The organism is Ruegeria sp. AN11 (assembly GCF_056536005.1).
Map to the genome: position 1 here is coordinate 3,377,117 of NZ_JBQFJD010000001.1, position 54,815 is coordinate 3,431,931.

General features: G+C 58.9%; 62 protein-coding genes (1 of these 62 cut by a window edge). 29 read left to right on the forward strand and 33 right to left on the reverse strand.

The window, feature by feature from the left end; translation table 11 throughout:
* Positions 1-47: 47 nt before the first annotated feature.
* The 6 genes from ACR3EQ_RS16775 to ACR3EQ_RS16800 form a co-directional block, all read right to left on the reverse strand.
* Positions 48-881 carry an EAL domain-containing protein gene (locus tag ACR3EQ_RS16775; protein ID WP_170614381.1) on the reverse strand — a complete coding sequence of 278 codons (834 nt, stop codon included), beginning with the start codon at positions 879-881 and terminating at the stop codon, positions 48-50.
* Between the two features lie 114 nt (positions 882-995).
* The gene (locus ACR3EQ_RS16780; protein ID WP_170614382.1) at positions 996-1,184 is read right to left on the reverse strand and encodes a hypothetical protein; all 189 of its coding nucleotides are present in this window, start codon (positions 1,182-1,184) and stop codon (positions 996-998) included.
* A 92-nt stretch (positions 1,185-1,276) separates the two neighbouring features.
* Positions 1,277-2,248: a sterol desaturase family protein gene (locus tag ACR3EQ_RS16785; RefSeq protein WP_170614383.1), complete on the reverse strand. Its 972-nt coding sequence runs from the start codon at positions 2,246-2,248 to the stop codon at positions 1,277-1,279.
* Positions 2,245-2,631, reverse strand: coding sequence for a hypothetical protein (locus ACR3EQ_RS16790; RefSeq protein WP_170614384.1), 387 nt, complete (start codon positions 2,629-2,631; stop codon positions 2,245-2,247). Before ACR3EQ_RS16790 ends, ACR3EQ_RS16785 begins: the two co-directional genes overlap by 4 nt.
* Positions 2,632-2,690: 59 nt before the next feature.
* Positions 2,691-3,020: a hypothetical protein gene (locus tag ACR3EQ_RS16795; protein WP_170614385.1), complete on the reverse strand. Its 330-nt coding sequence runs from the start codon at positions 3,018-3,020 to the stop codon at positions 2,691-2,693.
* A gap of 115 nt (positions 3,021-3,135) precedes the next feature.
* Positions 3,136-3,708 (reverse strand): TlpA disulfide reductase family protein, encoded by a 573-nt coding sequence (locus tag ACR3EQ_RS16800; RefSeq protein WP_480491289.1) that lies wholly within the window; start codon positions 3,706-3,708, stop codon positions 3,136-3,138.
* 21 nt (positions 3,709-3,729) lie between these two features.
* Between ACR3EQ_RS16800 and argH the strand changes: the two genes are divergently transcribed.
* From argH to ACR3EQ_RS16825, 5 genes are read left to right on the forward strand one after another with little or no spacing between them, the layout of a single operon-like run.
* Complete coding sequence (gene argH / locus ACR3EQ_RS16805) at positions 3,730-5,118, forward strand: argininosuccinate lyase (RefSeq protein ID WP_480491291.1); 1,389 nt, start codon at positions 3,730-3,732, stop codon at positions 5,116-5,118.
* Positions 5,115-5,300 carry an argininosuccinate lyase gene (locus tag ACR3EQ_RS16810; protein ID WP_321249300.1) on the forward strand — a complete coding sequence of 62 codons (186 nt, stop codon included), beginning with the start codon at positions 5,115-5,117 and terminating at the stop codon, positions 5,298-5,300. Before argH ends, ACR3EQ_RS16810 begins: the two co-directional genes overlap by 4 nt.
* A gap of 30 nt (positions 5,301-5,330) precedes the next feature.
* Positions 5,331-5,480: a hypothetical protein gene (locus ACR3EQ_RS16815; protein ID WP_170614389.1), complete on the forward strand. Its 150-nt coding sequence runs from the start codon at positions 5,331-5,333 to the stop codon at positions 5,478-5,480.
* Between the two features lie 55 nt (positions 5,481-5,535).
* Positions 5,536-6,801 carry a diaminopimelate decarboxylase gene (gene lysA / locus ACR3EQ_RS16820; RefSeq protein WP_480491293.1) on the forward strand — a complete coding sequence of 422 codons (1,266 nt, stop codon included), beginning with the start codon at positions 5,536-5,538 and terminating at the stop codon, positions 6,799-6,801.
* Between the two features lie 36 nt (positions 6,802-6,837).
* Positions 6,838-9,384 carry a TIGR02302 family protein gene (locus tag ACR3EQ_RS16825; protein ID WP_480491295.1) on the forward strand — a complete coding sequence of 849 codons (2,547 nt, stop codon included), beginning with the start codon at positions 6,838-6,840 and terminating at the stop codon, positions 9,382-9,384.
* A gap of 18 nt (positions 9,385-9,402) precedes the next feature.
* Here ACR3EQ_RS16825 and ACR3EQ_RS16830 read toward each other — a convergent pair whose 3' ends face one another.
* A complete protein-coding gene (locus ACR3EQ_RS16830) occupies positions 9,403-10,116 on the reverse strand; it encodes a zinc-ribbon domain-containing protein (RefSeq protein WP_170614391.1) in 714 nt (237 codons plus the stop codon).
* Between the two features lie 188 nt (positions 10,117-10,304).
* On the opposite strand from ACR3EQ_RS16830, the gene ACR3EQ_RS16835 reads away from it, so the two are divergent.
* The 4 genes from ACR3EQ_RS16835 to ACR3EQ_RS16850 are packed head-to-tail and all read left to right on the forward strand — an operon-like array spanning position 10,305 to position 13,210.
* Positions 10,305-10,982: an ATP-binding cassette domain-containing protein gene (locus ACR3EQ_RS16835; protein ID WP_170614460.1), complete on the forward strand. Its 678-nt coding sequence runs from the start codon at positions 10,305-10,307 to the stop codon at positions 10,980-10,982.
* Positions 10,979-11,878: an FtsX-like permease family protein gene (locus ACR3EQ_RS16840; protein ID WP_170614392.1), complete on the forward strand. Its 900-nt coding sequence runs from the start codon at positions 10,979-10,981 to the stop codon at positions 11,876-11,878. The genes ACR3EQ_RS16835 and ACR3EQ_RS16840 overlap by 4 nt, the downstream gene beginning before the upstream one ends.
* Positions 11,878-12,618 carry a lysophospholipid acyltransferase family protein gene (locus tag ACR3EQ_RS16845; protein WP_170614393.1) on the forward strand — a complete coding sequence of 247 codons (741 nt, stop codon included), beginning with the start codon at positions 11,878-11,880 and terminating at the stop codon, positions 12,616-12,618. Before ACR3EQ_RS16840 ends, ACR3EQ_RS16845 begins: the two co-directional genes overlap by 1 nt.
* Entirely contained in the window at positions 12,605-13,210 is a 606-nt protein-coding gene (locus tag ACR3EQ_RS16850) for a pyridoxamine 5'-phosphate oxidase family protein (protein WP_170619259.1), read from the forward strand. Before ACR3EQ_RS16845 ends, ACR3EQ_RS16850 begins: the two co-directional genes overlap by 14 nt.
* 147 nt (positions 13,211-13,357) lie before the next feature.
* On the opposite strand, the gene lpdA is transcribed toward ACR3EQ_RS16850, so the two are convergent.
* The 10 genes from lpdA to mdh form a co-directional block, all read right to left on the reverse strand.
* The gene (lpdA, locus tag ACR3EQ_RS16855; RefSeq protein WP_480491298.1) at positions 13,358-14,746 is read right to left on the reverse strand and encodes a dihydrolipoyl dehydrogenase; all 1,389 of its coding nucleotides are present in this window, start codon (positions 14,744-14,746) and stop codon (positions 13,358-13,360) included.
* A 74-nt stretch (positions 14,747-14,820) separates the two neighbouring features.
* Complete coding sequence (locus ACR3EQ_RS16860) at positions 14,821-15,090, reverse strand: hypothetical protein (protein WP_170614396.1); 270 nt, start codon at positions 15,088-15,090, stop codon at positions 14,821-14,823.
* Positions 15,091-15,092: 2 nt separating this feature from the next.
* A complete protein-coding gene (odhB, locus tag ACR3EQ_RS16865; RefSeq protein WP_480491300.1) occupies positions 15,093-16,610 on the reverse strand; it encodes a 2-oxoglutarate dehydrogenase complex dihydrolipoyllysine-residue succinyltransferase in 1,518 nt (505 codons plus the stop codon).
* 3 nt (positions 16,611-16,613) lie between these two features.
* The gene (locus tag ACR3EQ_RS16870) at positions 16,614-19,571 is read right to left on the reverse strand and encodes a 2-oxoglutarate dehydrogenase E1 component (RefSeq protein WP_170614398.1); all 2,958 of its coding nucleotides are present in this window, start codon (positions 19,569-19,571) and stop codon (positions 16,614-16,616) included.
* Positions 19,568-20,107 (reverse strand): DUF805 domain-containing protein, encoded by a 540-nt coding sequence (locus ACR3EQ_RS16875; RefSeq protein WP_170614399.1) that lies wholly within the window; start codon positions 20,105-20,107, stop codon positions 19,568-19,570. Before ACR3EQ_RS16875 ends, ACR3EQ_RS16870 begins: the two co-directional genes overlap by 4 nt.
* A 206-nt stretch (positions 20,108-20,313) precedes the next feature.
* The gene (gene sucD / locus ACR3EQ_RS16880) at positions 20,314-21,195 is read right to left on the reverse strand and encodes a succinate--CoA ligase subunit alpha (protein WP_058278790.1); all 882 of its coding nucleotides are present in this window, start codon (positions 21,193-21,195) and stop codon (positions 20,314-20,316) included.
* A 19-nt stretch (positions 21,196-21,214) separates the two neighbouring features.
* Positions 21,215-21,736 (reverse strand): hypothetical protein, encoded by a 522-nt coding sequence (locus ACR3EQ_RS16885; protein WP_170614400.1) that lies wholly within the window; start codon positions 21,734-21,736, stop codon positions 21,215-21,217.
* 19 nt (positions 21,737-21,755) lie between these two features.
* Entirely contained in the window at positions 21,756-22,424 is a 669-nt protein-coding gene (locus ACR3EQ_RS16890) for a class I SAM-dependent methyltransferase (protein ID WP_170614401.1), read from the reverse strand.
* A 45-nt stretch (positions 22,425-22,469) separates the two neighbouring features.
* Positions 22,470-23,663, reverse strand: coding sequence for an ADP-forming succinate--CoA ligase subunit beta (gene sucC / locus ACR3EQ_RS16895; RefSeq protein ID WP_170614402.1), 1,194 nt, complete (start codon positions 23,661-23,663; stop codon positions 22,470-22,472).
* A gap of 330 nt (positions 23,664-23,993) precedes the next feature.
* Positions 23,994-24,956 carry a malate dehydrogenase gene (mdh, locus tag ACR3EQ_RS16900; protein ID WP_170614403.1) on the reverse strand — a complete coding sequence of 321 codons (963 nt, stop codon included), beginning with the start codon at positions 24,954-24,956 and terminating at the stop codon, positions 23,994-23,996.
* 161 nt (positions 24,957-25,117) lie between these two features.
* Between mdh and ACR3EQ_RS16905 the strand changes: the two genes are divergently transcribed.
* Complete coding sequence (locus ACR3EQ_RS16905) at positions 25,118-25,873, forward strand: sulfite exporter TauE/SafE family protein (protein WP_480491302.1); 756 nt, start codon at positions 25,118-25,120, stop codon at positions 25,871-25,873.
* A gap of 4 nt (positions 25,874-25,877) precedes the next feature.
* Here the strand turns inward: ACR3EQ_RS16905 and ACR3EQ_RS16910 are convergent, their stop codons facing one another.
* A complete protein-coding gene (locus ACR3EQ_RS16910; protein ID WP_480491304.1) occupies positions 25,878-26,192 on the reverse strand; it encodes a hypothetical protein in 315 nt (104 codons plus the stop codon).
* 167 nt (positions 26,193-26,359) lie between these two features.
* Here ACR3EQ_RS16910 and ACR3EQ_RS16915 point away from each other — a divergent pair, with 167 nt between their 5' ends.
* The 8 genes from ACR3EQ_RS16915 to sdhA all read left to right on the forward strand — a co-directional run bounded on the left by ACR3EQ_RS16915 (position 26,360) and on the right by sdhA (position 32,551).
* On the forward strand, positions 26,360-27,217 hold the full coding sequence (locus ACR3EQ_RS16915; RefSeq protein ID WP_170614406.1) for an HpcH/HpaI aldolase/citrate lyase family protein: 858 nt from the start codon (positions 26,360-26,362) through the stop codon (positions 27,215-27,217).
* 6 nt (positions 27,218-27,223) lie between these two features.
* Entirely contained in the window at positions 27,224-27,778 is a 555-nt protein-coding gene (locus ACR3EQ_RS16920; RefSeq protein WP_480491306.1) for an NnrU family protein, read from the forward strand.
* Between the two features lie 12 nt (positions 27,779-27,790).
* Positions 27,791-27,997, forward strand: coding sequence for a DUF1737 domain-containing protein (locus tag ACR3EQ_RS16925; RefSeq protein WP_170614408.1), 207 nt, complete (start codon positions 27,791-27,793; stop codon positions 27,995-27,997).
* Positions 27,997-29,025 (forward strand): MaoC family dehydratase, encoded by a 1,029-nt coding sequence (locus ACR3EQ_RS16930; protein ID WP_170614409.1) that lies wholly within the window; start codon positions 27,997-27,999, stop codon positions 29,023-29,025. The genes ACR3EQ_RS16925 and ACR3EQ_RS16930 overlap by 1 nt, the downstream gene beginning before the upstream one ends.
* Before the next feature lie 52 nt (positions 29,026-29,077).
* On the forward strand, positions 29,078-29,749 hold the full coding sequence (locus ACR3EQ_RS16935; protein ID WP_170614410.1) for a DUF1194 domain-containing protein: 672 nt from the start codon (positions 29,078-29,080) through the stop codon (positions 29,747-29,749).
* A 205-nt stretch (positions 29,750-29,954) separates the two neighbouring features.
* Positions 29,955-30,341 (forward strand): succinate dehydrogenase, cytochrome b556 subunit, encoded by a 387-nt coding sequence (gene sdhC / locus ACR3EQ_RS16940; RefSeq protein WP_170614411.1) that lies wholly within the window; start codon positions 29,955-29,957, stop codon positions 30,339-30,341.
* 13 nt (positions 30,342-30,354) lie between these two features.
* The gene (sdhD, locus tag ACR3EQ_RS16945) at positions 30,355-30,726 is read left to right on the forward strand and encodes a succinate dehydrogenase, hydrophobic membrane anchor protein (protein WP_170614412.1); all 372 of its coding nucleotides are present in this window, start codon (positions 30,355-30,357) and stop codon (positions 30,724-30,726) included.
* A 19-nt stretch (positions 30,727-30,745) separates the two neighbouring features.
* Positions 30,746-32,551, forward strand: coding sequence for a succinate dehydrogenase flavoprotein subunit (gene sdhA / locus ACR3EQ_RS16950; RefSeq protein WP_480491309.1), 1,806 nt, complete (start codon positions 30,746-30,748; stop codon positions 32,549-32,551).
* A gap of 74 nt (positions 32,552-32,625) precedes the next feature.
* Here the strand turns inward: sdhA and ACR3EQ_RS16955 are convergent, their stop codons facing one another.
* Complete coding sequence (locus ACR3EQ_RS16955; protein ID WP_170614414.1) at positions 32,626-33,495, reverse strand: FkbM family methyltransferase; 870 nt, start codon at positions 33,493-33,495, stop codon at positions 32,626-32,628.
* Entirely contained in the window at positions 33,479-34,147 is a 669-nt protein-coding gene (locus ACR3EQ_RS16960) for a glycosyltransferase (RefSeq protein WP_480491310.1), read from the reverse strand. Before ACR3EQ_RS16960 ends, ACR3EQ_RS16955 begins: the two co-directional genes overlap by 17 nt.
* Positions 34,148-34,246: 99 nt before the next feature.
* On the opposite strand from ACR3EQ_RS16960, the gene ACR3EQ_RS16965 reads away from it, so the two are divergent.
* From ACR3EQ_RS16965 to ACR3EQ_RS16980, 4 genes are all read left to right on the forward strand, one after another.
* Positions 34,247-34,699 carry a hypothetical protein gene (locus ACR3EQ_RS16965; RefSeq protein WP_480491312.1) on the forward strand — a complete coding sequence of 151 codons (453 nt, stop codon included), beginning with the start codon at positions 34,247-34,249 and terminating at the stop codon, positions 34,697-34,699.
* A 17-nt stretch (positions 34,700-34,716) separates the two neighbouring features.
* Complete coding sequence (locus ACR3EQ_RS16970; protein ID WP_170614417.1) at positions 34,717-35,496, forward strand: succinate dehydrogenase iron-sulfur subunit; 780 nt, start codon at positions 34,717-34,719, stop codon at positions 35,494-35,496.
* A gap of 136 nt (positions 35,497-35,632) precedes the next feature.
* On the forward strand, positions 35,633-35,779 hold the full coding sequence (locus ACR3EQ_RS16975; RefSeq protein ID WP_170614418.1) for a hypothetical protein: 147 nt from the start codon (positions 35,633-35,635) through the stop codon (positions 35,777-35,779).
* A gap of 318 nt (positions 35,780-36,097) precedes the next feature.
* On the forward strand, positions 36,098-36,943 hold the full coding sequence (locus ACR3EQ_RS16980; RefSeq protein ID WP_170614419.1) for a DUF1989 domain-containing protein: 846 nt from the start codon (positions 36,098-36,100) through the stop codon (positions 36,941-36,943).
* 43 nt (positions 36,944-36,986) lie between these two features.
* Here ACR3EQ_RS16980 and deoD read toward each other — a convergent pair whose 3' ends face one another.
* The 3 genes from deoD to ACR3EQ_RS16995 all read right to left on the reverse strand — a co-directional run bounded on the left by deoD (position 36,987) and on the right by ACR3EQ_RS16995 (position 40,124).
* Entirely contained in the window at positions 36,987-37,700 is a 714-nt protein-coding gene (deoD, locus tag ACR3EQ_RS16985; RefSeq protein WP_170614420.1) for a purine-nucleoside phosphorylase, read from the reverse strand.
* 16 nt (positions 37,701-37,716) lie between these two features.
* Complete coding sequence (locus ACR3EQ_RS16990; protein WP_170614421.1) at positions 37,717-38,034, reverse strand: H-NS histone family protein; 318 nt, start codon at positions 38,032-38,034, stop codon at positions 37,717-37,719.
* 122 nt (positions 38,035-38,156) lie between these two features.
* Entirely contained in the window at positions 38,157-40,124 is a 1,968-nt protein-coding gene (locus tag ACR3EQ_RS16995) for a methylmalonyl-CoA mutase family protein (protein ID WP_480440911.1), read from the reverse strand.
* Positions 40,125-40,267: 143 nt separating this feature from the next.
* Between ACR3EQ_RS16995 and ACR3EQ_RS17000 the strand changes: the two genes are divergently transcribed.
* The 4 genes from ACR3EQ_RS17000 (at position 40,268) to ACR3EQ_RS17015 (ending at position 44,135) form a co-directional block, all read left to right on the forward strand.
* Entirely contained in the window at positions 40,268-41,656 is a 1,389-nt protein-coding gene (locus ACR3EQ_RS17000; protein ID WP_480491315.1) for a 1-acyl-sn-glycerol-3-phosphate acyltransferase, read from the forward strand.
* Between the two features lie 113 nt (positions 41,657-41,769).
* Positions 41,770-43,056, forward strand: coding sequence for a crotonyl-CoA carboxylase/reductase (gene ccrA / locus ACR3EQ_RS17005; RefSeq protein ID WP_170614424.1), 1,287 nt, complete (start codon positions 41,770-41,772; stop codon positions 43,054-43,056).
* 202 nt (positions 43,057-43,258) lie between these two features.
* Positions 43,259-43,477 (forward strand): hypothetical protein, encoded by a 219-nt coding sequence (locus ACR3EQ_RS17010; protein WP_170614121.1) that lies wholly within the window; start codon positions 43,259-43,261, stop codon positions 43,475-43,477.
* Entirely contained in the window at positions 43,416-44,135 is a 720-nt protein-coding gene (locus tag ACR3EQ_RS17015; RefSeq protein ID WP_170614425.1) for a LuxR family transcriptional regulator, read from the forward strand. The genes ACR3EQ_RS17010 and ACR3EQ_RS17015 overlap by 62 nt, the downstream gene beginning before the upstream one ends.
* Before the next feature lie 48 nt (positions 44,136-44,183).
* Here the strand turns inward: ACR3EQ_RS17015 and ACR3EQ_RS17020 are convergent, their stop codons facing one another.
* The 3 genes from ACR3EQ_RS17020 to ACR3EQ_RS17030 form a co-directional block, all read right to left on the reverse strand.
* Positions 44,184-44,603, reverse strand: a complete 420-nt coding sequence (locus ACR3EQ_RS17020) for an excalibur calcium-binding domain-containing protein (protein ID WP_170614426.1) — start codon at positions 44,601-44,603, stop codon at positions 44,184-44,186.
* A gap of 72 nt (positions 44,604-44,675) precedes the next feature.
* A complete protein-coding gene (locus tag ACR3EQ_RS17025) occupies positions 44,676-45,083 on the reverse strand; it encodes a universal stress protein (protein ID WP_170614427.1) in 408 nt (135 codons plus the stop codon).
* Between the two features lie 70 nt (positions 45,084-45,153).
* Positions 45,154-45,474: an antibiotic biosynthesis monooxygenase family protein gene (locus tag ACR3EQ_RS17030; protein WP_170614428.1), complete on the reverse strand. Its 321-nt coding sequence runs from the start codon at positions 45,472-45,474 to the stop codon at positions 45,154-45,156.
* Positions 45,475-45,615: 141 nt separating this feature from the next.
* Between ACR3EQ_RS17030 and ACR3EQ_RS17035 the strand changes: the two genes are divergently transcribed.
* Positions 45,616-46,278, forward strand: a complete 663-nt coding sequence (locus tag ACR3EQ_RS17035; protein WP_170614429.1) for a hypothetical protein — start codon at positions 45,616-45,618, stop codon at positions 46,276-46,278.
* On the opposite strand, the gene ACR3EQ_RS17040 is transcribed toward ACR3EQ_RS17035, so the two are convergent.
* From ACR3EQ_RS17040 to ACR3EQ_RS17050, 3 genes are all read right to left on the reverse strand, one after another.
* A complete protein-coding gene (locus ACR3EQ_RS17040; protein ID WP_480491318.1) occupies positions 46,168-48,609 on the reverse strand; it encodes a glycosyl hydrolase family 28-related protein in 2,442 nt (813 codons plus the stop codon). The genes ACR3EQ_RS17035 and ACR3EQ_RS17040 overlap by 111 nt on opposite strands.
* A gap of 137 nt (positions 48,610-48,746) precedes the next feature.
* A complete protein-coding gene (locus tag ACR3EQ_RS17045) occupies positions 48,747-49,148 on the reverse strand; it encodes a DUF4864 domain-containing protein (RefSeq protein WP_170614431.1) in 402 nt (133 codons plus the stop codon).
* 48 nt (positions 49,149-49,196) lie between these two features.
* Positions 49,197-50,771, reverse strand: coding sequence for a lysine--tRNA ligase (locus tag ACR3EQ_RS17050; RefSeq protein ID WP_170614432.1), 1,575 nt, complete (start codon positions 50,769-50,771; stop codon positions 49,197-49,199).
* A gap of 239 nt (positions 50,772-51,010) precedes the next feature.
* Between ACR3EQ_RS17050 and ACR3EQ_RS17055 the strand changes: the two genes are divergently transcribed.
* On the forward strand, positions 51,011-51,418 hold the full coding sequence (locus tag ACR3EQ_RS17055; RefSeq protein WP_170614433.1) for a hypothetical protein: 408 nt from the start codon (positions 51,011-51,013) through the stop codon (positions 51,416-51,418).
* Positions 51,419-51,428: 10 nt separating this feature from the next.
* Here the strand turns inward: ACR3EQ_RS17055 and hemF are convergent, their stop codons facing one another.
* From hemF to clpS, 4 genes are read right to left on the reverse strand one after another with little or no spacing between them, the layout of a single operon-like run.
* Positions 51,429-52,313 carry an oxygen-dependent coproporphyrinogen oxidase gene (gene hemF / locus ACR3EQ_RS17060; RefSeq protein ID WP_480491321.1) on the reverse strand — a complete coding sequence of 295 codons (885 nt, stop codon included), beginning with the start codon at positions 52,311-52,313 and terminating at the stop codon, positions 51,429-51,431.
* A gap of 5 nt (positions 52,314-52,318) precedes the next feature.
* Positions 52,319-53,119, reverse strand: coding sequence for an SDR family NAD(P)-dependent oxidoreductase (locus ACR3EQ_RS17065; RefSeq protein ID WP_480491322.1), 801 nt, complete (start codon positions 53,117-53,119; stop codon positions 52,319-52,321).
* Between the two features lie 37 nt (positions 53,120-53,156).
* A complete protein-coding gene (locus ACR3EQ_RS17070; RefSeq protein ID WP_480491323.1) occupies positions 53,157-54,122 on the reverse strand; it encodes a class I SAM-dependent methyltransferase in 966 nt (321 codons plus the stop codon).
* Positions 54,123-54,175: 53 nt separating this feature from the next.
* Complete coding sequence (clpS, locus tag ACR3EQ_RS17075) at positions 54,176-54,517, reverse strand: ATP-dependent Clp protease adapter ClpS (RefSeq protein ID WP_170614437.1); 342 nt, start codon at positions 54,515-54,517, stop codon at positions 54,176-54,178.
* Between the two features lie 91 nt (positions 54,518-54,608).
* On the opposite strand from clpS, the gene ACR3EQ_RS17080 reads away from it, so the two are divergent.
* Positions 54,609-54,815 carry the start of an HAD family hydrolase gene (locus tag ACR3EQ_RS17080; RefSeq protein ID WP_170614438.1) on the forward strand. It continues 495 nt past the right edge of the window, so the window shows 207 of its 702 coding nt (coding positions 1-207); it begins with the start codon at positions 54,609-54,611; its stop codon lies off the right edge, out of view.

Genomic DNA, 54,815 nt, shown 5'->3' on the forward strand with positions numbered 1-54,815 from the left:
TTGTCTCAGGGCGGCAGGTCGTAGGCTGAAATGTGTTGCGGCAGGTGTTAAGTCCCTGTCTCCTGTGTCTTTTCCGCTTTCCACGGCGGTTTGACCGAAGGCGCGCCGAACAGAAAGCCCTGCAGGCAATCGACACCGCTGGCCACCAGAAACTCGGCATCCTGCTTGGTTTCAACCGATTCGGCGGTCACGAGGATTTCGAATTCGCGGGCAACCGCGATCAGGGCTCTGACCAGCGCCTGATTGTCGGGGTTCGTGCTGACACCACGCACGAATTGTCCGTCGATCTTTGCCGCGTCGAACAGAAACTCGCGAAAGTGGCGAAAGCTGAAGTTGCTGGCGCCAAAATCGTCCAGCGCAAAGGCGATGCCGCGGGCCTGCAGACGATCCATGAAATCGACCACCAGTTCCGGTACCTGCATCGCCGAACTTTCCGAGATTTCAAGGATCAGCCGCTCACCCAGAGCGGGGTCATTTTTCATGAACCGCTCAAGAATACGCGACCAGCGGGTGTAACCGATCGAGCGGGCCGACATGTTGATCGACAGTCGGATCCCCGGATTGCGCGTCAGGGTGCGCAAACCCATTTCAAGCGCGACACAGTCCAGCTCGCGCCCGATTGGCGTGTTTTCAACCTCGGGCATGAACTCGCGCGCTGGAATGACCCGCCCGGTTTCGTCCAGCACCCGGATAAACCCTTCGTAGAACGCCACGCCGTGGGGGGCATTGGCCTGCATGACCGGCTGAAAGGCCAGCTTGCATTGCTTGTGTTTCACCGCCTCCGTCGCCATTTGCACCGTCGACAAATCGCGCGAAGCCACCGCCGCGTTCAGCGGATTGTCCGCGCCTTCCGGCAGATCAGCCAGTTTCCTGTCCCGCATGGGCGCACCCGGTCCTTGCGTAAAATTGATAGGGGTCTGATGCCCATATCAGAGCAAAGAAGTGAATCTGACGTTAATCGAGACAGAAGCGTAAAAGCTGCTATGTGCCGGGGATCACTTGGCCGATCGGCTGGTCTGACGCAATGTGGTTGCTGCGCCGATCAGGGCCCCAAGAAGGCCCAGCGTCATCATTGCAAAGCCCAAACCTAGGAATACCGAAGGTCCTCCGCCAATGGCTGTCAGCATGGCAAGGACAAGGCCGGTCAGGCCAAAAACAGTATAAAGGGTCGTTGTACGAGACATAAAGGCCTCCGGGCACGCTAAATCAAAACATCGTTCTAATATGAAGCCGGGGCCAATAATATCAAGTATTCAGCGTAAGATAGTCGTTGCGCTCAGGAATGTTCCGCCTGTTTTGCGGGCAAAAATTCCTCGAGATGTTCAAATCCGGGCGTTCCGCGATCTTCGGGATGTCGGGCCAGATGGCTGGCCTTGATCTGCTCAGAATTCTTCCGGCTTCCGTCATGGCTGTAGCCCGGCGGCGCAAAGCAATAGGCCAGGCGCTGCCGCCATGTCAGCTCGGGCTGCGTCGCGTCGCGCCAGATGCCGACCCATTCGTGAAAGGCCACGCGCAGCGGGTTGAACGTGCCGATATTATGCACCAGCCCATAGTCGACACGGTCATCATCCTGTTCCGGTACAAAAGTACCGAACATCTTGTCCCAGATGATGAACACACCAGCATAGTTGCAATCCAGGTAACGCGCATTGCGGCCATGATGCGCGCGGTGATGGCTAGGGGTGTTCATCACCGCCTCGAACCAACGCGGCATTTTGCCGATGGCTTCTGTGTGAATCCAGAACTGATAGATCAGGTTCAGCCCGCCGACGAACAGCACCATCGCGGGATGGAACCCCAGCAGGATCAGCGGCGCGCGCACCACCATCATGAAGGTGAACGTATAGGTCCACGTCTGCCGTAGCGCCGTGGTCAGGTTGTAATGCTGCGAACTGTGATGGTTCACATGGCTGGCCCAGACCCAGCGGATGCGATGGCCAAACCGGTGCACCCAGTAATAGCGCAGGTCATCCAGCACGAAGCAAAGAAAAATCACCGGGATCGAAGTGCCCAGGTCCAGCGGCGTAATCCGCCACAACCACATGAAAAACGCGTATGCGATGAAGCCCAGCAGAAAGCCCGAGGCGATGTTGCCCGCACCCATGATCAGCGAGGTTACGGCGTCGCGCGTCTCATACCGTCCGCCGCGGCCCTTGATGGCAATCCACAGAAACTCGGCCAGAATGGCGGCGATGAAAAACGGGACGGCCCATTGCACGGCGTCGGGAAAGCTCACTTGGTCGGTCATGAAGGGTCCATCATCAGACGCCAGTGCTGGCGTTCGCTGTCATCAAGGCTGAGGATTACGCGTGGGGTGCTGAAATCATGAAACTGAACCTCGATGCCTTTGGGATGGTCCATCCAGTCGAAATCAAGCAAATGCCGCGCCACGGTATCCGCACCGAACGACCACAAAAGCCCCTTGCCAGCGTCCGTGCGGATCAGCGCCGCATGGCCGTCATGGGCAATCATGACATCAATGATGTAGTCCTCCGGGGCATGTCGCAGCCATTCCGACCGCGCCGTGTCCGGTGTCAGAAGGCGCAAACGGGACTTGCCCGTCGCATGCAGCAACAGGGTAATTCCGGCGATACCGCCGACCACCAGAACCAGCAGGATTTCAAGCGGCATTCCGTCCTCCCGCCGACAAGTTGCAAGGCGGATAACCGACTGTCAAAGGTGGCGTCGCGTCAGCCTTTTTCCAGACTTTCCAGGATTTCATGCTGCACCACGCGCCGGACGAACGGGACCAGACCTTCGGGACCAGACGTGCGGTCTTTCAGGTGAATGCAGATATCCGGACGGCGGGAGGCGATTATGCCCACCATTTCGCCCCGTACCTTGTCATCCAGCCCCGCGCCCATGATGGCGCATGCGATCCGGGGTTCGGCGTCCAGTTGCCGCCGCACCTCATCAGGGTCATGTGCACCCAGCCATTGAATCGGCAGGTGATCCAGTTGCTGCGCGACATCTCCGATCACATTCGGCAAGCGTCCAATCAGCAAAACCACAGGTCTCATCGTCACCTCCATTCCCAAAACGCAAACTGCCCCGCCCAACAGGAGGGGCGGGGACAGTATATCACGAGATTGAAATGGACGGGCCTACATTACCGGATTGTACCGATAGTCTTTTTCAGCTTTCGCCCTCTGTGCCGACCAGCGCCGCGATGATCGCCTTGGCGCTGTCCGAATTCCATTCCGCATCCCCTATCAGGCGCGCGATTTCCTGTCCCTCGGGGTTCAGGATGACGGTGATCGGCAGGGCGATGACGCCGAATTCACGCGCGGCGGCCTGGCTGGGGTCCTGATGGCGCGGAAGGTTGACGATTCCGTTCTCGTCGAAGAACTTCTTGATCCCGGCATGGGTGTTTCGACCGGTGGCCAGGGTGAGAACCTGAAATTTGTCGCCGCCGAATTCTTCCTGCAATTCTGCAATCTGGGGCATTTCCTTGCGACAGGGCGCGCACCACGTGGCCCAGAAATTCACCAGCACATATTTGCCGGCGTAATCTTCAAGTGTGCCGACCCCGCCGTCGTCTTCCAACTGGAACTCGATGGTCTTTGCCGGTTTGGGTTCCTTATGCAGGATCAGCCGCTTCAGGCTGCCGTCCCGCAGCGGCGCCAGAGTTTCGGCATCACTGGCCAAAGCCGCATTTGCACCCAGCGCAAGGGCCATATAAAGGGGGATCAGACGTAACAGGCGCATATCAACTCCGGGTTTTCCAACATGACCGATCAATCCTCGAACCAGATGTGGGGCGGCCGCTTTGCCGCCGGTCCAGACGCGATCATGGAGGCAATCAACGCCTCGATCGGGTTCGATCAGCGGATGGCAGCCCAGGACATCGCAGGCTCGCGCGCCCATGCCGCCATGCTGGCTGCCACGGGCGTTATAACTGATAGTGACGCGCAGGCCATTCGGGAAGGGCTGCTCACCGTTTTGTCAGAAATCCAGAACGGAGAATTTCAGTTCTCGACCGCGCTGGAAGACATCCACATGAATGTCGAAGCGCGCCTGAAGGAAGTGATCGGAGAGCCCGCAGGCCGTTTGCACACGGGCCGCAGCCGTAACGATCAGGTGGCAACCGATTTCAAACTCTGGGTCCGCGATCAGCTGGACGCGGCGGAAACCGGGTTGCTGGCCCTGATCCGCGCGCTTTTGGCGCAGGCCGAGGCCGGGGCGGACTGGGTCATGCCCGGATTTACCCATCTGCAAACCGCGCAACCAGTGACGTGGGGTCACCACATGATGGCCTATGTCGAGATGTTTGGCCGTGATCTGTCCCGCGTGCGCGACGCCCGCGCCCGGATGAACGAATCGCCGCTGGGTGCCGCCGCGCTTGCAGGCACTTCTTTCCCGATCGACCGGCACATGACGGCCGAGGCGCTCGGCTTTGACCGCCCCGCCGCGAACTCGCTGGATGCGGTCAGCGACCGCGACTTCGCGCTCGAGTTCCTTTCGACCGCCTCGATCTGTGCCGTGCATCTGTCGCGCTTCGCCGAGGAACTGGTGATCTGGTCCTCGGCCCAGTTCCGGTTTGTGACGCTGTCCGACCGGTTCTCGACCGGATCGTCGATCATGCCGCAAAAGAAGAACCCGGATGCGGCGGAACTGATCCGCGCCAAGGTGGGGCGCATCTATGGCGCCAATACCGCGCTGATGATGGTGATGAAGGGCCTGCCGCTGGCCTATTCCAAGGACATGCAGGAAGACAAGGAACAGGTCTTTGACGCCGCCGACAACTGGATGCTGGCGCTGGCGGCGATGGAAGGCATGGTCAAGGACATGACCGCCAACCGAGACAGCCTTGCCTCCGCCGCCGGTTCCGGTTTTTCGACCGCCACCGACCTGGCTGACTGGCTGGTGCGCGTTCTGGGCCTGCCGTTCCGCGACGCCCACCACGTCACCGGCGCGCTGGTGGCCATGGCCGAAGCCAAGGCCTGCGACCTGCCCGATCTGACCCTTGAGGATATGCAATCGGTTCATGCCGATATCACGAATGATGTCTATTCTGTCCTAACCGTCGAAAACTCGGTAAACTCACGTCAGTCCTACGGAGGCACGGCACCGGATCAGGTCCGCGCCCAGGCTGAGCGATGGAAGGGACTGCTGTGAAACAAGTCATGCGCATCTTCATGCTGATCGCGGTCGGAGTTGCTCTGGCCGGGTGCGGCGCGGACGGCGAGCCGACCACCCCAACCATGAGCGCCAGTGTCGGCGTCGGATCAAATGGCGTTCACGTCGGCGCAGGCGTCGGATTCTGGCGCGGACCCGTCGGTGTGTTCTTTGGTGTCTGACCGGCCGAACGAAAGAACGAAAAACTCTTGATGAAAACCTTTCTTCTGATCCTTTCGCTGGCCGCGCTTGCCGCTTGCGACCCAAACTACAAACCGCGCTCTGAACCGGCGGCGGAACCCAGAGGTTCGGGCATTTCCATCTCGGGGTATGGCCGCGTGGGAATTTCGACGACAAAATAAGGGTTCCGCCGGAATCATTTGCTCCGAATGCCCTTTTTGGTCTAAGCGCGCAGTCATGGATCACTTTCTCTACCGCGACGGCGCGCTCTACGCCGAGGATGTCCCGATTTCCGAGATTGCAGCCGCGGTCGGAACGCCGTTCTACGTCTATTCCACCGCGACATTGCTGCGGCACTTTCAGTTGTTCGATGACGCGCTTGAGGGCACCGATCACCTTGTCTGCTACGCGATGAAGGCGGCCAGCAATCAGGCGATTCTGAAAACGCTGGCGCAAGCCGGTGCGGGAATGGACGTGGTCTCGGGCGGGGAATACATGCGCGCCAAGGCAGCCGGTGTGCCGGGCGACAGGATCGTGTTTTCGGGCGTTGGCAAGACGGCGGATGAAATTCGCACCGCACTGACCGGTGGCATCCGCCAGTTCAACGTGGAATCCGAGCCCGAGATGGAGGTGATCAATGCCGTCGCGCAGGAGCTGGGCGTTGTGGCGCCGATCACAGTGCGGGTGAACCCCGACGTCGACGCCAAAACCCACGCCAAGATCGCGACCGGCAAGTCCGAGAACAAGTTCGGCATCCCGATTGCGCGCGCTTCCGAAGTCTACGCCCATGCTGCCAGTCTACCCGGGCTGGAGGTGATCGGCATCGACGTTCATATCGGCTCGCAACTGACCGAGCTTGAGCCGTTCGAGCTGGCATATACCAAGGTGGCGGAGCTGACAGAAAAGCTGCGGTCTGAAGGGCACGATATTCGTCGCCTCGATCTGGGCGGTGGCCTCGGCATTCCGTACACCCGCTCGAATGACGCACCACCACTGCCAGTGGAATACGGTGCACTGATCAAGAAAACGCTGGGCCATCTGGGTTGCGAGATCGAGATCGAGCCGGGCCGATTGATTGCCGGAAATGCCGGGCTGATGGTCAGCAAGGTGATCTATGTGAAATCCGGCGAGGGTCGCGATTTCCTGATCCTTGACGGCGCCATGAACGACCTGATTCGCCCCGCAATGTACGAGGCGTATCATGACATTGTCGTCGTTCATGAACCCGCGCCGGGGGTCGAACAGCAACCCTATGACATCGTGGGCCCGGTCTGCGAAACCGGTGATACCTTTGCCAAGCAGCGCGATATGCCGCCGCTGCACGCCGGTGATCTGGTCGCGTTCCGCAGCGCCGGGGCCTATGGTGCGGTGATGGCCAGCGAATACAATACCCGTCCCCTGATCCCCGAGGTTCTGGTGCATGGGGATCAATTTGCGGTTATTCGTGAACGCCCAAGCTTTGACGAAATCATAAACCGCGATACCATACCCCCATGGCTCTGACGCGATGATCGCACGGGCCTGATCAGGAGGCCCGCCTTGAGCGACAGATCAAACCTGCCTATTCCCCGGCTGTCCCTGTGGCTGACGCACGCAGGGATGCTGGCCGAGCGGGTTTTGCGCGCGTTTTGGCCGTTTTTTTCGATTTTGATGGCCATTTTGGCCGCTCTGATGTTGGGTCTGCAGGATCTTGTCAGTGTCGAATTTGTCTGGGCGGCGGGCAGTGTCGCGCTGATCGGACTGCTTTCTGCGCTCATGTTCGGGGTCAGGCGATTCCATCTGCCGACACGCGCCGAGGCGTTGGTGAGGCTGGATGAAACACTGCCGGGACGCCCGATCCAGGCCTTGGTGGACGATCAGGCCATCGGCTCCATGGACGCGGCCTCGGTCGCCCTGTGGCAGGCACACCAGAAACGCATGGCACAAAAGGTGGCGCAGGCCGAACCCGTAAAGCCTGACCTTAGGCTGGCAGACCGCGACCCCTTTGCCCTGCGCTATGCAGCGCTTCTGGCGCTGGTGATCGCAACCCTGTTCGGGTCGTTCTGGCGTATCGGATCCGTGGCCGAGATGACGCCGGGTACTGCGACAGCGGGGCAGGGGCCAAGCTGGGAAGGCTGGATCGAACCGCCCAGATACACCGGTCTGCCGACGCTCTATCTGGCCGATCAGCCGGGCCCCGATCTGACGCTTCCACAGGGCAGCCGCATCACGTTGCGCTTTTACGGAGAAGTCGGGTCACACAGCCTGACCGAGACCACGTCTCTTTTGGGGGCCGAGGCCGAGACCAATCCCGAACAGGATTTCGTGGCCGAACATTCAGGGCAATTGAAGATCGAAGGCCCCGCAGGGCGCGAATGGGCGCTGAACCTGCTTGCCGACGCGGCGCCGCAGATTGCGGTGACCGATGTGGCCGAAGCCGAGGCGGGTGGTCAGATGAAACTGCCCTTTGCGGCAAGCGATGATTATGGCGTGGTCTCGGGCACCGCATTGATCGAACTTGATCTGGCCTCGGTTGATCGCCGCTTTGGCCTGACTGCAGACCCTGAACCGCGCGAAGCCGTGACCGTTGAACTGCCCATGCCGATCACCGGCGACCGGGCCGATTTCACGGAAGACCTGATCGAGGATTTCTCGGAACATCCCTGGGCACACCTGCCGGTCACGATAACCCTGATGGCACGGGATGCCGCCGATCAGGAAACCTGGTCCGATCCCTATCAGACGGCCCTTCCTGCGCGCCGTTTCTTCGACCCGCTGGCTGCCGCGGTGATTGAACAACGGCGTGACCTGTTGTGGGCCCGTTCCAATGCGCCGCGCATTGCGCAAGTTCTGCGCGCCGTGTCCCACCGCCCCGAGGATTTGTTTCGGTCCGACACCGCCTATCTGAGGCTTCGGGTCGTGCTGCGCCGGTTGGAGACGTTCACCGATTATGGCCTGAAGCCGGATCAGCAAGCCGAAATAGCCCAGGCCCTGTGGGATCTGGCCGTGCTGATCGAAGATGGCACTCTGGCCGATGCGCTGGAACGCATGCGCCGCGCGCAGGAGCGCCTGACGGAGGCGATGAAGAATGGTGCCAGTGACGAGGAAATCGCCGAGCTGATGCAGGAGTTGCGCGAAGCCACGCAGGATTACATGCGACAGCTTCAGCGGCTGGCACAAGAAAACGGTGAAGGCGGCGAGAACCAGACAGGCCCAAATGGCGAGTCTCTGCAGATGACCCAGGACGATCTGCAGCGGATGATGGACCGCATTCAGGAACTGATGGAACAGGGCCGCATGGCCGAGGCGCAACAGGCGCTGGAAGAGTTCCAGCAGATGATGGAAAACATGCGCGTGACCCAAGGTCAGGGGCAGGGCGGACAGTCCGAGGGTCAACAGGCCATGGAAGGGCTTGCGGAAACCCTGCGCGAACAGCAGGGCCTCAGCGATCAGGCGTTCCGGGATTTGCAGGAACAGTTCAACCCCGGTGCGCAGGCCGGCGAAAGCCGCGGCAACGAAGGCCGTTCCGGTGGCCTGGGCCGGGGCCAGAGCCATGAAGGCCAGGGCGGTCAGGGTGACGGCTCGGACGATCAGGCCGGCGGCGGACAACAGGGCCAGGGATCGCTTGCAGACCGCCAGCAGGCCCTGCGCGAGGAACTCAGACGTCAGGAACAGGGCCTGCCGGGTGCCGGAACCGCCGAAGGTGAAGCGGCGCGCGAGGCGCTGGGCCGCGCCGGTCGCGCCATGGACGAAGCGGAAGACGCCCTGCGCGGCGACGATCTGGCCGAAGCCATTGACCGACAGTCCGAAGCGATGGAGGCCCTGCGCGAGGGCATGCGCTCGCTGGGCGAGGCGCTGGCGCAGAACCAACAGAACCAACCGGGACAGGGCTCGCAGGAAGGCGACATGGAGGCCAACAACCGCGATCCACTGGGCCGCAGCCCGGGTGCTGCCGGGTCGATCTCGACCGACGACAACCTTTTGCAGGGGGAAGACGTCTATCGCCGCGCGCGTGAACTGCTGGACGAAATCCGCCGCCGCACCGGTGAATCCGATCGGCCCAAGATCGAGCTGGAATACCTCAAACGCTTGCTGGAACGTTTCTGACGCTTGGTTTTGCGCGGTTCAGTTCTGAACCGCCCCGGATTGCGCTTGAAGCCAGACGCGCGCCTGATCCACCAGCGAGACATAGGGTTTCAGAACAGGGTCGGCCTGCGGAACAGCTTCACTGATCTGCTGCGCGTTGCCGTAGATCAGAAACAGAAGAACACCGATGATCAGGATCAGTGAGAATCCCCGCAGAAAGCCGCCCGATTTGCGCTGCGCGGGCTGATCGTCGGTATCGGACGCGTTCACTTCATCGCTGCGCAGGCTGGAATTGATCGCCTCGACATCCGGCAAAGCGTCTTTCTGCCCCGCATCTGCGGCGGTTTCCACGGGAACGGATTGCGTCGCAGGCGCCGGTTTGGCGACCGGTTCCAGCGCAAGATCAGGCTGGCTTTCAAGGCCGCCCCCTTCCTTGGCCCGCAATTCCGCCTCGCGGGCTGCCTCCTCCTTCAGGATGCTGGCGACAGAGGGGTCGACACCGCTTTTGGCTTCAGCAGGCTGCGCCTCTGCGGGCTCGTTCATGTCGTCCGCTGGCGGCGATGCGGGCTCGGGCGCCTCATCGGTTGCAGCATCCGGTGCTGCCGGTTCGGGCGCAGAGACTGCTTCAGCCGGGTTCTTCGCCTGAAACCACGTCTCTTCACAATTGGAACACTGAACGTCGCGGCCTTCTTCCGGAATAACCTCATCCGGAACTTCATACTGGGCACTGCAATTGGGACACGTAAGACGCATGCTGCCTCCTGGCCGATTGATCGGCCTGATAGTAGTTTTTTAAGGAACCATATTCCGTTAAGACCCAACAGCAAAGGGCGATTTCGGTTTCACGGGTCAAGTGTCACCAAATCGACCCGGTGCAGGCATTGAAACCGCAACCGCGCTCGGGCAAGAAGAGCGGCAGAAAAAACCTGGGGGCGCACCTTGTGATCGAGCTGGAGAATGTCAGCTACACCTATGGCGACGGCGAACTGCTGAGCGACGTGTCGATCCAGCTGCCGCCGGGGTCCTTCCACTTTCTGACCGGTCCTTCGGGTGCGGGCAAGACCACGTTCCTCAAACTGTGCTACGGCGCTCTGTTGCCGACATCCGGTCGTCTCAGCGCGTTTAACAGCGATATTGCCCGGCTGGACCGCGACCAGATGGCCCTGTTGCGTCGCCGGATCGGCGTGGTCCATCAGGATTGCCAGTTTCTCGACCACATGACACTGGCGGAAAACGTGGCTCTGCCGCTGATGGTTTCGGGGCGGGCCGAAACGGCCGAACAGGACAACCTGACAGAACTGCTGAGCTGGGTCGGGCTTGGATCAAGGCTCGAGGCGCATCCGCCGGAACTGTCGGGCGGCGAACGCCAGCGCGCCGCGCTGGCCCGCGCGGTGATCCTGTCGCCGGATGTGGTGCTGGCGGATGAACCCACCGGCAATGTGGACTGGGAAATGTCGCAGCGCCTGCTGCGCCTGCTGGTCGAACTGAACCGGATGGGCAAAACGGTGCTGATCGCGACCCATGACCTCAGCCTGATCCGCGCCGCCAAAAGCCAGGTACAGGCGCGTGTTCTGCGGATCTCGCAGCGCAAGCTGCAGCTCGCGGGGGCCGATCTATGAGCAATGGCACCATCCGCAACCTGCTGTCGCGCGACAAACGCGCCGACCGGGTGGTTCCGCCCACAGGGTATACCGCGCATCTGACCCTGTTCGTCTCGGGCGCGATGGGATTTCTGGCGGTATTTGCGCTGGCCCTGTCGCTGGCTTCGGGCCGCGTGGCGGATCGCTGGGCGTCGGAACTGGCCGGTGCCGCCACCTTGCGCATCAACGCCCCTGCCGGACAGCTTGCGGCCCAGACCGAAGCCGCCCTGACCGTCCTTGGCCAGACCCCTGGAGTCGCCTCGGCCCGCGCCTTGACGGATCAGGAACAGGCCGCTCTGCTATCGCCATGGTTCGGACCCGATCTGCCACTGGACACTCTGCCCGTGCCGCAACTGATCGAGATTATCGAAGGCGAACCGGGGCTGGATGCCGCCGGGCTGCGCCTTCGCCTGAGCGCCGAGGTGCCTGGCGCGGTTCTGGATGACCACACACGCTGGCGCGAACCGCTGGTTGACGCGGCCATGTCGGTGCGGCGACTGGGCTGGATTTCCATTCTGCTGATCGGCGGTGCAACCGCCGCAATGATCACGCTGGCTGCCAACGCCTCGCTGGCCGCCAACGCCCGGATCATCGAGGTCCTACGCCAGGTCGGAGCCCGCGACCGTTTCATCGCCGGAGCCTTCGTGCGCCGCTTTACCTATCGGGCGCTTCTGGGGGCCGGGATCGGAACCCTGTTTGGAATGATCGGCGTGTCACTGCTGCCCGATACCTCGGATGCGGGCGGGTTTCTGACCGGGCTCGGCTTTCAGGGGGCAGGATGGTTGCTGCCGGCCGTCATCCCGCTTCTAGGTGCTACGGTTGCGTTCTTCGCGACCTGGAGCGCCGCCCGCAGAAAACTAAAGGAGCTTTCCTGATGCGAACAGGTTTTCAATGGATTCGCTCTTTGATCTTCATGATCACAATCTATGCCTGGATGTTGATCCTTGGCATTGTCTTCGCGCCCTATGCCCTGTTCACCAAACGCGGCGCATTGCAGGCCTGCAAGACCTACGCCCGCAGCACGATCTGGCTGGCCCGCTGGATGGTCGGCATCCGCTGCGAGGTGCGCGGATCACCCCCCCATGACGAAGTCGTCATCGGCGCCAAGCACCAGTCCTTCCTCGACATCATCATGATCTTCAGCGCCATCCCCCACGGCAAGTTCATCATGAAACGAGAGCTTCTGTGGACCCCGATCATCGGCATGTATGCCCGCCGCTTGGGGTGTATTCCGGTCAACCGCGGCAAAAGGGGCGCGGCCGTGGCGAAGATGGTCAAGGATGTCGCAAAGGAATTCACCGAACCTGGTCAACTGGTGATCTACCCGCAAGGCACCCGAGTCGCGCCGGGCGTTCAGAAACCATACAAGGTTGGAACCGCGGTGCTTTATGAAGGTCTCGGGTTTCCATGTGTTCCGGTGGCCACCAATGCGGGCGTTTTCTGGCCCCGCTCCGGGATCATGCGCAAGCCCGGCCTTGCAATTGTCGATTTCCTGGATCCGATCGAACCGGGTGTGGCCCGGGACGAATTTCTGGACCGGCTGGAACAGGAGATCGAGACGCGGTCGAACAGTCTGATGCGGGAAGTGGGGTTTGATCCGGATGGAGTTCATTGACGACATAACCGCGCTTGAGGCGCTTTATGGCAAACCCGGCGCGCCGTCCTTGCGCAAGGTGGTGCGCCATCTGACACCGCTTTACCGAAAATGGATCATGGCTTCACGCCTTTGTATTCTCAGCACGGTGGGCCCCGAAGGTGTCGATGGCAGCCCGCGTGGCGATGATGGCCCCGTGGTGCTGGAGCTTGACGCCAAAACTCTGGCGCTTCCGGATTGGCGTGGAAACAACAGGCTGGATTCCTTGCGCAATATCGTCCGCGACCCGTGCGTTTCTCTCATGTTTATCGTGCCGGGGTCGAACAACGTCGTTCGGCTGAACGGAACCGGGCGCCTGACCGCAGATATCGGAATGCGTGACAGGTTCGAGAAACACGGGAAGACCCCGGCAACCGTCATTGTCATCGAAATAGACGAAATCTACACCCAATGCGCCCGTGCCCTGATGCGGGCCGGAACTTGGACAGGCAGGGACCAGAGCACCGATCTGCCAACGATCGGCGAAATGCTGGCCGAAGCGTCAGGTGGCGAGGAAGGCGGCGCGGACTACGATCGTGAATGGGTCGCCCGCGCGGCAAAAACCATGTGGTAACGGGGGCTCTGCCCCCGCCGCGCGTGCCGCGCGACTCCCCCGGGATACTTTCGGCCAGATGAAGAGCGGATCCGAACTTCATCTGGCTCCAAATATCCCGGAGCGCGAGGCAGAGCCTCGCATACCTTGGTTCAGTCTGGTGGTTCCCTACGAGTGTATCGGACCGTCGCCACAGGCCAGTGCTGCTTCGCGCACTGCTTCGGAATAGGTGGGGTGGGCATGGCAGGTCAGGGCCAGATCTTCGGCCGACGCACCAAACTCCATCGCCACGCAGACCTCGTGGATCAGATCGCCGGCAGCCGGGCCGATGATATGCGCGCCCAGAATTCGGTCCGTGTCCTTGTCGGCGAGGATTTTGACAAATCCATCGGCGGCAAAATTCGCCTTGGCGCGGCCATTTCCCATGAACATGAATTTGCCGACTTTGTAGGCGCGGCCCTGTTCCTTGAGGGTCGCTTCGGTCTCGCCCACATTGGCCACCTCGGGCCAGGTGTAGATCACGCCGGGAATGACACCATAGTTGACGTGCCCATGCTTGCCTGCAACCTGCTCGGCGGCGGCCATGCCTTCGTCTTCGGCCTTGTGCGCCAGCATCGGGCCTTCGGTCACGTCACCGATGGAATAGATCCCCGGCACATTGGTCTGCCAGTCGGCCCCAACCTTGATCTGGCCGCGTGGCGTCATCTCAACACCGAGAGCGTCCAGTCCCAGTCCGTCCGAGTACGGCTTGCGCCCGGTGGCGACCAGCACGGTATCGGCTTCGATCACGTGTTCGCTGTCGTCCTTGAGCAGCTTGTAGGTCACCTTGGCTTTGGTCTTGGTGGCTTCGGTCTTCTGGACTGCCGCCCCCATGACGAATTTCAGGCCCTGTTTCTTGAGGATGCGCTGGAAGGTCTTCTGCATCTCGGGGTCCATGCCCGGCGTGATTTCCTTGAGGAATTCGATCACCGTCACCTCGGCCCCCAGGCGGCTGTAGACCGAGCCCAGTTCCAGCCCGATCACGCCGGCGCCGATGACAACCATCTTCTTCGGAATCTTGCCCAGCGACAGCGCCCCTGTCGATGTCACGACCACCTTTTCATCGACCTCGACACCCGGCAGAGCAGACGGTTCGGAGCCGGAGGCGATGATGATGTTCTTGGCCTCATGCACCTCGTCGCCCACCTTGACTTGACCGGCAGCGGGGATCGAACCCCATCCCTTCAACCAGTCGATCTTGTTCTTCTTGAACAGGAACTCGATGCCCTTGGTGTTGCCCTCGATCACCTCGTCCTTGTAGGCCTGCATCTGTTTCCAGTCGACAGAGGGGCTTTTGCCCTTCAGGCCCATCTTGGCAAAGTTATGCTCGGCCTCATGCAGCTGATGGCTGGCATGCAGCAGCGCCTTCGACGGAATGCAGCCCACATTCAGGCAGGTACCGCCCAGCGTATCGCGGCCTTCGACCACGGCGGTTTTCAGCCCCAGCTGGGAGCAACGGATGGCGCAGACATAGCCGCCGGGTCCGGCGCCGATAACGATGACATCATAATTTGCCATAATATTCTCCTAAATCGACCGGATCACCCGGTGGCCGCACGACCCGGCATCTGCGGGTCGGGGCATGTTCGTCCTTAGACGGGTTCCAACAGCTTGATCGTGATATGGGCAATGCCGCCGCGCTCGTGATGCATGGCCAGCTCCTCGGATCCGAAAAAATCCCTCGCCTTGTTCAGGTCCACCACCTCGAACATAGCAATTGCGTGATCCTTCTGATCGGGATCGCGCCAGACATGCAGGTCGCGGATGCCCGCGGCCTTGCGCATTGGCTGATCCTCGCGGAACACTTTCAGCCAGGCATCGAAATCGGCCACGTCGGCCTGCCAGAGTACATGTGTCGCCATGATTACAGATCCATCAGGAGGCGGCGCGGATCTTCCAGCGCCTCTTTTACACGTACAAGGAAGGTCACGGCGCCTTTGCCGTCAACGATCCGGTGATCGTAGGACAGCGCCAGATACATCATCGGGCGGATCTTGATCTCACCATTGATGACCATCGGACGATCCTGGATCTTGTGCATGCCCAGAATACCCGATTGCGGGGGGTTCAGGATCGGCGACGACATCAGAGAGCCGTAGACACCACCGTTCGAGATGGTGAAGGTGCCGCCCTGCATTTCGGCCATCGACAGCTTACCGTCACGGGCGCGCTTGCCTTTTTCGGCGATGGCTTTTTCGATTGCTGCAAAGGACATGCTGTCAGCATCACGGATGACCGGAACAACCAGACCTTGAGGCGTGCCGGCGGCAACCCCCATGTGCACGAAGTTCTTGTAGACGATATCGGTGCCGTCGATCTCGGCGTTGACTTCCGGAACTTCTTTCAGCGCGTGGCAGCAGGCCTTGGTGAAGAAGGACATGAAGCCAAGCCGCACACCGTGCTTCTTCTCGAACTGCTCCTTGTACTGGTTGCGCAGGGCCATCACCTCGGTCATGTCCACCTCGTTATAGGTGGTCAGGATCGCTGCGGTGTTCTGTGCATCCTTCAGGCGCTTGGCGATGGTCTGGCGCAGACGGGTCATGCGCACGCGCTCCTCGCGGGCCTCGTCCTCGGCGGCAACCGGTGCGCGCTGGGCCTGGGCAGCGGGGGCGGGCACAGCCGCCGCAGGCGCTGGGGCTGTAGCCGCTGCAACAGCTTTTGCCACGTCTCCCTTCATTATGCGGCCATCGCGGCCCGTGCCCGTGACCTGATCGGAGGACAGACCGGCCTCGGCCATCGCCTTTTCGGCGGACGGCGCGTTTGCAACGTCCTTGCCAGCGCTGGCCGCCGCCGGAGCAGCCGCAGCGGCAGCAACAGCCGGTGCGGGCGCCGCGCCAGCGGCCGCGCCCGAGATCACCGCCAGTTTCGCGGTTGCATCCACGGTTGACCCTTCGGGTGCCACGATTTCGGCCAGAACGCCGGCTGCCGGGGCCGGGACCTCGACTGACACCTTGTCGGTCTCCAACTCACACAGCATCTCGTCCTGGGCCACGGTGTCACCAACCTGCTTGAACCAGGTGGATACGGTTGCTTCGGTAACGGACTCGCCCAAAGTCGGGACCATCACGTCGACGCTGCCTCCGGATGCTGCCGGTGCTGCCGCCGGAGCCGGGGCGGCCGCAGCAGGCGCAGGGGCGGCGCCTTCACCGGCGGTAATGGTGGCCAGCAGGGCGTTCACGCCAACCGTTTCACCCTCTGCCGCTACAATCTCGCCCATCACGCCTGCGGCGGGCGAGGGTACTTCAACTGTCACCTTGTCGGTTTCCAGTTCACACAGCATCTCGTCCACTGCCACGGCGTCGCCGGGTTTCTTGAACCATGTTGCGACCGTGGCTTCTGTGACGGATTCGCCAAGCGTGGGAACACGAACTTCAATCGTCATCGCTTACTTTCCTTCAATGCTCAGCGCTTCGTTCACGAGCGCCTCTTGTTGGGCTTTGTGTTGGCTGGCCAGACCCGTCGCGGGCGAGGCCGAGGTTGCGCGACCGGCATAGACTGGGCGAGTATGTTTTGCGCCGATACGGGTCAGCACCCATTCGATATTGGGTTCGATAAAGGACCAAGCGCCCTGGTTTTTGGGTTCTTCTTGACACCAGACCATTTCGGCACCCTTGAAGCGCTCAAGCTCGTTGATCAGCGAATGCGCCGGGAACGGGTAATACTGCTCGATCCGCATCAGATAGACGTCATCAATGCCGCGTGCGTCGCGTTCCTCCAGCAGGTCGAAATAGACCTTGCCGGAACACATGACGACGCGTTTGATCTTGTCGTCCGCAACCAGCTTGGTGTCCGAATTACCTTTCTGCGCGTCGTCCCACAGCACCCGGTGGAAGCTTGAGCCGGTGGTGAAATCCTCGGCCGTGCTGACCGCCAGCTTGTGGCGCAGCAACGATTTGGGCGTCACCAGGATCAGCGGCTTGCGGAAGGTGCGGTGCAGCTGACGGCGCAGGATGTGGAAGTAGTTCGCAGGCGTCGTACAGTTCGCCACGATCCAGTTGTCCTGACCGCACATCTGCAAGAACCGCTCCAGACGGGCCGAGCTGTGTTCAGGTCCTTGACCTTCGAACCCATGCGGCAGCAGAGTGACCAGACCGGACATCCGCAGCCATTTGCTTTCGCCCGAGCTGATGAACTGGTCGAACATGATCTGCGCACCGTTGGCAAAGTCACCAAACTGCGCCTCCCAAAGAACCAGTGCGTTGGGTTCGGCCAGCGAATAACCGTATTCGAAACCCAGAACCGCATATTCGGACAGCATCGAGTCAATCACGTCATATTGCGACTGGCCCGCGCGAATATGGTTCAGCGGGTAATAACGCTCTTCGGTTTCCTGGTGGACGAAACCCGAGTGGCGCTGGCTGAACGTGCCGCGCGTCGCGTCCTGACCTGCCAGTCGCACCGGGTAGCCCTCGGTCAGCAACGACCCGAAGGCCAGCGCCTCGCCCGTGGCCCAGTCGAACCCTTGACCCGACTCGAACATCTGTTTCTTGTGATCCAGCAGACGACCCACGGTCTTGTGCAGGGCAAAGCCCTCGGGTGCACGGGTCAGCGCACCTCCGATTTCGCTCAGCGTTTCGGGTGTGATGGCCGTCTCGCCGCGCATGTATTCTTCTTTGTTCTTGTCCAGATGAGACCAGCGCCCGTCCAGCCAGTCGGCCTTGTTGGGTTTATAGTCCTTTCCGGCCTCGAACTCATTGTTCAGATGCGCCTGGAAGGCCGCCTTCATGTCCTCGATCTCGCCCTCGGGGATCAGGCCGTCCTTGACCAGCCGCTCGGTATAAAGCGACAGCGTGGTCTTATGCGTCTTGATCTTCTTGTACATAATCGGGTTGGTGAACATGGGCTCGTCGCCCTCGTTGTGCCCGAACCGGCGATAGCAGAAGATGTCGATGACCACGTCCTTGTGGAACTTCTGACGGAACTCGGTTGCCACCTTGGCGGCATGTACCACGGCCTCGGGGTCGTCGCCATTCACGTGGAAGATCGGTGCCTCGACCATCAGCGCGATATCGGTGGGATAGGGGCTGGAGCGCGAGAAGTGCGGCGCGGTCGTGAAACCGATCTGGTTGTTCACGACGATGTGCATGGTGCCGCCGGTCTTGTGCCCGCGCAGACCCGACAGACCGAACCCTTCGGCCACGACACCCTGACCGGCAAAGGCCGCATCGCCATGCAGCAGAATGGCCATCACCTTGGTGCGGTCGGTGTCGTTCAACTGATCCTGCTTGGCGCGGACCTTGCCCAGAACCACCGGGTTCACCGCCTCAAGGTGCGATGGGTTGGCGGTCAGCGACAGGTGCACCGAGTTGCCATCGAACTCGCGGTCGCTGGACGCGCCGAGGTGGTATTTCACGTCGCCCGAACCGTCCACGTCCTCGGGCTTGAAACTGCCGCCCTGGAACTCGTTGAAGATGGCGCGATAGGGTTTGCCCATCACGTTGGCCAGAATGTTCAGACGGCCCCGGTGCGGCATCCCGATCACGATATCGCTCAGACCCAGCGCGCCGCCGCGCTTGATTATCTGTTCCATCGCGGGGATCAGCGCCTCACCGCCGTCCAGACCGAACCGCTTAGTACCCATGTATTTGACGTGCAGGAACTTTTCGAACCCTTCTGCCTCGACCATCTTGTTCAGGATCGCCTTGCGGCCTTCCTTGGTGAAGGCGATCTCCTTGCCGTAGCCCTCGATCCGTTCCTTCAGCCATGCGGCCTCTTCCGGGTCAGAGATATGCATGTATTGCAGTGCGAAGGTGCCGCAATAGGTCCGCTTCACGATCTCGACGATCTGACGCATGCTGGCCATCTGCAGGCCCAGAACGTTGTCGATGAAGATCGGTCGGTCCATGTCGGCATCGGTAAAGCCGTAGGTCCTTGGATCCAGCTCGGGGTGGTTGCTGGCTGCGCGCATGCCAAGCGGGTCCAGATCGGCGGCCAGGTGGCCCCGGATGCGATAGGCCCGGATCAGCATCAGCGCCCGCAGGCTGTCCAGCACGGCGCGCTTGATCTGATCGTCGCTGACCTCGACACCCTTGGCCGCAGCCTTGTCCCTGATCTTCTTGCCTGCCGCCTTGGCGTCGATCTCGGCCCATTCGCCGGTCAGCGCACCCGTCAGGTCATCCCCCGGCACCGGCGGCCAGTCCGTGCGCGCCCAGGATGGCCCTTCCGCTTCTTTCTGCACATCCGGCGCGTCGTCGCCCATGGCTTTGAAGAATTCGGCCCAGGCGGCATCCACCGCACCGGGGTTCTTGGTGTACTGGGCGTAAAGCTGCTCCAGATATTCGGCATTGTGCCCCTGCATGAAGCTCGAGGCATGAAAGGCTGAGTTGGGCGAATGTTCGGTCATTGGGCTACCTCATATGGGTTGGGACCGTATTGGTTGGTGCCTGGCTGGCTGGGGCGGGTCAGCCACCACAGCACCAGAAGGGGCGACACAAACAGAACAAGCAGTGTCGGAATGACGATAAGCAGCGTGGCACGTGTCAGCAGAATATCCATCGTACCACCGTGGAACTGGCTGGCGAGGCCGATGCCAAAGATCAGAACCGCAAACGCGCCCACGATCAGCAGGATCGGCAGCAGGGCATAAAGCCCGCTCCGCCCGGTGTCGTGCATCCGGCGGAAGGCCACGGCCAGATGCGGAAAGAATACGATCAGGCCGACAATGCTCTGCACAGGTTGCCGGGACGTGGCGGCGACGGACTTGACCTCATCGCTTTCACTGACCGCGACCTGAGTGAAGAACTGCCAGTCGATGATACCGGCAATGATGTTCCAGATCACGATGAACAGGAAAAAGAACCAGTATTCGGGCCGCGAGGCACGGCCCGAGAAGGTGAAGAACTTTGAGAAACAGGTGCGGATGGCGTCAGAGAAGGTCATGGGCTTACCGACCATCGCGTTACGAACCGACCATCGGCAGCGGACGCAGCCTTGGATTGAGCGAATGTTGCAGCCAATATCGCGACGAATGGAATTGCCCAAGTAGCAAATTTACGCGGCAAAAAGATAGGAACATCGGGCGGGCGTTTTTCGCCCACCCGTTTTTCGGGCGCTGCCCTCAGAGCATATGCCCGGTTCTTGTTCATTTACCCAATCGCTTCCAAAACAGCCTCACCCAGCTGCGCCGGGCTTTCGGCTACAACGATACCGGCCGAGCGCATTGCTTCGATCTTGTCCTCGGCACCACCTTTGCCACCGGCGACAATCGCGCCTGCATGGCCCATGCGACGGCCCGGAGGGGCTGTGCGGCCCGCGATGAAACCGGCGGTTGGCTTTTTGCGGCCCTTCTTGGCCTCGTCTGCCAGGAACTGCGCGGCTTCTTCCTCGGCGGAACCACCGATCTCACCGATCATGATAATCGACTCGGTCTCGTCATCTGCTAGGAACCATTCCAGCACGTCGATATGCTCGGTGCCTTTGATCGGGTCGCCGCCGATGCCCACACAGGTAGACTGGCCCAGACCCACATCAGTAGTCTGCTTGACGGCCTCATAGGTCAGCGTGCCCGAACGCGACACAACACCGACCGAGCCGCGCTTGTGGATGTGGCCGGGCATGATGCCGATCTTACAGGCGTCGGGCGTGATGACACCGGGGCAGTTCGGGCCGATCAGACGCGATTTCGAACCTTCCAGAGCACGCTTAACCTTCATCATGTCCAGAACCGGGATGCCTTCGGTGATGCAGACGATCACTTCCATCTCGGCATCGATCGCTTCGAGGATCGAGTCGGCTGCAAACGGCGGAGGAACGTAGATCACGCTGGCGTTGGCTTCGGTCACATGCTTGGCCTCGTGGACCGAGTTGAACACGGGCAGGTCAAGATGGGTCATGCCACCTTTGCCCGGGGTCACACCGCCGACCATCTTGGTGCCATAGGCGATGGCCTGCTCAGAGTGGAATGTTCCCTGCGAGCCGGTGAAGCCCTGACAGATGACTTTGGTGTTTTCGTCGATGAGGACTGCCATTTACTTTCCTTTGTTCCTGCTAGCCGGGATAGGTCATAGAGACGCGCACAGTGCCCGGAGTTTCATATCTGTGGTTGTTCTGGATGGTTGAGAGTTCGATGATCAACGGCAAGCCGCCGTCCAGTGAGATATGCCAGCTTGTCGGGCTGAACTGCTCAGTCGTCGGAAAATACTGGTAAAGCGTTCGGCCCACGATCGCCGCCATGTCCGCCTGATTCAGATGGGTTGTGTACACAGTGCAAAGACCGGCGGGACGGCTGGTATCGTCCACCTCGGCATGCGCCGTGTTTGCGGGTGCGTCGAAATAGTGGCTGCTGCCCCGATGAATGCCGTATTCGTTCACGCCGCGATCGACCTTGCGATAGGTGAACCCTGCCGCCGGAAAGGCCTGCGCGGCCTGCGCCCGCCGGAACATCACCTCGACGCACCAATAGGTCAGGCCGGTGACATTGGCCTGCGCCGCATCACGCAGCGTTACGCCCTGCTGCGCCAGAACCGGTTGCGCCAGCGTCAAAAGCGATATGAATGCCCAACGGATCATGACAGGGTTTCAGCGCCTTTCATGACGCACCTCTGTGCCGCTCAAGGGCGGCGATGACCTGTTCGCGCAACCAAATGCCCAATGACCGCTGGTTCTGCCCCGCCGGGCTTTGCAGATACTCGGGGTCCAGGTTGATCTCGCCTGTTTCCGAAATGGTCTCAACGGGGTCGTCGAAATTAAATGGCGCGGCGCAGGGGTTGAACCTTTGAAAGCCAGCATTGGCTCTCAGCCTTCCATTGACGGGAACGTAATGCATTGTGGTCAACAGGTAGGGTGTCCCGCTTTGCACGAAATTTTCGAAGAAGGCCCAGCGCAGCCACCATTTCAGGTGAAACAGGCAATCCCGGCACATCATCAGGTCGACCCGGGGCAACGGATCGGACGTGATGTCCAGATGCATGAAGGAACGACCCGGTGCCCCGTGCCGGGCTTTGACCGCATCAACCACCTCAAGCGAGATATCGCCGCCGGTATAGTCGATGCCCGTCAGATCCAAATGCTGCATCCATGTCCAGTCCCCACAGGGCGCATCAAGAAAGGTCCGGACCCGATAACTTTCAAAGATCCCGGGCAGTGCCGCGCGTAGCGGAGCCGTCGCCTCAAGCGTCGAGCCCTGACCCGAGCGCGGCCCTTTATGGCGCCCCGCCCAGCTCAAGTTTTCAAACGCGTTTCTCAGACCGCTGCGCATCCCGGATGTCCTATCAGCCCCTGTGGTTGAACCAGCTACCCGAGCTTACCCCTTGACCGCCTTCACGATCTTCTCGGCACCGTCTTTCAGGTTGTCTGCCGCAATCACGTCCAGGCCGGAGGTGTTGATGATCTCTTTGCCCTTCTCGACATTCGTGCCTTCCAGGCGCACGACCAGCGGTACTTTCAGGCCGACTTCTTTCACAGCCGCGACAACGCCCTCGGCAATTACGTCACAACGCATGATGCCGCCGAAGATGTTGACCAGAATGCCTTTGACGTTCGGATCGCTGGTGATGATCTTGAACGCTTCGGTCACTTTCTCTTTGGTAGCACCGCCGCCAACGTCCAGGAAGTTGGCGGGCTCGGCCCCATAGAGCTTGATGATATCCATCGTCGCCATCGCCAGACCCGCGCCGTTGACCATGCAGCCGATCTCACCGTCCAGCGCGATGTAGTTCAGGTCGTATTTCGACGCTTCCAGTTCCTTGGGATCTTCCTCGGTCGTGTCGCGCAGTTCGGCGATATCGGGGTGGCGGTAGACCGCGTTGCCGTCAAAGCCGACCTTGGCGTCCAGCACCTTGAGGTCGCCCTTGTCCGAGATGATCAACGGGTTGATCTCCAGCATCTCCATGTCCTTCTCGACGAAGGCGTTATAGAGCTGGTTCATCAGCTTGACGCATTGCTTGACCTGCGCGCCTTCCAGACCCAGCGAGAAAGCGATGCGGCGGCCGTGATAGGCCTGATAGCCGGTTGCGGGATCAACTGAGAAGGACAGGATTTTCTCGGGCGTGGCTGCGGCCACCTCTTCGATGTCCATGCCGCCTTCGGTCGAGCATACGAACGAGATGCGACTGGTCTGGCGGTCCACCAGCAGGGCCAGGTACAGTTCACGCTCGATGCCCGAACCGGCTTCGATATAGATGCGGTTGACCTGCTTGCCAGCCGGGCCGGTCTGATGGGTGACCAGCGTGCGGCCCAGCATCTTCTTGGCTTCTTCGGCGGCTTCCTCAACCGATTTGGTCAGACGGACGCCGCCCTTTTCGCCGGCATCGGCTTCCTTGAATGAGCCCTTGCCGCGCCCACCCGCATGGATCTGTGCTTTGACGACCCAAAGCGGTCCATCCAGTTCACCGGCTGCGGTTTTGGCTTCCTCGGCGCGCAGAACCGCGCGACCCTCGGAGACCGGAGCGCCATAGCTGCGAAGAAGAGCCTTGGCCTGATATTCGTGAATGTTCATCGAAACTGTCCCGTCTGACTGCGATTAAACCGTTATAGGGGGGTCTAAGGGACAAGTTTAAAGGGTTTTTTGATGGACGTAGGGGAATTAGCGAAGATTTTTCGGATTTGTGATCACGGCGTTTTATCGTGTGATCACAAAATTCAACCGCCGCCGTCATTGATTCGAAAGTTCTTTGACCGCTCTGGAAAACATATTCAAAAAAGGCATTTGCGACGTTTGCGCCAACACTGCCGATTGGGTTTTGTCCTGAAATCCGTCGTCGTCCGGATAGTATGAAAAAAGAGCCGGCCCGAAACGGACCGGCTCAGCTTTAGTGCAGGCGCGAGATTAGCTCAGCGAGCCGTCGATGCCCTTGCAGGCTTCGATCAGACCTTTGACGGCGTTGACCGAGTTGTCGAACCCCGCCTGCTCGTCTTCGTTCAGCTTGATGTCGACGATCCGCTCGATGCCGCCGGCACCGATAACGGTCGGCACACCAACATACATCCCATCGACGCCGAACTCACCGTTGCAATAGGCCGCGCAAGGCAGAACGCGCTTTTGGTCTTTCAGATAGGCCTCGGCCATTTCGATCGCCGAGGTGGCGGGCGCGTAATAAGCCGAACCGGTTTTCAGCAGGCCAACGATTTCGGCGCCGCCGTCACGGGTGCGCTGCACGATGGCGTCCAGTTTCTCCTGCGTGGTCCAGCCCATCTCGACCAGATCGGGCAGCGGGATGCCGGCGACGGTCGAATAACGGACCGACGGCACCATGGTGTCGCCGTGGCCGCCCAGAACGAACGCTGTGACGTCGCGCATCGAGACGTTGAACTCTTCCGACAGGAAATGCGCAAAGCGCGCCGAATCCAGAACGCCCGCCATACCGCAGACCTTGTTGTGCGGCAGACCCGAGAATTCGCGCAGGGCCCAGACCATCGCGTCCAGCGGGTTGGTGATGCAGATCACGAATGCGTCGGGGGCGTGGGCCGCGATGCCTTCGCCGACCGACTTCATGACTTTCAGGTTGATGCCCAGCAGGTCATCGCGGCTCATCCCCGGCTTGCGGGCCACGCCTGCGGTGACGATGCAGACATCAGCGCCCGCGATATCCGCATAGTCGCTTGTGCCGGACATGGCCGCGTCAAAGCCCTCGGACGGGCCGGACTCGGCAATGTCGAGCGCCTTGCCCTGCGGCAGCCCGTCAGCAATGTCAAACAGGACAACGTCGCCCAGTTCCTTGACAGCTGCAAGGTGCGCGAGCGTGCCGCCGATGTTCCCCGCGCCGATCAGCGCAATCTTGGGTCTGGCCATTTGGAATATCTCCGGTCGGTTTTGAAATCGCGGTTTTGCTAGTCCTTAAATGGGTTTCGCGCAAGGGCCGCGCAGCGCGGCATGCGACCGCATACCGTTTGCGCCGGGCAATCAGTTTGCGCTAAACCGGCTGGGAAATATGCCAAATCGGGGCCGCCCGCATGTTCGATCTGAACCTGATGTTTTTTGTCGTGGCGATCCCGGCGGTGATCTTTGCGGGGATTTCCAAGGGCGGTTTCGGCTCGGGCGTGGCTTTCGCATCCTCGTCGATTCTGGCGCTGATCCTCGAGCCGGGGCAGGCGCTTGCCCTGATGCTGCCGATCCTGATGGTGATCGATGTGGCCACCCTGGGGCCCTACTGGAAACGCTGGAGCTGGCCGGATTCGCGCCTGCTGATCTTGGGTGGCGTGCCGGGCGTAGCGCTGGGCGCGTGGCTCTATCGCGCCACCGATGACGACCTGCTGCGACTGCTGATCGGCGGAATCTCGGTCGGGTTCGTGATTTGGCATCTCGCGCAAACCCGGGGCTGGGTGCGCGGCTTTGCCAACCGGCTGCCGCCTTCGGCAGGTCTGACAGCCGGTCTGGTGGCAGGCTTCACCAGCTTTGTCAGCCATGCCGGCGGTCCGCCCGCCGCCGTCTATCTTCTGTCACAGCGCCTGTCGAAGACCGAGTTTCAGGCCTCGACCGTTCTGGTGTTCTGGGTGATCAACGTCGCCAAGTTCATCCCCTATGCATTTCTCGGCCTGTTCACCTGGCATACCGCGCTGGCGGACCTTCTGCTGGCGCCCTTCGCCATTTTTGGCGCCTGGCTGGGCGTCCGGGCGCACTGGATGATGTCCGAGCGCCTGTTCTTTGGCATCGCCTACGTCCTGCTGACCCTGACCGGAACCAAGCTGATCTGGGATGCACTGACCTGACGGGTCAGATCTTGTCACCTTTTGGCGGCAGCGCATCCGCCAGCGCCTCATAGGATTGACCCGCCGCCACCAGGCACGCCATACCGTCAGGCAACGTGACGATGATGGTCCAACTACCGGTTTCGTCCGACGCGTAGATCTCCATCACCGCGCCCTGGCGGGCAATTCCGATGCCTTTTCGTGTTTCGCCGTATGTGGCCGCCAACCGCTCGATTACGTCCGGGCGCGGGGCGCAAGTGCCCGGCCGGGCAAAGACCTGCTGCGCGGCGGCGACCATGATTATCAGACCCAATGTCATCCTCAGAACCGTCAATCTCATATCCGACCCCTTTGCTGTAAGACCTCAAAAGCTGACGGCAGAGGCGTGAAATCCGGTTAAACCGCCGAGCGTTGCGTGCCGATGCTGCGCTGCGGCGATTTTTGCCTTGAACTTTCCGGTAAAAAATGCCCCATTCCGCGCAACATTATTTCTTTGGGAGAAGACAGATGGACCCGCGCCAGCGCCCCTATCGTTCCGTTCTTTATATCCCCGGTTCGAAAGAACGGGCGCTGGACAAGGCGCGCATTCTGCCTGTGGACGCGATTATTTTCGATCTGGAAGATGCAGTTGCAGCAGACGAAAAGGACAATGCGCGCGAAACGCTGAAAGGTGCTCTGGCCCAAGGCGGTTACGGCAACAGGGTCCGGATCGTGCGAATCAACGGTCTGGACACCGAATGGGGCCGCGCCGATGCCGAGGCCGTGCGCGACATGGACGCAGACGTCGTGCTGCTGCCCAAGGTCAACTCTGCCGCAGATGTGGACGCGCTGGCGGCCATCACCGGCGATCTGCCAATCTGGGCGATGATGGAAACCCCGCGCGGCATGCTGAACGCGGCTGAAATCGCGGCGCATCCCCTGATGGCCGGATTTGTCATGGGAACCAACGATCTGGCCAAGGAACTGCAAACCCGGTTCCGCCCCGACCGCCTGCCTCTGATGACCTCCCTGGGTCTGTGCCTGCTGGCCGCAAAGGCCGAGGGCCTCATTATCGTCGACGGCGTCTACAACGCCTTCAAGGACAATGACGGGTTGGCCGCCGAATGCGCGCAGGGTCGCGACATGGGCTTTGACGGCAAGACGCTGATCCACCCGGCGCAGGTCGACGTCACCAATGCGGCCTACGCGCCATCGGACGCCGAGATCGATCTGGCCCGTCGTCAGATCACCGCGTTTGAAGAGGTCGAGGCCCAGGGGCAGGGGGTTGCTGTCGTTGACGGGAAGATTGTTGAAAACCTTCACGTTGTAACCGCACGAGAAATTCTGGCAAAAGCAGAGGCAATATTGGCTTTGCAAGCGGGGTAGCCGGCAATGGGTTTTCTTCTTCTAATTCTTGGTGTGGCGCTTTGGTGGGCGGCGCATCTGTTCAAACGCGTCCGTCCGGAACAGCGCGCCGCCATGGGCGAAAAGGGCAAGGGCGCGGTGGCATTGGCGCTGCTGGTGTCGGTCCTGCTGATGATTTTCGGCTACCGCATGACCGATTTCATCCATGTGTGGTCGCCGCCGACCTTCATGATCCACATCAACAACCTGTTGGTCCTGATCGCGATTTTCATGATGAGCCCCGCAGGAACCAAGGGAAAGCTGCTCAACGGCATGCGCCACCCCATGCTGGCCGGGTTCAAGACATGGGCCTTCGCGCACCTGCTGGTAAACGGTGATCTGGCGTCGATCATCCTGTTCGGCGGGCTTCTGGTCTGGGCCGTAGTCGAGGTGATCGTGATCAACCGGTCCGAGCCTGAATGGACGCCCGGCGAACCCGGCACCTATGGCAAGGACGCGATGTTCTTTGTGGCTTCGATCGTTCTCCTGGGCGTCATCGGTTATATCCACGGGCTGGTCGGCCCTTCACCTTTCCCCTCGTAAGGAGCTGACAATATGGCATTTCTCTACCGTCTCCTGACCGAGGAGGACACGTCAGCCTTCTGCCACAAGGTTTCGGACGCGCTGGCCAAAGGGTGGGAATTGCACGGATCGCCGTCCTATGCCTTTGATCCGGCCGGCAACGTCATGCGCTGCGCGCAGGCCGTGACCAAAGAGGTTGCGGCCGACTATTCACCTGACATGAAACTGGGACAGCAATAATGGCAAAGACAAATCCGGGTCATTTCTTCGAGGATTATTCGGTCGGGCAGGTTCTGCATCACGCGGTGCCCCGCACCGTCACGACCGGCGAGCGCGCACTGTATCACGCGCTTTATCCCGCGCGGCATGCGCTTTACTCCTCGGATGAATTTGCCCGGAATTGCGGCCTGCTGCAAAGCCCGATTGACGATCTGGCCGCCTTTCACGTTGTGTTCGGTAAAACGGTCCCCGACATATCGCTGAACGCGGTGGCCAATCTGGGCTATGCCGAGGGTCGTTGGCTGCAACCGGTCTATCCCGGCGATACGCTGCGGTCGGAATCCGAGGTGATCGGGCTCAAGCAGAACTCGAACGGCAAGACCGGTGTGGTTTGGGTGCGTACCCGCGGGCTGAACCAGCGCGACGAAGTTGTGATCGAGTATGTCCGCTGGGTCATGGTGCGCAAAGCGAACCCCGATGCCCCTGCGCCGGAAACGGTTGTTCCGGATCTGAAAAAAGTGCTGGACCCGCAAGATCTGGTGGTGCCGCAGGGCCTCGATTTCTCGAAATATGACTTTGTACAATCCGGCGAATCCCACCGCTGGGATGCGTACAAAACAGGCGAAACCATCGATCACGTCGACGGCGTGAGCGTGGAAGAGGCCGAGCACATGCTGGCCACCCGCCTGTGGCAGAACACCGCCAAGGTTCATTTCGATCTGACCTTCCGACCCGAAGGACGTCTGATCTATGGCGGCCACGTCATCTCGATGGCACGTGCGCTGTCGTTCAACGGGCTGGCAAACGCGCAGATGATCGTCGGCCTGAACGGTGGTGCCCACGCCAATCCGTGCTTTGCCGGCGACACGATCAAGGCTTGGAGCGAGGTTCTGGACAAGGCCGAAACCGGCACGCCCGGCATTGGTGCCATCCGTCTGCGACTGGTGGCGACCAAGGGGGGTGAACCATTTGCGTTAAGAAACGATGACGGAAAATACCTGCCGGACGTTCTTTTGGATCTGGACTACTGGGCCCTGATGCCGATCTGACAGATTACATTCATTTGAACGCAGATCGCGCCAACCATGCTAATCTGGGTTCATGTCTTGGCTTCGCAATATTCTGGCCTGTCTCTGCTTTGCTCCACCGGCAGCCGCGTGCGATCTGGCGCTGGCGCTGGCGGTTGACGTATCAGGATCGGTCGACGCGCAGGAGTTCCGTATTCAGATGGATGGCCTGTCTGCTGGATTGCGCGACCCCGTTGTGTCCGAGGCACTTGTCAGGGGACAGGCGCAACTGATGCTTGTCCAGTGGACTGGGTCCTCGCGTCAGAGGATCACGATCCCCTGGACCCGCATCGACAGCTTCGAAGCGCTCGACCGGTTTTCCCAACAGGTTTCTGATGATCCAAGGGTATGGCGCAACTTTTCCACGGCGATTGGCGAGGCACTGGAGATGACGGTTCCCAGCTTTGACGAGGTTGCGGACTGCAAACGACGCCTGATCGACATTTCCGGGGACGGGATTTCGAACGAAGGGGTTGAACCCTCGCAGCTCCATGCGGTTCTGCGCAGCCGGGGCATCACCGTAAACGCCATCGCAATCGAAGAAAGCGAGCCGGATCTGACCGCCTATTTCTTTGAGAATGTCATTGTCGGCGAGGGCGCATTTGTCGTCTCGGCGGCTGGATTTGACGATTACCCGGAGCGTATCCGCAAGAAACTGCTGCGCGAAGTGACGCAGCAGACGGCGGGCTTGCGACAGAGCAGATGAGATTCGTGATCACATTGCTTTGCCGTTGAAAACGCTAACATAGGCGGCGCAATATGTGATTTGTGATCACGAGAATATTTACCGTGATCACATATTAACTTTATCTGTGATTTTGGACCGAATATGCGGCTTTTTGCATCCGCAGCACGTGACAGACCCACAAAAAACGGTAAAACCTTCGGTAGCCAACCGAAAAGGAGCCGCCATGGCCGATGTTAATCGGGGCAACCGCCCGCTTTCTCCGCATCTGTCGATTTATCGTCCGCAGCTGACGTCGGTCACGTCCATCCTGACGCGCATCACCGGCAACGCCATGATCGTGGCCGCTTTGCTGATCGTCTGGTGGTTCCTGGCCGCTGCCACATCGCCCGAAGCGTTCGAGCGGGCCAACTGGTGGCTGACCTCGGTTCTGGGCGATCTGATCATGGCCTTTTCGTTGCTGGGCCTGTGGTATCACTTGCTGGCGGGCGTGCGGCATCTTATCTGGGACAACGCTGTGGGGTTGGACATTCCAACCGCCTACAAGCTGGGTTGGGCCGTTGTGATCGGTTCCGTTGTACTGACCGTTCTGACCCTTTTGATCGTCGGATAATTAGGAGGCCCTCATGCGTTATCTTACCGACCGCAAGCGTGCGATTGGCCTGGGCTCTGCCAAGTCCGGCACGGCTCATTTCTGGGCGATGAAGGTCAGCTCGGTTGCGTTGCTGATCCTAGTGCCACTGTTCATTTTCACTTTTGGACCGATATTGGGGCAGCCGTTTGACGTGGTGCTCGACTACTATGCGCGCCCGTTCCCGGCCATTGTCGCCGCGCTGACCCTCGCGGTCGGTTTCAAGCACTTCGCCGACGGCGCGCAGGTGATGATCGAGGACTACGTGCATGGCACGATGAAAAAGGTCCTGATCATCCTGACAATCTGCCTGTCCTACGCTGCTGCCGCCGCTGGTATCTTTGCCATCGCGCGCATCGCCCTGTAACACCCCGGAGCTGAACGAAATGGCTGCATACGAATACGAAACACACGAATATGACGTGGTCGTTGTCGGCGCTGGCGGGGCAGGTTTGCGCGCCACGCTGGGCATGGCCGAGCAGGGGCTTCGCACAGCCTGCGTAACCAAGGTTTTCCCGACCCGTTCGCACACGGTTGCCGCGCAGGGCGGTATTGCCGCGTCGCTGGCCAATATGGGCCCCGACAACTGGCAATGGCACATGTACGACACCGTCAAAGGCTCGGACTGGCTGGGTGATACCGACGCGATGGAGTATCTTGCGCGCGAGGCCCCCAAAGCGGTTTACGAACTGGAACATTACGGCGTGCCGTTCAGCCGGACCGAAGAGGGCAAAATCTATCAGCGTCCCTTTGGCGGTCACACTACCGAGTTCGGTGAAGGCCCCGCAGTGCAGCGCACTTGTGCGGCGGCTGACCGAACCGGTCACGCAATTCTGCACACGCTTTACGGCCAATCGCTGAAGAACAACGCCGAATTCTACATCGAGTATTTCGCCATCGACCTGATCATGTCCGAAGACGGGCAGTGTCAGGGTGTCGTCTGCTGGAAGCTGGACGACGGCACGATGCACGTCTTCAATGCCAAGATGGTTGTGCTGGCCACGGGTGGTTACGGCCGCGCCTATTTCAGCGCCACCTCGGCCCACACCTGCACCGGTGACGGTGGCGGCATGGTGGCCCGTGCCGGTCTGGCGCTGCAGGATATGGAGTTCGTTCAGTTCCACCCAACCGGCATCTATGGGTCCGGCTGCCTGATCACCGAAGGTGCACGGGGCGAGGGCGGATACCTGACCAACTCGGAAGGCGAACGGTTCATGGAGCGCTATGCGCCCCAGTACAAGGACCTTGCGCCGCGTGACTATGTCTCGCGTTCGATGACCATGGAAATCCGCGAAGGACGCGGTGTTGGCAAGGACGGGGATCACATTCACCTGAACCTGAGCCACCTGCCGGCAGAAGCGTTGGCCGAACGTCTGCCGGGCATTTCGGAAAGCGCCAAGATCTTTGCCGGCGTTGACGTCACCAAGGAACCGATTCCGGTACTGCCGACTGTACACTACAACATGGGCGGCATTCCAACGAACTATTGGGGCGAGGTTCTGAACCCGACGGCCGAAGACCCGACCGCCGTGGTTCCGGGCCTGATGGCCGTGGGTGAGGCAGGATGTGCCTCGGTGCATGGTGCGAACCGTCTGGGGTCGAACTCGCTGATCGACCTGGTGGTCTTCGGCCGTGCGGCAGCGATCCGCGCCGGTAAGGTTGTGGACGCAGATGCGGCGAACCCTGTGTTGAATCAGGCGTCGGTCGACAAGGCCTTCGACAGGTTTGACGCCGTGCGCAGTGCCGATGGTGCAATCCCGACCGCCGATCTGCGTCTCGAGATGCAACGGACCATGCAGGCCGATGCAGCCGTGTTCCGGACTGCAAAGACCATGGCGGAAGGCGTCGAAAAGATGACCGCGATCGCGGCCAAGATGGACGACCTGAAAGTCACCGACCGCAGCTTGGTCTGGAACAGCGACCTGATGGAATCGCTGGAACTGACCAACCTGATGCCCAGCGCGCTGGCCACTATCGTCGGTGCCGAAGCCCGCAAGGAATCGCGCGGTGCCCATGCACATGAAGACTTCACCGAACGCGATGACAAAAACTGGCGCGTTCACACAGTCAGCCGTGTGGAGGGCAACAAAGTCGATCTCAGCTATCGCCCCGTTATTGTCGATCCGCTGACGACCGAAGATCAAGGTGGCATAAACCTGAAGAAAATCGCACCCAAGGCGCGGACGTTCTAAACAATTCCGCGGGCCATTTCCAAACTAAATGGCCTGCGCTCTCGCGGCGGCGAATGCCTGCGAAAATACTTATCTTATTGTGCTGCGACGTAGCAGTGAATGTACGCCTGCGTATCCGCTTCGGAAATTGCTTGCCGCTGTGCCAGGATTTCAAGAATCTTGATGCTCACATCCGTGAAGCCGAAAACACCCTCGGACAATATCGCCATTCGTTTCAGCTCGACCGTGCCGATCTTGTCGGGCATTGACAGATCCCGAAGATAGATGATGTCACCGTCCAGCATTTGCGAAGGTTTGAAATCGGTCAGCAGGCCTGACCACTTTGAAACAACCAAACGATTTTCGATATGGGCGAAGCTGTGCGGAACCAGCCCGAAGTTTCTTATGAGCGTATCTATTTCGCCGAAACCGGGCTGATCTTCGTAAAGCGGAAAGAACGAAACCTCGGTTTGTATCGCAACGACATCCCTGAGGGTGGTTTTTCCGGCCTCGAACACGGAAAGCTCGGCCCCCTGAATGTCGATTTTCAGAAAATCTACGCGACCGATATCCTGAATATCATCCAGCTTTCGTGTCTGGATTTCCATCGAACCTATTTGCCGGGCCGCTCGGCGCAACCCTCTCAGGTGCCGCAATGTAGCATCGCGCAGGCGCAACAGCGACGTCAGGCCAGACCCTTTGTAGATGTTCAGGGTCGCCAGCCGTCCGTCGCCGACAGCGGTATTGAAATATTGCTCGTTCGGTCCCTTTTTCCGGATCAGGTCGCGCATGGTTTCTTCTTGCGGTTCAAAGCCGATGACGTCGCAATTTCCGGATGCCAGAAGATCGCGATAGGGCGCATCATGGCGCATGGGGTTGGCGCCGATATCGGCGATGCGCACCAGATCGGGAAGATCAAGAAGGCTATAGAGAGATGAGAGTCTGGAACTAAAGTCCTGATTCACCGACAAGCTCCTTCAGGGTGTTGGCGAGCATTTGGCTAACGTTCTCCGGGTGCCGTGCTGTGGCGAAATCGAAACAGGCCTGCCGTTTTTCGGATAGCTCCTGGTCGGTCATCTGCATCACGTGACGCAGCATTCGTATCAGACCCCGCGCGTTATGAGGCTGATACAGCAGATCATGGCAGGCCTCGGGTGTGGTATCTCGGTGCGCTGCCGTGTCGGGGGCAATGATCGGCAGACCGAAACTGAGTGCCAGCATGGCTGTCCCGGATGTGAATGTCTGAGCGGACGGTAACACATAAGCATGGGCCTGCGCGAAAACCTCAGGGATGTCTTCGTTGGGAATACGCGTATCGGTCACGTCAACAGTGTCGACTGACTGTAGCTGGCGGATCACGCGGCGATTGGCAGGAAATACTTTGCCCGCAACATGCAGACGAAAATCGTAGCCCCGTCGCGACAGCTTAGCGACCGCCGCGTGCAATATGTTCAGCTCGCGACCGCCTCGCATTGTGCCAAATGTAAGAAACCGGGTCTTGTTCCGCGCGGGAAGCGGGCGGTTCAGGGTGATCTGGCTATCTTCGTAAACGTCAAGATAGCTGGGGTGCGGGATCAGCCGGATCTTTTTCAGATCGGCATTATACTCCTTAATCATGTGCTTTTTGGCATGCGGAGTGTGTACGTGGATCAGATCGACAAGCTTGGTTAGCTGTATGCGACTGGCTCTGAATAACTCAATCTCACCGGGATTCGAATGCGCGACCTGATTGTGAATGGTCCAGATAACCCGGCCGCCATTGTCCTGAAACTGGCTCAGATTGTCGTGGGCTATCTGAAAACGCAAAATATGGGAGTCAGCCAGCCCGTCCTTGCTTTGAAACAACCGATCGTCCCAATGCAAATGAACAATGCCGTGCTGTTTCCTGAATTCCGGCTGACCAAAGGTTGCGAATTCTCCATTCCGAGCTCCGCGCAGGATGAATTCCGGCCCGCATTTCTGGTACATCATGTGTTGATACGGATTCCCGGTGCCGAAAGGTATGTTGGCTACTTTTGTCGGCGGCATGAGTTAGGTTTCCGTCTCAAAACATCAAATAATCTCTGTGCTGCAGAAAGGTTTGTAAAGGTCAAATTTCCCAATTTATTCGGCTGTTTCAATGGCTATACTGTTGGCTTTTTGCGCTGCAGTATGTATCAATGGCCGTGAAATTCACGAGGTCGGAAATGGTACAACTTACCCTACCCAAGAATTCCCGTATCACGACAGGAAAAACCTGGCCCAGGCCGGACGGCGCCAGCAACGTGCGCAAGTTTCAGATTTATCGCTGGAACCCGGATGACGGGCAGAACCCGCGCGTGGATACGTATTTCGTTGATATGGACGATTGCGGCCCGATGGTTCTGGACGCGCTGATTTATATCAAGAACAAGGTGGATCCGACCCTGACGTTCCGCCGCTCGTGCCGTGAAGGCATCTGCGGTTCCTGCGCAATGAATATCGACGGGATCAACACGCTGGCCTGTATCTACGGCATGGATGAGATCAAGGGCGACGTGAAGATTTATCCTCTGCCGCACATGCCGGTGGTCAAGGATCTGATCCCCGACCTGACGCATTTCTACGCGCAACATGCCAGCATCATGCCGTGGCTGGAAACCAAGACCAACCGCCCGGCGAAAGAGTGGAAGCAATCCATCGAGGATCGCAAGAAATTGGATGGCCTTTACGAATGCGTTATGTGCGCCAGCTGCTCGACATCCTGCCCCAGTTACTGGTGGAACGGTGATCGTTACCTAGGCCCCGCCGCTCTGCTGCACGCCTATCGGTGGATCATCGACAGCCGGGACGAGGCCACGGGCGAGCGCCTGGATGAATTGGAAGATCCGTTCAAGCTGTATCGCTGCCATACGATCATGAACTGCGCCAAGACTTGCCCCAAGGGGCTTAATCCGGCCAAGGCTATTGCCGAGATCAAGAAAATGATGGTTGAGCGCGCCGTTTAATCGAAACACAACAATATGCGCTTGCCGCCTTGCGGCAAGCGCATTGCCCGTCTGCAAAATTGTATGATGTAGCGGTGACCCTGCAGCTATATCTTTGCGACAGGGAGGAGTGACAGGATCTAACGGGGTCACTCCGATGAAAAAATCTAAAGAAAACAAAAAGATCAACGCGTCCGAAGCGTTGGAAATTCTGGATCAGGCCTGGGCCTATTACACGCCGGAACCTGTGCTGAGGCTGGCTGAGGGTGAGCCTGAGTTGTTCGAATACGCAAACGCAGCTTGATGCGCGCGGCAAGGGCAACCCTCTTGAATTTCACCGGCAGATGAGCAAAGCAGAACCATGCCAGTTCTTCTGCTTTTGCTCGCTGCGGGTGTTTTTGCCTATTTCTTTTGGAGGTCGCGCCATTCGTCTCTGACCCGGGATTGCCGGTGGCGTCAGCATCTGAAAGAGGGCACGTGGTCCTGCGCGTTTTGTGGGGCCGTTGTCCAAACAAATGATCAGCCCAAGCAATGCCTGAGGAATCAGGCTTAGTCGGAACGCCGAGGCTTTTCAGGTCACGTGATATGAGGCACTCTGGCCAAAAAGCTGGATGGACTGTTGATGGCTCTGCCCCCTGAAGATGCTGCGGCCCGCCGGGCGATAAAACCGGTGATCTGTTATCCCAATGACACTTTGCCCATGCCTGATCTTGCGCTGTACCGGCGCGTCCGAAAGGATGCGATCAAGACGGATGAGGTGTTGGTGCCCCCGCGCGATGCCCGGTGTTTCGAGGTGCCTGCGGGTCATTTCTTTCGCATCACTTCTGTCGAAGGGCCGCAGGTCGGCGATCTGAATATATGGAATTTCAACGACTTATCGGAACGATTCTATTCCGGAAAGTCCCGCGCCCTGCATGGTACGCATCTGACAGTCGGAGAGCGGATGTGGTCAAGCTTTCCCAACTTGCGCCCGCTGGCCACGATTGTCGAAGACACGCTGGACTGGTACGGGATCGACGAATTTGGCGGGTCCGTGCATGACGTGATTGGAACCCGGTGTGATCCTTACACCGGAAACCTGTTGTCGGGGACGCAATACCACCATTGCTGCCACTCCAATCTGACCCGCGCACTGGCGGACCACCTGCAAATTGAGATGTCCGAGGCTGAGCAGGCAGTTCACGACGTCCTTAACGTTTTCATGTGCACCGGATTCACACGAGATACCGGTCAGTATTTCATGAAGGCGTCACCCGTCCGTCCGGGCGACTATCTGGAGTTCTTTGCCGAGATCGACCTGTTAGGCAATCTGAGCGCATGTCCGGGCGGGGATTGTTCATCCGTGCATTCTTCGGATACCGCAACCTGCCATCCGTTGCTGGTTGAAGTTTTTGCGCCGATGGACGGTGCGCTGGACGGCTGGGCAAGCCCTGACCCGAACCGCTATGACCGGTCGCACGGGCGTTAGCCTGGCGGGGCAATAAGGGGCGAAAGGATCGCCCCTAGTTTGGTCACGTTGCGTCCGGGAACGCGGCCTGCAATGCGATTTCGACCATGTCGCCAAAGCTGCTTTCACGTTCTGACGACGGCAGCGCCTCGCCGGTCAGCAGATGGTCTGAGACGGTCAGAACCGCCAGCGCCCGGCATTTGTGGCGGGCGGCCAGAATATAAAGCTCTGCGGCTTCCATCTCGACGCCGAGAATACCGTGCCGGACCATCTGTTCATTCAGATCCGGACGCTCATCGTAGAATACGTCCGACGAATAGATGCCGCCGACATGCGTGGTCGTGCCCTTGGCTTGCGCGGCGCTGGCCGCGGCCTGCAACAAACCCCAATCGGCGCAGGGGGCAAAATTCAGCTCTTTCATGATCCCGCGCGAAGGCGTGCTGAGCGTGGTCGAGGTCATGGCCAGAATAACGTCACGGATATTGACGCTGTCCTGCATTCCACCGCACGAGCCGATGCGGATCAGGGTTTTCGCGCCATAATCACGGATCAGTTCATTGACGTAAATTGACAGGGACGGCATTCCCATACCGCTGCCCTGAATGGTTACAGGATTTCCCTTCCAGGTGCCGGTAAATCCCAGCATTCCGCGTACGTCATTGATTTTTCTGACATCCGTCAGAAACGTTTCCGCCGCCCATTTTGCCCGATACGGATCACCGGGCAAAAGAACGGTTTCAGCGATTTCACCTTTTTCAGCGCCGATATGAATAGTCATTTTCCGGCCAGCCCTGTCAGATTTCCAGATCTGCGATATCCGCGCCCGATTTCAGCGCGTCATGTACCCATTGCGGTTTGCGACCGCGGCCAGACCAGGTCTGTTCGGGTGCGGCCGGATTGCGGTATTTTGCCTTAGCTTTTGAGCCTTTGGGTCCACGCGGCGCGTCGCTCGACAACTCGGCCAGTGAAAACCCAAATTCGGCTGCCGCTTGTTCCGCCGCTTTCAAGGCGTTTTGGCGCTCGCGTTTTTCCGCTGTTTTAAGTGCCTTTTCGATCTGATCGCGCAATTCCAACAGGTCCTTACGGGACATATTGTCCAGATTGATCCCCATTATTTCTCTCCCATTCATTTATTTTACGACAGGCCAATTGGCCATTCGCATCCCGAACAATGCCGTAATCTATTCATTCGGATTTGGGAATAGAAACTAGGAATTAATCTCGGTTTTGTGCGTTATTCCGCTGCAAGGTTTTTTGGATCGGCCAAGGTGACAATATCGCCCATAATCGCATTAAGTTCGAAATTTTTTGGCGTGTAAATTCGGGCAACGCCAAATGATTTCAGTTTTGCCGCATCGTCATCCGGAATAATGCCGCCGACGATGACCGGGATATGATCCAGTCCGGCTTCGCGAAGTCGGGCCATGACATCCTGTACCAGCGGCAGGTGGCTGCCGGAAAGGATCGACAGGCCAATGACATGGGCGTCGTCCTCGATCGCGGCCGTCACGATTTCCTCGGGCGTAAGGCGGATGCCCTCATAGCTGATATCCATACCGCAATCGCGGGCACGGAAGGCGATTTGTTCGGCTCCGTTGGAATGACCGTCCAGCCCCGGCTTGCCAACCAGGAACTTTAGACGCCGCCCCAGCTTGTCGCTGACCGCGTCCACTGCGGCCCGCAGATCCTCCAGGCCTTCGGTCTTGTTCGAGACCGAGCCCGAAACGCCGGTCGGGCCGCGATAGGTGCCGTACACCTTGCGCATCTCTTCGGCCCATTCGCCGGTTGTTACGCCCGCCTTGGCGGCGGCAATCGAGGGTTCCATGACGTTGGCCCCGGATTGCGCAGCCTCGCGCAACGCCGCCAGAGCCGCTGCGACCGCGTTGTCGTCGCGGTCCGCCCGCCATTCGTTCAGCCGCCCGATTTGCTCCTGTTCAACCGCCGGGTCGACGACCATGATGCCGCCATCTTCGGTTTGCAGCGGCGAAGGTTCGCCTTCGGTCCATTTGTTCACGCCGACCACGACGGTCTCATTGCGCTCGATGCGGTTCAGGCGATCCGCGTTGGAATCCACCAGCCGCGATTTCATGTATTCGATCGCGGCAACAGCACCGCCCATCGATTCGAGGTTTGCCAGTTCGGCCCGCGCACCCTCTTTCAACTCTTCGACCTTCGCATCCACGGCCGGGTTGCCGTCGAACAGGTCGCCAAACTCAAGCAAGTCGGTTTCATAAGCCAGAATTTGCTGCATCCGCATCGACCATTGCTGATCCCAGGGCCGTGGCAAACCCAATGCTTCGTTCCAAGCAGGCAACTGCACTGCCCGGGCGCGCGCCTTTTTCGACAACGTCACGGCCAGCATCTCAATCAGGATGCGATAGACGTTGTTTTCCGGCTGTTGCTCGGTCAGACCAAGAGAGTTCACCTGAACGCCATAGCGGAATCGGCGGAATTTGGGGTCTTCGACCCCATACCTTTGTTGCAGGATTTCATCCCAAAGGTCGACGAATGCCCGCATTTTGCACATTTCAGTGACAAAGCGGATTCCCGCATTCACAAAGAACGAAATCCGTCCGCACAGCGCGGGGAAGTCTTCGGCCGGAACGCGCGGGCGCAGTTCGTCCAGAACGGCGATAGCGGTGGCCAGCGCATAGGCCAGTTCCTGTTCAGGTGTCGCGCCAGCCTCTTGCAGGTGATAGGAACACACGTTCATCGGGTTCCACTTCGGCACGTTGGTGTAGCAGTATTCGGCCACGTCCGCGATCATCTTCAGCGACGGTTTCGGCGGGCAGACATAGGTGCCGCGGCTCAGGTATTCCTTGATCAGATCGTTCTGAACCGTGCCCTGCAGCTTGGAAACGTCCGCGCCCTGTTCTTCGGCCACGGCGATATAAAGCGCCAGCAGCCAGGGCGCGGTGGCGTTGATCGTCATCGAGGTGTTCATCTGCTCCAACGGAATCTGGTCGAACAGAACCCGCATGTCACCCAGATGGCAGACGGGCACACCCACTTTACCCACCTCGCCCCGTGCCAGCGTATGATCGCTGTCATACCCCGTTTGAGTCGGCAGATCGAAGGCAACGGACAGGCCGGTCTGCCCTTTGGCCAGGTTGCTGCGATACAGCGCGTTCGAGGCCTGTGCGGTGGAATGACCAGCATAGGTTCGGATGAGCCAGGGGCGGTCTTTCTGCATCTGCGTCATGGGTGGGCCTCGCGTTTGGGTGGGCAACATAATTTCGTCTAAGGGTTCTAAAGCGCAATTTTTGGGATATGTCAATTCGCTGCGTTGCGGCATCCCGAATTGTTCAGATTGTAGGTGTTTTGGAATAATGGCACTGTGCCGCCATGACGCAGACCGTGGAACTTCCGCTTTGGCTGTTTGTACTGATCGTGGTCTTCGCTGCGGTCACTTTTGCGTCGCATTTTCTGTTCCCGTCGGTGCGCTGGTTTTTTCGCCGCCGCCTGGAGCGGGCCGTGTCGCGCCTGAACCAGCGGCTGCAAAGACCAATTCAGCCGTTCAAGCTGGCTCGGCGGCATGACATGATCGAAAGGCTTATCTACGACCCACAGGTTGGCTATGCGGTGCAGCAACATGCACGTGAACAAGGTATCCCCGAAGGCGTTGCTTTCGAGCAGGCCCGCCGCTTTGCCCGCGAGATCGTTCCGTCGTTTTCAGCCTTTGCCTATTTCAGCTTTGCCATCCGTATCGCGCGCCTGCTGAGCAACGCGTTTTACGAAGTCCGACTGAGCCATCAGGATGAGGACGCCTTAAAGAAAATAGATCCCGACGCGACGGTTGTCTTTGTCATGAACCATCGCAGCAACATGGATTATGTACTTGTCACTTACCTGGCAGCGCAGCAATCGGCACTGTCTTACGCGGTCGGAGAATGGGCGCGCGTCTGGCCGCTGAGCCGCCTGATCCGGGCGATGGGCGCGTATTTCATCCGGCGAAAGTCGGGAAGTGACCTCTACCGTCATGTACTGGCTTGTTATGTGCGTCATGCAACCGAGGCCGGTGTTACGCAGGCGATGTTCCCCGAAGGCGGGCTGAGCCTGACCGGCGCATTGGGGCGGCCCAAGCTTGGCTTGCTAAAATACATCATAGACGGGACCACATCCGATGGACGGGATGTGGTCTTTGTTCCCGTGGCGCTGAATTACGATCGTGTACTGGAAGATACGATTCTGACCCGGGCCGCGCTGGGAAGCGAGCGGCGCTTTCGCGCAAGGATCGGGGTTGTGACGCGTTGGATGCTCAAGCAGGTCTGGCGGCGCATTATTGGTCGATACACAAGGTTCGGCCTTGCCTCTGTGCGCTATGGCGAGCCTGTTTCGCTGCGGGCCTATCGGGCAGGTGGCAGCAAGGACCTGATGACCGATCTCGCACGTCTGCTGATGGCGCGTATTGGTGAGGCGATACCCCTGGTGCCTGCGCCTGCAGCCTGTTGGCTTGTGCGCGAACATGGTGAGATGTCCGGTGCAATGCTGACCGACCTGATCGCCCGCTTCATGCAGCGGGACGGAGGCGGATCCGAATCCAACAGCGATGCGATAACGTCCGCTGTCAACCAGTTGGTCGAGCGCAGGGTATTGCGACAGGTTGACGGAAAAATCTCATCCTCAGGGCAAAGATTGGATCTTCTGAACTACTATGCCGCCTCTGCGCCAAAGGAAATCGAGACGTATTATGCTGCAGAAGCGAAAGGTCTTTCTGCAACTGCTGGGTCATAAAATTACAAAAACAGTGTCAATATCTATTGCAATGTTACTCGATGGCCAATATTCCATCGGTTAACGGGCGCGATTCTGCGTCGCGGCAAACGAACTGATTAAAGGAGGCCAACATGGCTCTGGACACCGACAGCGGTATCGCGTCGTACGAGGCACCTGAAAAAGACCTCTATGAGATGGGTGAGATCCCTCCGATGGGGTATGTCCCCAAGAAAATGTATGCCTGGGCCATCCGCAAAGAGCGCCATGGCGAGCCTGACACTGCCATGCAGCTGGAAGTGGTTGATGTGCCTGTATTGGACAGCCACGAGGTGCTGGTTCTGGTGATGGCCGCAGGTGTCAACTACAATGGCGTCTGGGCGTCGCTGGGCAAGCCGATCAGCCCGTTTGATGGCCACGGCCAGCCGTTTCACATCGCAGGTTCCGATGCTTCGGGTATCGTCTGGGCCGTGGGCGACAAGGTCACACGCTGGAAAGTCGGTGATGAGGTCGTGATCCACTGCAACCAGGATGACGGTGATGACGAGCACTGCAATGGCGGCGATCCGATGTACTCGCCCAGCCAGCGTATCTGGGGCTATGAGACTCCGGACGGGTCTTTTGCCCAGTTCACCAATGTCCAAGCGCAGCAGTTGATGCCGCGCCCCAAGCACCTGACCTGGGAAGAAAGCGCCTGCTACACGCTGACGCTGGCAACCGCATACCGGATGCTGTTCGGTCACGAGCCGCATGACCTGAAGCCGGGTCAGAACGTTCTGGTTTGGGGCGCGTCGGGTGGTCTGGGCTCTTACGCGATCCAGTTGATCAATACAGCCGGCGCGAATGCGATCGGTGTGATATCAGACGAAAGCAAGCGTGACTTTGTCATGGGGCTGGGCGCCAAGGGTGTACTGAACCGCAAGGACTTCAATTGCTGGGGTCAGCTGCCCACGGTGAACACGCCGGAATATGCCGAGTGGTTCAAAGAGGCCCGCAAGTTTGGCAAAGCGATCTGGGACATCACCGGCAAGGGTGTGAACGTCGACATGGTGTTCGAACATCCGGGCGAAAGCACCTTTCCGGTCTCGACATTCGTCGTCAAAAAAGGCGGCATGGTTGTGATCTGTGCCGGCACCACCGGCTATAACCTGACCTTCGACGTGCGTTACATGTGGATGCACCAGAAGCGACTTCAGGGGTCTCACTTCGCGCATCTGAAACAAGCCGCCTCGGCCAACCAGCTGATGGTCGAACGCCGTCTTGATCCCTGCATGTCCGAGGTCTTTTCCTGGAACGAATTGCCTGCCGCGCACATGAAGATGATGCGCAACGAACACAAGCCCGGGAACATGTCCGTTCTGGTGCAGGCACCGAGAACCGGTATGCGCACACTGGAAGAGGTTCTGGACGCGCGCGACTAAGTCCACGAAGCCAATTTCAGCGCCCGCGAATCACATTTTTGGTTCGCGGGCGTTTCTTATTTTAGAGGGACTTCAATGCTTTCAGAGAGTTGCAATATCGGCCCCGCTATTTTTGGGGAGTAGAAAGCAGTGAATATGCGAAAAAACACTATGCATGCTATGGTTGTGTTAACCCTTCGTTAACCGTTTCGGAGAGACCCTGATGGCGCAAAATGAGTGGATACTGGACGTATTGTCGGACCTCAACGCCTTTGCTTCGGCAAACGGTTTGACCGCGCTGGCCGAGCAGCTTGACGATACCAGGCTGATCGCAGCGGCCGAAATCGCGTCCATGAAGAATGAGGTGCGGGCGCCGGCGGATGGTCACAAGACTCGATTTGAGCCAGATCCTGGAGGATTTGGAAAACACCAGCACGCTTGATGAACTAAGTGCTATCGCTGTTCATCTCAGAGACAAGCTGCAGATTGAACACATCATCTATCACTGGGTTGATGGGGCAGGGGATCAATACGGATATACGACCTATCCCGACGCCTGGGCCGAGCGATATCAGGAAAAGAACTATCACCGGATCGACCCGGTCATAATCGGGTGCTTCCAGCGATTTCATCCTGTTGACTGGAAATCACTGGACTGGTCCGGAAAGGTCGCCAAGGCTTTTCTTCTGGACGCGCAGCAGCACGGCGTCGGCAATCAGGGTTACTCCATCCCGATCCGCGGTCCCAACGGCCAGTTTGCCCTGTTTACAGTGAACCACTCCTGCGATGACGAAACCTGGCAGGATTTCATCTCCGAAAATGGGCGTGGCCTGATCCTGATTGCCCATTACTTCAACCGCAAGGCGCTGGAGTTTGAGCGTGAGCGGCAACCGGACGCTCCACGTGCCCTGTCCCCGCGCGAGATTGACGCGATGACCTTGCTTGCACTGGGATATAGTCGCGCTCAGGTCGCACACTCCCTGTCGATTTCGGAGCACACGCTGCGTGTCTATATTGAAAGCGCGCGGGCAAAGCTGGGCGCGCAGAATACCACCCATGCCATCGCCACGGCCCTCAGCCGGGGACTGATCGTGGTTTGATGGCCTGCGGTTCCGGTTTGTCTTTGTGGATGAGCAGGTGCTCAGCCTTTAGGGCCGGACGAATTTTGCATTACCGACCGAACGCACGCTCGTGGCTGGGGGGCGTTGTTGTGTCTGTCCGGTCGAAGAGGCTTGATTGAGAATCCCGCAGGCGACACCGTCGCCATTTGGATCGTTGCGTTCATGATACCCTGGTTGGCCCCGGACGAATGGTCCCGGGACAATCTTCAGAACGGTGTCACACCCCGCCATCGCCACAAGATGAATAATGGCGTCGTTTCTTTCGTACTCGGACGTCCGCAAATAGATGTTGACGGCGACCAGTGCCGTAGTCAGGGGCAGGGCCAGAACCATGAACAGAATGCGGATCGGGGACAGAGCCCTTTTGCGCGTCGCGTCTGCCCGACGATACCGGTGAGCGGCGCGCGGATTCAGTTCGGGCTCAGGTGGTACGGATCTTTTCAACATTTCGCGCTGATCTTCGCCCGGATTTGTGGCAAAGCTTTGGCCTCGGAATGGCGAATGCTGAAGGACTGAATATCAGCGTACTACGTGAACCGCGCAGGCCGCATGGCGCACCACATGGTTGGCGGTTGATCCAAGCAACAGATCCTGCATGCCCGGTCGGTGGGAAGCGATGATGATCAGGTCAGGTTTATGCTCCTGTGCCCAATCCAGAATGGTCCGGCCGGAATGCCCTTCGACGACAACGCCCCGCGCGTTGGGAATATTTGCTGCCAGTTTGTCCAACTCGGCCTGAATGGCCCTGCGGGCTTCGGTCAGATATTCCGTCGGCATGTACGAGATCGCGTAGCTTGGAATATGTTCAACGACATGCAGCAGCGTGACCTTTGCCTCAGGGGTCGCCAGAATTTGCGCCAGTTTCAGTGGTCCGGACGTGTCACGTTCGACATCGAACGAAATGGGTACAAGAATGTTGTGATACATGACACGAGCCTCCGTTTCAGGTTTTCAGACTGAACCCAAGTTCAGTTGTGGTCTTTGATTCAGGTCAGGATCAGCCGAATGTTTCCGCGACATCATACATGACCGGTTCGAAACTTTTGCACAGCTCATTGATCTTGCGGTTCCGGTCGCGCATCTCGGGAGTGCGGAGCATGGCAAGGAAGTCTTCGCGGCGTTCCCATTGCGAGTAGTTTGCGATCCTGGTTTGGGCATCGTTGACGTGCAGACCGGCGGATACGAAACCCGGTTGTTTTGAGATGAATTCCGCATAGGCATCCGTCAGCGCCTCAAGCAGGTCCTGACAGGTCCCCGGTGTCATTTCGAATGTGGTGATAACAGTCTGAACGCTTGCGGATTTTGAAATCTGTAGCATCTGGAATCTCCTTTGGCTTTTCTCAGCCTAACACAGGAACCGGAAACGTCTCGTGTTTCGTTTTGTGTCTTCGGGAATTAGTTTCCAGAAAACAAACGAAAAACTAACGATCCGTTAACCATGCTCGGGGAAGGTGCGGTCATGATCCGCATCTTGCTTTTCCTTTTTCTGATGACATTGGCCGGTCCGGTTTTTGCCGGGGCCTGGCTGAGGGAACAGAATACCGGCTTTGTCGCGGCTGCAATCACGGGATTCAGGACCGAGGACGGCAGCTACGAATACAAATCGTCACTTTATGCAGAATGGGGGTTACGCCCCGGACTGACGATTGGGCTAGACGCCGAGGAGCACCAACACCTTTATGGCCACGCTTTGATTTTCGCCCGTACTCCGGTCGCGGATCTTGGGCGCAAAGGTCGGTTTGCCGCCGAATTTGGTGTCGGCGCACATCACCGGCAAAAAAGCGCGTGGGCCTTGTACAAGGCGACTGTGTCTTACGGAAATGGGTTTGAAAGCGGTTGGGGAAATGGCTGGATCGCGATCGACGCAGCTTTGGAATACCGCACGCACGATGCGCTGTTTCGCAAACTTGATCTGACGGCGGGGCTGTCATCTCAGCGATGGATCAATCCACTGCTGCAGCTTGAAAGCACATATACCCCCGGCCGTCCGGTTTATTGGAGCGCACGGCCGTCAGTGATGATCCGCCGAAAGGGCGGGAGTACAACTTGGGTTGTTGGTGCCGAACGGAATGCCTTCCAAAGCAACGTCGGGATCAAATTTGCCTTGTGGCGCGACTTCTGATGCGGCGGGAGTTGGCCGTCCTCCGGGGACGGCCATGTCGGCCTCAGCTGTCCATGCGTAGGGTACGGATACTTCCCCGCTAAGTTGCTCTGGCCAGCGGAGGATCACGTCGCGAGCGCCAAAACCCTGTTCGAGCTCGGCATATGGGCTCGCGTGGCTCACACTGCCAAACACCGTTCTCAGGGGACCAAGCGTGGTCACGGCGTCACACCCCCGCGCTTTGCCCGCGAATGGAAGCTTGCCCACCGACAACACACCCCATGCAAAGGATGGCGTCTGTTGCTTGTGCCGCACCCGAACCGGGTTTTCTGAATCCGTCAGCGTTCCGTGGAATGTATTGTGTTGGAACGTGACATTCATGTGCGCGTTATTGTTCAGGTCCGCAAAGCTCGTGTCCACGCGTTCGGCCTTGTAGATACTCCCGCTCGAAGACCGGAACTTGTTTCCGGTGACGATGAAGCCGTTCAGGAAGTGGCCGGGGCCGTGCGGTCGAATAACGATGAAACTGAACCATGACGGCGCCTCGCTACAGTAAAAAATATTGTCTGTGATACTCAGCGCGCTGAAGGAATAGCCGGACGTATAGGTCGGAGCGGCATCCCGTTCATTCGTCCATTCGAAGTAGCAATTGTCGATGTAGTTCTCAGCAATGGTCGAACTGTTGTAAGTGCGCGTCAGGATCAACCCGGCGGTTCGCAACCCCTGCGGAATGCTGTCGCCCTGAAAGAAATGATTGCCCAGAATCAAGTTGTTGGTGCCGCCCAACAGAGCAAAATGCAGGAACCGAACCGCCCGATTGTGCCGCAGTTTGACATCATTCGCTGTTGCATTGAGGGCGATCGAACGGCGATCGGTAACGTTCAGGGACTCCTCGGCAGACAGGAACTGGCAATTGTCGATCAGCAGGCCCTGACAACCGGTTCCGATGGATGTGATCCCCCGATCCATGGGACGGCTGATAAAGCAATTGCTGACCGCAAACGTGCTGCCGGATGGAGCCAGACGAATGGCGCTACATCTGCTGTTGCACTGAAATTCGATCTCTTCCAGGCTGAACTTCCGCAGCGTGTCGAAGCCGCTGAAATCAAGCAGATACTTGAAGCTGGTGAAGGTGAATGTCTGTGTGCCAGCAGCATTGTAAATCGGCGCGTTCAGCGTGATTTCACCGGCACCCTCGTTCTTCGAGCGGACATAAATCTCGCGCCCGACACCATTGCCCTGAATCAGGGCACCAACCGGAATATTCGCGACGTTAGCGACATTTGTCAGCCGTGTTTGGTCCGCAGGGTTGTAGGTTGCGACCGAGGTGAAGATCTCGGTGTCCCAGGCCGAGCTGCTTTTGACGTCAAACTGACCATTGCGGATCACGCGCCGGGTTGAAAAACCACTTTTCTTATTGGGAACGGCAGCGGCCATGTCGATGGGCTTGCTCACCGAAATCTTGCGCCCGCCCATATCCAGCGATTCATGATCTGAATTGTTCAGCAAAGCCTGAAACGCTTTTTTGAAGCCAAGCTCTTCATCGCCAAAAGCCGATATATAAGTCGGCAGGTCAAAACCTTGGGTCAGCAACAGCATCTTGTCGTCGGGCATTGTAACGGTGCCCGCAAAATCAACTTCTGACACGATGGTTGTGTTTTCTGCCAGCAAATAAGTACCCTGCGGCACAAACACACGACGGCCCCCCGCCGCCTGATCGGCTGCTTCGAACGCAAGGGAATCGTCCACAACCCCATCGCCGACTGCGCCGAAATCCGTGACATCCACGCTGCTGATCATGTCGCGCAGAAAAACACTCGTGATGTCGGTGATCTGAAGATCGTCAATGCGCAACACGGCCCCGTTTGGCCCGTCGATATCCAGACCGAAATGTCCATACAGTGCCTGTGCGCCCCACGCCATGTCGACGCCAGCCCGCTGGCCAGTTCCGACAATGGCGGTAATCTCATGAACTGTGCCGTACCCCGACAATTGCGTGGCAGGCCCCTGTTCGACGACACCGGTCACGTGCACGTCGCCGGCACCACCGGCCCACCCTGCGATCCTGACGGTGGGCAAGGGACCACTGATGGCTTTGACCCGTGCCTTGATCTGCAGGTAACAGCCGGGCAGCAATGGCGTCTGCCCCATATAGCGCAAGTGTTGGGTCTTGCTCACTTTGAGGATTTCAAGACATCCGGCAAAGTTCGGATCCGAGGGCACAAATGCGCCCGTACCCGACCCTGCATATGTCGGAGACCCCGGGGTGCCATCGCCGCTGGACCAGACGCCCAAACCATCTGCGAACGGAGGCGGCATAAACACGATGCCGTCGGTGATTGCCTTGTTCATTCGAATCCCTTTCCCAAGCGCTGCCGATCAGATTGCGGCGCGCACCAGACCATTGCCCGGGTGAATTCCGGGCGCGATAGTCTGGATACCCAATGGGGATTAACCGGGTCTCATGTCACCGTGACGGTCGTGTTGCGTCAGGCTGTGGGGTCTGCTTTCCCCAGCAACTGAACCGCGTTGATTTTCCAGCCGTCTTCCTGCTGAACCATCTGATAGTCTAGGATATGGGTTTGGCCGCGACCATCCACGATCAGAACTTTCTGCCACAACGCCCCGGCAATTTCGCGCAGTTCCAGAAACCGCAGGTCCGACGGGCGCCAGACCATCGGATATCCATTGCGAACCATTGCCCCGAAATTATCGGGGTTTTGGAACAGACGCTGGATGTTCGGGCTGGCGAAAGTAAAGGCGGTATCAAAATCATCGACTTTGAACGCCTGAATCTGCGCCGCTATATTTGCCTCGATTTCGGAGCTTTGGGCAAAAACGCCCGTAGCCATTGCGACAGATAACGATAAGGCAAGTAATGAACGACGCATGGGGGCACCTCCTGACGGAAGGGTAGCCCCATGCGGGATCAGGTCAAATCAGGCCAGTTCTCCGGCCAGCGCTTTTTCGATCAGCGCGATGGTTTCGGGCACGCCATAGAGCGCAATGAAGCCGCCGAAACGCGGCCCCTGAGAGGCGCCAAGCAACACTTCGTACAAGGCGGTGAACCAGCCGCGCATCGGATCAAACCGCTCGCGTCCGATGGAATAAACCACTGATTGCAGCGCCTCATCTTCAATTGGGCCGTCATAAACCTCCAGCGCGGCTTTCAGCGCCTCCAACGCCTCGCGTTCCTGATCCGTCGGTGCGCGATGTTTGCGGGTCGGCTTAACGAAATCATTGAAGTAACGCACCGCAAAGCCTGCCGCCTGATCCAAGTCGGGATGCGTGTCGGCCGTGGCCTCCGGCGCGTAGCGACGGATAAAGCCCCACAGCGCTTCTTTGTCTTCGGCACCAGATACCGATGCCAGATTCAGCAGCATGGCGAACGGAACCATCAGCGTGGATTCAGGGACATCTCCACCATGGATATGCCAAACCGGGTTATTCAATTGCGCTTTCAGATCCTGCCCCGGATAGGCGCGCAGCTGCTGATGATACTCATCATAAGCCTTTGGAATCACGTCGAAATGCATCCGTTTTGCCGTCTTGGGCTTCTGATACATGAAATATGCCAGCGACTCGGTCGGTGCGTAGGTCAGCCATTCATCAATCGACACGCCATTGCCGGAGGATTTAGAGATCTTCTGCCCGTTCTCATCCAGAAACAGCTCGTAAGAAAAATGCTCGGGCGCGCGACCACCCAGGGCCCGGCAGATTGCGTCGTAGATTTTCTCGTTGGTGGCATGTTCCTTGCCATACATCTCGAAATCCACACCCAGCGCCGCCCAGCGCGCACCGAAATCCGGCTTCCACTGCAGTTTGACGTGGCCACCGGTGACAGGAACCGTCCATTCCTTACCGGTCTCATCGTCAAAGGTCACAGTATAGGTCTCGGCGCAGACCTTCTTCATCGGCACATACATCACCCGCCCGCTTTCGGGGTGAAGGGGCAGGAAGATCGAATAGGTCTGCTGGCGCTCTTCCCGGAGGCTTTTGAGCATGATCGCCATGATCTCGTCATAACGCTCGACCGCACGCTTGAGCACTTCGTCAAACTGCCCGGACTCATAAAATTCCTTGGCCGAGTAGAACTCGTACTCGAAACCAAACGTGTCCAGAAACCGCCGCAGCATCGCATTGTTATGCTCGCCGAAGCTGTCATATTCACCAAACGGATCAGGCACCGAGGTCAGCGGGCGTTGCAGATGCTGCTCCAGAATCTCGGGGTTCGGCACATTGGTTGGCACCTTGCGCATCCCGTCCAGATCGTCCGAGAAGCAGATCAGCTTGGTCGGAATATCCGACAACGCTTCGAATGCGCGCTTGACCATCGTGGTCCGCGCGACCTCGCCGAAGGTTCCGATATGCGGCAGACCGGACGGGCCGTAGCCGGTTTCGAACAGCACATACCCCTTATCCGGAGCCCCTTTCTGATAGCGTTTGAGCAACCGGCGCGCCTCTTCAAAGGGCCAGGCCTTGGACGACATCGCGGTTTCACGCAGGTCAGACATTTGCTTTGAACTCCATAGGGAAATGCGCAGGTCGCCCGATGCGACCAACCCGGCCTCTCCTATTGTGCCGGTGCAGCATGAGTCAATAAAGGGCGTTCGTTTTCCCGGCAAATTCGAGCCGTCTGCCAAATGCACAGGGGTAAAACACTGAAAAAGGGCAGGCGACCACGGCTTTACTCGACGCGCAGCGCAATTATTATTTTATATCAGACAACTTGGGTTACACGGAGGCGATCAAGATGCGGATTGCAAAGACTGCGGCTCTGGCGATGTTGATCGTCCTACCGGGGATAGCACAGGCGGTCGGTTTTGGCATTGCCGTGCGGCCCGCGTTTCGGACCACGGTGACGCCGCTGCCAAACGGTGTCTACGAGGTTGCCGCGATCGGCACTTCTGCCCCGGTGGCGTACTGGTGTGGTATAGGGGATTATGCAATCCGGACGCTGAGAACCAAGTCCAACCAACGCATATATATTGCCGGCGCCTATGTGCCCAAAGCAAGGACTGTACAGTTCTCGCTGACACCGCCCGAGGGTGCCGATACCAGCCCGGGCTATTCCGTCACCGTCAAACGGGTAGGCGCGAACATGACGGCGGCGTCGGCACAGGACTATTGCTATGACAATTTCATGGATTTCGGGTTCTGAACGAGATTGATCAGACCCATTTGGCCATAGGCGGCAGGCTCATCAGAACGGCGTCCGGATCGTGCCCGGTTTCCAGTCCGAATTTGGTGCCCCGGTCGTAGACCAGATTGTATTCCGCATAAAGCCCGCGATGCACAAGCTGAGCGTTCTTGTGTGTGTCATCAAAACCCTGGACCCGACGCCTTTCCACCAAAGGCAGGAACGCAGGCAGGAATGCGCGGCCGATGTCCTGGGTCAGGGCAAAATCAGCCTGCCAGTCGCCGGTGCAGTAATCATCCATGAATATGCCGCCAACCCCGCGTGCCCTTTTCCGGTGAGGGATATAGAAATACTCGTCAGCCCAATCCTTCAGCCGCGGGTAATGTCCTGGCCCGTGCGGGTCCAGATGGGCTTTTTGGGTGGCGTGGAAATGCGCAGTGTCCTCGTCATATTCAATGCAGGGGTTCAGGTCTGAACCGCCCCCGAACCACCAGGCATGTGGTGTCCAGAACATCCGTGTGTTCATGTGCACCGCCGGTACGTGCGGGTTTTGCATGTGCGCGACAAGGCTGATGCCCGAGGCCCAGAACCTGGGGTCTTCGGTCATCCCCGGAATGCCCTTGCGGGCTGCCATGGCCTGCTGCGCACGCTCGCCCAGTGATCCGTACACGGTCGAGACGTTGACACCGACTTTTTCAAAAACGCGCCCACCGCGCAGGACCGACATCAACCCGCCACCTGCGTCCGATCCATCCTCTGATTGCCGCGTGGTTTGTTTGACTTCAAAACGTCCGGCTGCGGCGTCCGAAAACGGCCCGGTCTCATGTGTATCCTCCAGAGACTCGAACGCATCAACGATTTCATCACGCAATTGGCGGAACCATGCGGCAGCGGCGGATTTTTCGTCTTCGAACATTTGTCTCAGTGCGCTGGAGCGGCGACCGGATCCAGCAGGGTTCGGCCTCCGTCGATTGTCATGATCTGACCAGTAATGAAGCCGGCCGCATCAGAGGCCAGAAACTGCGCGGTTTCCGCCAGTTCGTTCGGAGCAGCAATCCGGGCCAAAGGTGTATGTTTTTCAATGTCTTTGCGAAAATCGCGGTTTTCTTTCAGGGTTGATTGCAGTGACGCACTCATGACCGAGCCCAATGCGATGGAATTGACGCGGATACGGTTCGGCGCCAGTGCAACCGCCAGAGAACGCGTCATCTGATCCAGTGCAGCGGTCGAGACAGAATAAGCCAGCAAATCGGGGTGCGTGCGCCGCGCCGCTATGGAAGACAAGTTGATGATCGAACCCGCAGGGCCATCATCCTGATCTTCGGCCTGTTTCGTCATGCGTTTGGCAACCAGCTGACTGAGCCGCAAGGCAGGCATCAGGTTCTGGTTCAGCAAATCACGGACCGAGTCGTCTTCCGCATCCAGCGGGTCCGTCTGCCGGACCTGTCTTGATCCATTGACCAGAATATCCACCTGATCAAAGGCATCGATGGTTGCGGAAAGCAAATTGGCAATGGTCAGCTTCTCGCGCAGATCGCCTGCGAAATACCGAATGTTGCTGTCATCTGCCTGTTCCCCCAACTCCTCGATCAATCGCTTTTCGTCCATATCCGCGAACATGACGTTTGCACCCGAATCCGCAAAGTGACGGCCGATTGCCAGACCGACACCACTGGCACCGCCTGTTACGATTGCGGATTTGCCTGATATGGAAAACGACATGAGCTTCCTCCGGAGGTTTGGCGCAGGTTAGCCGGGATCACCGGCGAGGGCGAGAGGCGTGGAACACCTTGAAACGGTTGTCACCGGCGACCTCTTCAACTTGCCTGAAACAGTCTGACAACGTGGCCTCATAGGGCAGATGCCGGTTTGCGACGATCCACAGGTCGCCATTGCGGGTCAGGTTGCGGGCTGCCGCTTTGATAAAGTCCTGGCCCAGCGCAGGTTCAGCGCTTCTTCCGGTGTGAAACGGTGGGTTCATTGTCACCGTGTCTAAGGGCTCGGGCGCGGTCCACGTCACGGCATCAGCCCAATGAAAACACGCAACTGGCGAAGTCACGTTAGAGCGGGCGCAGGACAACGCTGTATGATCGGCCTCGACAAGATGCAGCGTGCGAACTTCGGCTCGTTCCAGCAGTTTGGCCGAAAGAAATCCCCAGCCCGCGCCGAGATCGGCAACCCGAGGCCCCGGATTTTCAGGCAGTACCTGCGCCAGCAATGCCGATGCCGGATCGATACCGTCAGCCGAAAAGACACCGGGGGCTGTTAGATAGCCGTCAGCGTGCTGAACTTCCGGCGCGGCCCAGTCGGAAAAGGTCGATTTGTCGGACTGGAACCAGAAAATCTTGCCATGCGCCTTTGCAATCGGTCCCTCGACTGGCACCCGTTTGCGAACGTCTTTGAGAATGCTGTCAACGCCATTCGTTTTGCCGCCGTCGACGACGACCCTACCGCTGGCACGGTGACACGCCTGATGAATCATGGACCGGGCAAGCGCTTTGGCGCGTGGCAAAAAGACAATTGCGTCCTCGCACGGTTCCTCAGATGCCGGCGTGACATCGAAACCCAACGTCGCGAAATGGTCGTGGAAGGGTTTGAAGGGCTGAATCACCTGAGTTCCGCGTGGCAGAGCGGAAAGATTGCAATCCGGCGAAGGGCCGATCACGGTCAGCGGCTGCGACAGCACCAGACCGCTTTCCAGAGCAAGATCAATACGTGACGTCATGTGTGATACCGGCAAGAGGTCCGGCTCGGAGCATCAGGCCCGGCCGCTTTTGCTTACTCTTCTCTTTCCATGGTGCATTGCAGGGGGTGTTGGTGCCTGCGGGCGAAATCCATTACCTGTCCCACTTTGGTTTCGGCGATCTCGTGGCTGAAGACACCCACAACGGCAACACCCTTCTTATGGACCGTCAGCATGATCTCGAACGCCTGTGCGTGGGTCATCCCGAAGAATCGCTCCAGTACATGCACCACAAATTCCATCGGCGTGTAGTCGTCGTTCAGCAGCAGAACCTTGTACAATGGCGGACGCTTGGTCTTGGGGCGTGTCTGCACAAGAACCGACGAGTTCGCATCGTCGTCCGATTGGTCAGACATCATCCATTGGTAATGCAGCATCGCGTTTAACAATTCGATTCAGGCTTCGGTTTATCTGAGCGCTTATATAACGTCGTTGGCGTCAGAGGAAAGAGCAAGCGGACGTATCGGAATGCATGAAAAACTGACCACCATCGGCTTCGATGCAGACGACACACTGTGGCACAACGAGCGATTCTTTCAGCTCACCCAGGCCCATTTCGCGGATCTGCTGGCCGATCACGCGGACCGCGATCACTTGATGGATCGCCTGTTGGCTGCCGAAAAGCGGAATATCCGGCACTATGGATACGGTATCAAGGGCTTTACCCTGTCCATG

Coding starts and splice junctions, on each gene's coding strand:
- ACR3EQ_RS17050 (WP_170614432.1), bottom strand. CDS start 50,771: ATGTCTGACCTGCGTGAAACCGCGATGTCGTCCAAGGCCTGGCCCTTT.
- ACR3EQ_RS17040 (WP_480491318.1), bottom strand. CDS start 48,609: ATGAACAAGGCAATCACCGACGGCATCGTGTTTATGCCGCCTCCGTTC.
- ACR3EQ_RS16995 (WP_480440911.1), bottom strand. CDS start 40,124: ATGACGCAGATGCAGAAAGACCGCCCCTGGCTCATCCGAACCTATGCT.
- lpdA (WP_480491298.1), bottom strand. CDS start 14,746: ATGGCAAATTATGATGTCATCGTTATCGGCGCCGGACCCGGCGGCTAT.
- ACR3EQ_RS16860 (WP_170614396.1), bottom strand. CDS start 15,090: ATGGCGACACATGTACTCTGGCAGGCCGACGTGGCCGATTTCGATGCC.
- mdh (WP_170614403.1), bottom strand. CDS start 24,956: ATGGCCAGACCCAAGATTGCGCTGATCGGCGCGGGGAACATCGGCGGC.
- sucD (WP_058278790.1), bottom strand. CDS start 21,195: ATGGCAGTCCTCATCGACGAAAACACCAAAGTCATCTGTCAGGGCTTC.
- lysA (WP_480491293.1), top strand. CDS start 5,536: ATGGATCACTTTCTCTACCGCGACGGCGCGCTCTACGCCGAGGATGTC.
- ACR3EQ_RS16840 (WP_170614392.1), top strand. CDS start 10,979: ATGAGCAATGGCACCATCCGCAACCTGCTGTCGCGCGACAAACGCGCC.
- ACR3EQ_RS16930 (WP_170614409.1), top strand. CDS start 27,997: ATGGCAAAGACAAATCCGGGTCATTTCTTCGAGGATTATTCGGTCGGG.
- clpS (WP_170614437.1), bottom strand. CDS start 54,517: ATGCTGCATTACCAATGGATGATGTCTGACCAATCGGACGACGATGCG.
- ACR3EQ_RS16850 (WP_170619259.1), top strand. CDS start 12,605: ATGGAGTTCATTGACGACATAACCGCGCTTGAGGCGCTTTATGGCAAA.
- argH (WP_480491291.1), top strand. CDS start 3,730: ATGACCGATCAATCCTCGAACCAGATGTGGGGCGGCCGCTTTGCCGCC.
- ACR3EQ_RS16775 (WP_170614381.1), bottom strand. CDS start 881: ATGCGGGACAGGAAACTGGCTGATCTGCCGGAAGGCGCGGACAATCCG.
- ACR3EQ_RS16790 (WP_170614384.1), bottom strand. CDS start 2,631: ATGCCGCTTGAAATCCTGCTGGTTCTGGTGGTCGGCGGTATCGCCGGA.
- ACR3EQ_RS16960 (WP_480491310.1), bottom strand. CDS start 34,147: ATGATTAAGGAGTATAATGCCGATCTGAAAAAGATCCGGCTGATCCCG.
- ACR3EQ_RS16870 (WP_170614398.1), bottom strand. CDS start 19,571: ATGACCGAACATTCGCCCAACTCAGCCTTTCATGCCTCGAGCTTCATG.
- sdhD (WP_170614412.1), top strand. CDS start 30,355: ATGCGTTATCTTACCGACCGCAAGCGTGCGATTGGCCTGGGCTCTGCC.
- ACR3EQ_RS16885 (WP_170614400.1), bottom strand. CDS start 21,736: ATGATCCGTTGGGCATTCATATCGCTTTTGACGCTGGCGCAACCGGTT.
- ACR3EQ_RS16875 (WP_170614399.1), bottom strand. CDS start 20,107: ATGACCTTCTCTGACGCCATCCGCACCTGTTTCTCAAAGTTCTTCACC.
- ACR3EQ_RS16970 (WP_170614417.1), top strand. CDS start 34,717: ATGGTACAACTTACCCTACCCAAGAATTCCCGTATCACGACAGGAAAA.
- ACR3EQ_RS16780 (WP_170614382.1), bottom strand. CDS start 1,184: ATGTCTCGTACAACGACCCTTTATACTGTTTTTGGCCTGACCGGCCTT.
- ACR3EQ_RS16830 (WP_170614391.1), bottom strand. CDS start 10,116: ATGCGTCTTACGTGTCCCAATTGCAGTGCCCAGTATGAAGTTCCGGAT.
- ACR3EQ_RS16920 (WP_480491306.1), top strand. CDS start 27,224: ATGGGTTTTCTTCTTCTAATTCTTGGTGTGGCGCTTTGGTGGGCGGCG.
- ACR3EQ_RS16965 (WP_480491312.1), top strand. CDS start 34,247: ATGCGCGACCTGATTGTGAATGGTCCAGATAACCCGGCCGCCATTGTC.
- sucC (WP_170614402.1), bottom strand. CDS start 23,663: ATGAACATTCACGAATATCAGGCCAAGGCTCTTCTTCGCAGCTATGGC.
- ACR3EQ_RS16795 (WP_170614385.1), bottom strand. CDS start 3,020: ATGAGACCTGTGGTTTTGCTGATTGGACGCTTGCCGAATGTGATCGGA.
- ACR3EQ_RS16815 (WP_170614389.1), top strand. CDS start 5,331: ATGAAAACCTTTCTTCTGATCCTTTCGCTGGCCGCGCTTGCCGCTTGC.
- ACR3EQ_RS16935 (WP_170614410.1), top strand. CDS start 29,078: ATGTCTTGGCTTCGCAATATTCTGGCCTGTCTCTGCTTTGCTCCACCG.
- ACR3EQ_RS16990 (WP_170614421.1), bottom strand. CDS start 38,034: ATGGGGATCAATCTGGACAATATGTCCCGTAAGGACCTGTTGGAATTG.
- ACR3EQ_RS16980 (WP_170614419.1), top strand. CDS start 36,098: ATGGCTCTGCCCCCTGAAGATGCTGCGGCCCGCCGGGCGATAAAACCG.
- hemF (WP_480491321.1), bottom strand. CDS start 52,313: ATGTTCGAAGACGAAAAATCCGCCGCTGCCGCATGGTTCCGCCAATTG.
- ACR3EQ_RS17045 (WP_170614431.1), bottom strand. CDS start 49,148: ATGCGTCGTTCATTACTTGCCTTATCGTTATCTGTCGCAATGGCTACG.
- ACR3EQ_RS17000 (WP_480491315.1), top strand. CDS start 40,268: ATGACGCAGACCGTGGAACTTCCGCTTTGGCTGTTTGTACTGATCGTG.
- ACR3EQ_RS16800 (WP_480491289.1), bottom strand. CDS start 3,708: ATGCGCCTGTTACGTCTGATCCCCCTTTATATGGCCCTTGCGCTGGGT.
- ACR3EQ_RS17035 (WP_170614429.1), top strand. CDS start 45,616: ATGATCCGCATCTTGCTTTTCCTTTTTCTGATGACATTGGCCGGTCCG.
- sdhA (WP_480491309.1), top strand. CDS start 30,746: ATGGCTGCATACGAATACGAAACACACGAATATGACGTGGTCGTTGTC.
- ACR3EQ_RS17055 (WP_170614433.1), top strand. CDS start 51,011: ATGCGGATTGCAAAGACTGCGGCTCTGGCGATGTTGATCGTCCTACCG.
- ACR3EQ_RS16890 (WP_170614401.1), bottom strand. CDS start 22,424: ATGCGCAGCGGTCTGAGAAACGCGTTTGAAAACTTGAGCTGGGCGGGG.
- ccrA (WP_170614424.1), top strand. CDS start 41,770: ATGGCTCTGGACACCGACAGCGGTATCGCGTCGTACGAGGCACCTGAA.
- deoD (WP_170614420.1), bottom strand. CDS start 37,700: ATGACTATTCATATCGGCGCTGAAAAAGGTGAAATCGCTGAAACCGTT.
- ACR3EQ_RS17030 (WP_170614428.1), bottom strand. CDS start 45,474: ATGCTACAGATTTCAAAATCCGCAAGCGTTCAGACTGTTATCACCACA.
- ACR3EQ_RS17015 (WP_170614425.1), top strand. CDS start 43,416: ATGGTCACAAGACTCGATTTGAGCCAGATCCTGGAGGATTTGGAAAAC.
- odhB (WP_480491300.1), bottom strand. CDS start 16,610: ATGACGATTGAAGTTCGTGTTCCCACGCTTGGCGAATCCGTCACAGAA.
- sdhC (WP_170614411.1), top strand. CDS start 29,955: ATGGCCGATGTTAATCGGGGCAACCGCCCGCTTTCTCCGCATCTGTCG.
- ACR3EQ_RS17025 (WP_170614427.1), bottom strand. CDS start 45,083: ATGTATCACAACATTCTTGTACCCATTTCGTTCGATGTCGAACGTGAC.
- ACR3EQ_RS17010 (WP_170614121.1), top strand. CDS start 43,259: ATGGCGCAAAATGAGTGGATACTGGACGTATTGTCGGACCTCAACGCC.
- ACR3EQ_RS16845 (WP_170614393.1), top strand. CDS start 11,878: ATGCGAACAGGTTTTCAATGGATTCGCTCTTTGATCTTCATGATCACA.
- ACR3EQ_RS16785 (WP_170614383.1), bottom strand. CDS start 2,248: ATGACCGACCAAGTGAGCTTTCCCGACGCCGTGCAATGGGCCGTCCCG.
- ACR3EQ_RS16925 (WP_170614408.1), top strand. CDS start 27,791: ATGGCATTTCTCTACCGTCTCCTGACCGAGGAGGACACGTCAGCCTTC.
- ACR3EQ_RS17065 (WP_480491322.1), bottom strand. CDS start 53,119: ATGTCGTTTTCCATATCAGGCAAATCCGCAATCGTAACAGGCGGTGCC.
- ACR3EQ_RS16905 (WP_480491302.1), top strand. CDS start 25,118: ATGTTCGATCTGAACCTGATGTTTTTTGTCGTGGCGATCCCGGCGGTG.
- ACR3EQ_RS17020 (WP_170614426.1), bottom strand. CDS start 44,603: ATGTTGAAAAGATCCGTACCACCTGAGCCCGAACTGAATCCGCGCGCC.
- ACR3EQ_RS16915 (WP_170614406.1), top strand. CDS start 26,360: ATGGACCCGCGCCAGCGCCCCTATCGTTCCGTTCTTTATATCCCCGGT.
- ACR3EQ_RS16910 (WP_480491304.1), bottom strand. CDS start 26,192: ATGAGATTGACGGTTCTGAGGATGACATTGGGTCTGATAATCATGGTC.
- ACR3EQ_RS17070 (WP_480491323.1), bottom strand. CDS start 54,122: ATGACGTCACGTATTGATCTTGCTCTGGAAAGCGGTCTGGTGCTGTCG.
- ACR3EQ_RS16975 (WP_170614418.1), top strand. CDS start 35,633: ATGAAAAAATCTAAAGAAAACAAAAAGATCAACGCGTCCGAAGCGTTG.